Below are 57,671 nucleotides of genomic sequence, written 5' to 3'. Positions count from 1 at the left end.
AGTGCCTCAATGATATATTCATCATCGTCGAAGGTGGTCAGCATCAATATTGCAATTTGCGGAAAAGCCTGCTTAATCTTCTCCGTTCCTTCAACGCCACCGCAGCCGGGCATGCGGATATCCATCAGAGCCACATCGGCCATTAATCCTTCTTGAAGTAATTCCAAGGCTTCGTTACCTTCACAAGCTGCTCCAACAACTTCAATATCTGGGTCCATCCCTAGCAATACTTGCAGACTTTGGCGAATAAAGGGGTCGTCATCAACAATTAACACTTTAATCATTAGCATGGCTCCTTTCGTTATACAATCTCATCTTGCTTATAAATGGGCAGCCGCGTAATGACTGTAAAATATGGCTTCTGCCTTAGTTCGAGTGTTCCACCGATTAAATGCGTTCGCTCGTACATTCCTTTCATTCCGTCCCCACCACGGCCCAATAATTTGCTGAGTTTCTCTCCTTCGGGTAGAGAGCCATTGTTGCTAACCTCCATAGTGATTCCTGCTTGCACATAGTCAATTTTGATCCGGATGGACGTTGCTTTTCCATGCCGCAAGGCGTTAGTTATAGCCTCACGGGCGTTTTTGTACAGGATTACTTGAATACTAGGATAGAGTGGATAAGGTATGCCTTGTACTTGGTATGAGGTCTCGATCCCCGTCTCACGCCCAATCTCTTCGAGCAGCCGGTCTAACGCATAAGCTCCCTCAAGCTTCGGGGTGTAGTTGATACGTTTAACTGCGGACCGCATATCGTCCATGCTAGCCGACAGCTGGTCACGAATCAATTCCATCATTTGCATTCCGCTCTCGGGAGAGGTGGGCAAGGTCTGGAGGGCGGCCTCCATCATCATTTTAATCCGGATTAACCGGTGGCCGATATCGTCATGGAGCTGGCGTGAGATTCGGACGCGCTCTTTGGACTGGGCAGACTCTTCTACTTGCGCGCTGAACTCCAGCAGGCGGTTGCGAGCTTCATCGAGTTCGAAATGCTTTTTGCGCAACTCATCATATAGAAGAAGAGTGTCTTCGCGCCGCTGGCCAGCTTTCAATAATAGCTTATTTAGGTAGGCAGTGAGCAGAAATGAAAGGTTAATGTAAGTCACTACGAGCGATGGAGAATTCTGGAGTGCGACGTTCAAAGCTATCAGATGTACACCTGTGAACACGTAAGGCACCGCTTTAGGCTGGAGTCTGGAATAATAAAGCAGTGCTGATATAGCGGGGAAAATCATCATGCTGCCATATTGATAACATAACCAGGCCGTGAACAAGATTTCAATGATACTAATCAAAGCATGAAAGGATCGAGGGAGCTTTGGCACCATGACCACAAGGAATAGAAGCATCAGGATATGCAGCGTGAAGATTCCATAATCGTTATATTGATAGACATAAATGGTAATAAACGCAGGGATTAAGATGAGTCCGTAACGCAATAAGTTTAGCTCTCTGGGCACGCCTTAGTCATCCTTTATGTTTTTTAATAATCTTAGCATATTATCCCACTACTTCAGGAGATGACTTTAGTCACCTTCAAAAAATGACCTTTCGTACATCCGCAAAAATTCAACCTAGAATAAAATTGAAAATATAGAAGCACACACGACAGGGGAGATAAGAGATGGCAATCGCGGTGTTGACCGATGTGGTGAAACGGTATGAGAACAAATTAACGGTAGATCATGTGAATGTTACGATTCAAGCAGGAGAGATCTTTGGCCTGCTAGGCCCGAACGGGGCAGGTAAAAGTACAACTATAAGTATGATTTGCGGCCTGCTAAAGATTGATAGTGGAGACATTGTTATTGATGGGTTATCAGTCTCTTCGTACGCACTGGAGGTTAAGAAAAAGATCGGTTTGGTTCCGCAGGATTTGGCTTTGTACAATACAATGACAGCAGCTGAAAATGTAACTTTTTTCGGAAGATTGTATGGCTTGCGGGGGAAATTGCTGAAAGAGCGGGTGGCGGAAGCTCTTGCTTTCACAGGACTTAGTGACCGGGCCAAAGAAAAACCAGCCACCTTCTCCGGAGGGATGAAAAGACGTTTGAATATCGCTTGTGCCATCATGCATCATCCAAAGCTGATTATTATGGATGAGCCGACCGTAGGGATTGATCCGCAGTCTCGTAATCATATCCTTGAGTCGGTCAAAGAGCTGAATCGGCTTGGCTCAACCGTCATCTACACTAGTCATTATATGGAAGAGGTTGCAGCCATTTGTGATCGGGTAGCGATTATGGATAAGGGACATATCATTGCTTGTGGCACGGAAAAGGAGCTGCGGGAACGGGTTTCTCAAGAAGAAAAAATAGTGGTCAAAGCAACGAACATCACCCCGGAGCTAATCAATGAGCTTAGTCTACACCCGCGGATCACGAGAGTGGAAAGTAAAGAGGGAACGGTAGAAATGTATCTCCCCTCCTCACAGGATGAGCTGCAGGATATCTTATTTATTTTTGCTAAACATGAAGGCGTTATTGGTTCTTTAAATATTGAGGAGCCGGATCTGGAGACTTTATTCCTTAGTTTGACAGGACGGACATTGCGCGATTAAAGGAGGGAGAGAACGCTTTGAGAAATATTTGGACAATTATGATTTATGAGCTTCGCAGGCTGTTTATTTCACGCTCAATCATCATTAATATGTTTCTGTTACCGCTGCTTTTGATCTTTCTGCTGGGTGCTTCCCTCTCCAGTGTAATCGGTGATAAGGCAGCGTCTAAGATTGACCCTGTACGTGTTGGTGTAGTTAATCTTTCTGGAGAAGGGTATGAAAGCTCGGCGATGATAGACAGCTTTTTAAAGACGCCGGAGCTTAAGGATATCATTATTCCGGTCAAAGTAGGGAGCCGAGAGACAGCGGAAAGTGGCCTGCGCGCCGGGAAATATGCTTATGCGGTTATTGTTCCCCTAGGCTTCGATAAGAAAGTACAAAGCGGCGAAACTGCAAAGCTAGAGTTTGTTCTGGGCAAAGATCGGACAGATAACATGGTTGCGGGGACGGTATTCGATAACTTTTTGAACAATATTAACTATAAGCAATCCGTAGCTATGACGTTGGGTCCAGAAGCTTTGACCGCTACTGCACCAAGTTTGGGAGAGCAGCCATCTGTTAAGGTTGGGGCGCTCAGTGAAGGTGGCCGATCCTATACAGCCTCCCAATTCTATGCGGTATCCATGATGCTGATGTTTCTGCTATATAGCGGTTTGACCGTCAGCAGCTCTCTTTTTAATGAAAAAGAAAATCACACCCTCTTCCGAATAACCTCAATGCCGGTAAAAGGTTCTGAGCTCTTTATTGGTAAAATGCTAGGCGTAGGGGTTGTAAGTGTAGTGCAGTGCGCAGCGATTATTATCCTGACTCATTTGTTGTTTGGCGTAAATTGGGGCAATCGTCCGGGCTTGCTGCTGCTCTTCTGTCTCTTAATGATCATAGCTTCCATGACGTTATCGATTGTTATTTCAATGTTTAGCAAAACTAAAGCAAGTGCAGGAAGTATTGTTAATGTTATCACTGTGGTCATGACCTTCATTAGTGGAGGGATGGCTCCACTTCCGGAATCATGGGTGAACTCGGTCGGGGCATTTACCCTGAATCACTGGGTGCTACAAGCTGTTCTAAAAATGATGCTGCATGCAGAGGTCTCAGAGATTTTGCCGAATCTGCTGGTCTTGTCGATCATCTGTCTGGTTCTATTCAGTGCAGCGGTTATCTCGTACCGGAAGGTAGGTTACCATGGATAAGATCTTAACGATTGCTTGGAATATGGTGAAAAGAACGATTGGTTCTCGGAATGGGCTGCTTTCGTATATTCTTCTGCCATGTCTTGTCGTGGCCGGGGTAGTAGCAATTAGTGGAAGTATGGGTGAGAGACCGGCTACTATTTTATATTCGAATATGGACGATGGTGCAGCGGGCAAACATTTGCTTACCGAGCTGGAGAATACCGGTGATTATAAGCTTGTAGAGAAGACAGATGAGGCTAATTTGAGGGAGAGTATTATCGATCAGAACGGAGAAGCCGGTGTTTTGATACCGCAAAACTTCACCTCCGCACTGCTTGCTGGAGAAGAGCCGCAAATTAGTGTGTATGAGCTTAAGGCTACCGAAACATCCATTATGGTAAAAATGAAAATCAGTGTAATTGCTGATGAAATGCGAAACACTGCTGGACTAATTGGAGCAGCTCGGGCTGAGGCTACTGACTCGGACTCACAGTTTGCTGCCGTAATGCAGAGAGCAGAGCAACATAGTGTAGGCAGTATAAGAACAGATTATGATTTATATCCAAAAGAGGGCTTAAGCATCGTCACAGGATTTACTTTGATGTTCTTAATGGGGCTGGTTACAAGTTCAGTGTCGCTTATTATGGATGATCGAAGAGAAAGAACGATGAAACGTATGTTCAGTGCCCCGGTTCGTTCGTATGAGATTGCCCTCGGTAATTTTCTGGGAAGCTTCATTGTTGGGTTGATTCAAATTGTTGTAGTACTTGCTTTGGGCCGTTATGTACTGCAGTTTGACTTTGGATTACCGCTCTACTTGTATTTTTTGGTTCTTGCAGCATTTATGCTCGTTTCCATGGGCTTAGCCAGTACGGTAGCAGGTCTGATTCGCAATCCCAATAATACTGGCATGCTTAATTCGCTGATCCTGACCCCGACCTGTATGCTTGGAGGCTGTTTCTGGCCGTTATCCATTATGCCGGATTATATGCAGAAGGCAGCTAATTTTGTACCGCAAAAATGGGCGATCCAAGCGATCGATATCGCTGCTACAGGTGGAGGCTGGAATGAATTATGGCTGCCTTTTGCCATCTTGGGTCTTATGGCCGCGGTGCTGCTGGCGATTGGTTCTGCTATTCTACGTCCGAGTGAAGCCGGAATTAACGCTTAAAAAATTTACAGATCATATAGATATGCATAGCTTGGACTACTCTATTCAGGTACAATAATAGGTATCAAATGTCCCTAGTTCTTAATATGTGTAAAAGAGGGGATTTCTAGGAGGATGAGCAGATGAGCAGCAATAAATTGGCTTGGACATGGCGGGTGAAGGAAGAATGTTTAGAGGAGTATGTAGCTATGCATTTAAATCCTTGGCCAGAAATTTTGGAGGAGCACAGTAAGGCTGGTATTTCTAACTATTCCATCTTTCAGAATGGCAATCAATTTTTTTACTGTTATGAGTGTGAGGATAGTAAGGCGGCTTTTGATTACATTGCCAAAAGTGATGCTTGCAACCGCTGGAATGCGATTACCTCTAAGATGGTTGAAGGGTCATTTGATTTCAATGATGAGGTGCCTATGCAGCCCTTACGGGAAGTGTTCTATCTGAAATAAGCAATACAATTCTAGAACAAATCAAATGTGCATAATTTATATTATCGGCGCATCTGGTTTACAGTTATTTTAAATATAGGTATAATATAATTTATAAAGTTAAATTGAATAATTATTTGTTTTTTGGAGGAGCCTGTCAACAAGGGCTCCTCTTTGTCTTTTTTTGGCTTGGAGAAGCTCCTGGTTGGCAGTTCTTATATACAACAAGGGAGTGGATTGAAAGATGGAGTTTGTTTTATATCTTATGCTGATCATATTGTTCACCAAAGTAGCTGGTGATCTATCTGTGCGGCTTGGGCAACCAGCTGTGCTAGGTAAGCTTATTGTGGGAATCATACTGGGGCCTGCGGTACTGGGCTGGGTTCAGGATGGAGAGTTTATTCATTATATCTCTGAGATCGGTGTTCTACTGTTAATGTTCATAGCGGGGCTTGAGACGGATCTGGATCAATTGCGCAAGAACTGGAAATCAGCTTTTGCAGTAGCCGTCGGTGGAATTATATTACCCTTTTTGGGTGGGTTCGCCTTAGGAGAAATGTTTGGTTTTGCTTATCATAATGCTTTGTTTATGGGCGTTATTCTTAGTGCAACATCGGTCAGCATATCGGTGCAGGTGTTAAAAGATATGAATAAGCTGAACACACGTGAAGGCTCTACAATTCTGGGGGCTGCCGTAGTAGATGATATTCTAGTTGTTATTTTGCTCGCTGTTCTGATGAGCTTTTTTGGTACAGGTACAGACGTTTCTATTGGTCTTTTAATTGGGAAAAAGGTGTTGTTCTTTGCCGTAGCGATTATTGCCGGCTGGTTCATTGTTCCTCGGGTCATGAAATGGATGGCTCCGTTGAAGGTGACAGAGGCGATTATTTCAGCAGCGTTAATGATTTGTTTCGCATTCGCCTATTTTGCTGAAATCATGGGGATGGCAGGAATCATTGGTGCCTTTGCGGCTGGGATTGCTATCTCGCAAACTTCCTTTAAGCACACGGTAGAATCCAAGCTCGAGCCGATTGCTTATTCGATTTTTGTGCCGGTCTTTTTTGTAAGTATCGGACTTAGTGTTTCCTTTGAAGGAGTAGGCAGTCAAATAGGCTTCGTGATCTTGCTTACGGTTGTTGCCATTCTGACCAAGCTGTTTGGTGGCGGTCTGGGTGCGCGTCTTACAGGCTTTGATAACCACTCGTCTGCCATTATTGGGTCTGGGATGATTTCACGGGGGGAAGTTGCGTTGATCATTGCCGCCACAGGGCTGCAAAGCGGCTTGTTACAGCAACAGTATTTTACTTCGGTCATTATTGTTGTCATTGTAACTACACTTGTAACGCCGCCACTATTGAAATTTATGTTCCGTGATCCAGTACGTGCGGAAGGGAAATAAACCATAACAAAAGGGAGTCCTGTTGGCCATTTATATGGCTAACGGGGCTCTTTTTTTATGCTCACGTTCCAGTTGCCATCATCAAGAAAAAGGACGGGGATCTGTCTACAGAAGGGGAAAGTTCCCCGTCTTAAGACTGAGTACGAAACCAGCCGTAGGGCTGTTTTGAGTTCAGCCAAAAATGACTAAACTAAATCTCGGGATGGAAATTAATACATAATCAAACAGACATAAGGGGAGTGCCAGAAATCATGTGGAGCGGAAGGGGAAAAAGAAAATGAAATGGTTAACAAAATGGTCGTTCGGTAACAAGGCTGCGGTGGGGCTTTTAGTAGTCATGGCTCTTGTGGTGGGAGGGATGAGCTACACTTCGCTACCGATGGAATTTATGCCAGAGGCGGATAATCCTCAAGTGACTGTAACTGTACTGGGTCCTGGCCAGGATACACATGCTATGGAGACTAATGTAACGAAGCCGATAGAAGCTGGAGCAGCTTTTGTGAAAGGGAAGAAGGAAATACTGTCCACTTCCGGAGACGGATATGCGCAGGTAAATATTTTTTATGATTCGAAAACGAATATGAAGGATGCTGCGCAGGAGGTCCAGAAGGTCGTCGATTCATTGAAGTTCCCGGAAGGGGTAATGGCTCCTTTTGTACTTCAGTTGAATACCTCCATGATTCCTGTATCACAGGTTACTCTTGCTTTTGACGAAGGCCTGACTAAAGAGAATCTTAAGCTTGCGGAAGAAACTATCATTCCAGAGATGCAAAAAGCTGAAGGGGTAGCGAACGTTGCTTTATATGGTAAGGTAACTCCGCAGGTCAGCGTTAAGCTGGACCCGAAATTAATGGCTGAGAAGGGAGTCACGACTCCACAAGTATTAGGTTTACTTCAAGGACGTAATGTATCGGCATCCCTTGGGGAGCAAACGATTGGTGGTCAGACCGGCAATGTTAACGTAGTTTCTACGATAGATAGTATGGATACTTTGAAAAAGCTTCCTGTATCTGCGGGCGTTAAGCTACAGGATATCGCTGCTGTCGAATTGAAGCAGGATCAGGAAAGTGTCAGCCGTTCGAACGGGAAAGACGTTCTATTCGCCATAGTGACCAAAGAGGCTAATGCGAATGCAGTCAGTGTCGGAGATAACATTCAGGCTGCCGTAAATCATATTAATACAACCATTCCTAATGCAGAAGCAGCAGTGGTATTCAGTACATCGGATATGGTAGTTAGCTCGGTGAACAGTATGATGCGTGAGGTATTGCTAGGTGCATTATTTGCGACGATTGTGATTCTGTTGTTCCTGCGTAACCTGCGGGCTACTCTGATTACGGCAGTATCCATCCCACTTTCGTTAGCAGTCACCTTATATCTGCTGAATATTTCCGGCATAAGCTTGAATATCATTACACTCGGGGGAGTCGCGGTTGCGGTAGGCCGTTTGGTCGATGATAGTATCGTGGTGATTGAGAACATTTACCGTAGGCTGCAAAAAGAACCCTTTTCCCGTGAAATGATTATTAGTGCAACTGGGGAAGTGGCTAGAGCGATTACCTCATCAACCATTGCTACCGTAGCAGTATTTCTGCCGATGGGTCTCTTGCGTGGTAGTTTGCAAGCTTTCTTACTGCCGTTTGCTTTAACAGTGACCTATTCATTGCTTACTTCACTCGTAGTAGCTTTGACGGTTGTTCCTCTTTTAAGCTCATGGCTGCTGAGAAGAACATCAATGAAAGAACACGAACCTTCTAAATGGTTTATCCGCTTTCTGGACTGGAATCTTCGCCGTAAATGGGTTAGCTTATCGTTGGGTCTCCTGCTTCTGATTGGCTCCATTGCTGCTTATGTGACTATGCCCAAAGGGGCGCTCGATGCTTCGGATGCCAGCTATGTTTCTGTTCAGATGAATTATCCGAAGGATGTTCCTGTCAAAGATATTTTGGAAAAGGGAAAGCAGTTAGAACAAGATTTGATGAAGCAGCCACAAGCAGAAACGGTAATCATGCAATCAGGGAATAGTGCGGACGCCGCTAAGTGGGGGAGTGTTACCTCTGAAACCTTAGTGGACTATATCGTTGTTATGAAAAAAGGTGCAGATGCTCAGGCTTTTATTGATCATGTTCGTGAGGTAAAAGATTCATACACTGGAGCAACAGTTGTTGCTAACCAAATGAGTATGATGGGATCCAGCTCTACCAGTGAATATATTGATATTGTCGGAGATAATCTTGCGGATATTACTACTGTAGCAACAGAAGTCACCGCTAAGCTGAAGACCGTAGAGGGAATTCAAAAAGTCAGCAGCAATATGGAGGACACGAAACCTGTATTTTCCTTTAAGGTAGATCCGGCGCAAAGTAATGCGCAAGAGATTTCAATGCAGCTGTCAGCGATGCTTAATCCGATTCCAATGGGGCAAATTGAGCTCGATGGTGATGCAGCAGGTGTAGTGTTAGATCCTATGGTTCAGCCGCAAACGGAGCAGGATTTAAAAGCGCTGACGCTCATGACGGCTGAGGGGCCGAAGCCACTGTCTCAGCTCGCAACTTACGAGGTTCGGAATGAACCGGCAATGTTGTTCCATAAAGATGGGAAGCCGTATGTACGAATTACAGCAGAGGTTGATCCGAAAAAGGTGTCTGAGATCGGTGCGAATATTAAAAAAGAAACCGATAGTCTTACACTTCCGAAAGGCGTGACCTTATTTGCAGGCGGAGCGTCAGTTGATCAGTCAGAGGATTTCAACGACTTGGGCATGACGGCATTGATCTCCATCGGGTTGGTCTATCTGATTATGGTACTCACCTTTAAAACCCTTCGGGCTCCACTGGCGATTATGTTCTCCTTACCGCTCGCAGCGATTGGTGCGATTGTTGGACTTATCGTGTCCGGTGTAACGCCTGACTTCACAGCTCTGTTCGGGGCGTTGATGTTAATAGGTATTGTTGTTACGAATGCCATTGTGCTCATTGACCGGATTAAGCAAAATGAAGCCAATATGAGTATCCACGAGGCTATTCTAGAAGCTGCCGGAACACGGATGCGTCCGATTCTCATGACGGCGATTGCCACCATCTGCGCCATGACACCGCTGCTGTTCGGCCATGCCGAGATGGGCAGCATCGTCTCGCAAAGCTTGGCGATTGTAGTCATTGGCGGTTTAACCGCAGCAACACTGCTTACGCTGATTGTAGTGCCGGCGATTTACGAGTTGTTCTACTTCCGTAAATCGGCAAAAGAGCGTAAAGGAGCAGAAAAGACTAATGCTCCGGCGCTTTAAATAAGTAAACGGCAAGCCTCCGGGTTAATGGGGCTTGCCGTTTTTTTTGTTTTGTTACAAATTCTTATAATTATGGAGTTAACTTGTCTACACTAATAGCCAAAACTTTGTTTAGGAAAGGCTGAAAGGCGCTTTGCCAGATTGCAATATCACCCCCCTGAAATAAATATTTATTTTTTAATTTTAAATATTGCTATTTTCACAACAATGTACAGAGCATTTAACATAATTATTAAGAAAGATATTATTGGAAATATTCTATTTACCGCAGAAAATGCCAATATAAATAATGAAAACAAAAGTAAAAATGGAATAGACTTTGTATACTTTCTACTGAAAATCCCTACTAAACTCTTGATGGAATTCATTCCTTTCAGGGTAGCAGATATAAGTATCTCCATTGTTTTATTTTCCCTCTGATCGACGTACATCCTAATTTTTATAGAAAAATTGGATTTTGTCTATGTCCTAGGTAGGATATAGACAAGTGTTAATTATTATGCTCTGTTCTTTTTTGCGAAACTTCAAGGATACAGGACAGTGAAATGTTCTTGTTAATAATCATTTTAAATCTTGCTAATCTCTCACAATCCTAACGACTTATGTCATTGTTTTCCTTTGTATGGAGTGCTATGCTCTGTTTTAAAAATACCATTAGTTAGGAGATTTTACTGTTTGGATATTCTTGAATGCGAACGTGCCTGGTTTACGGTAGATGATGTAGATAAAAAATCCAATAATTCTGTGTGTGAATTTTGCCAACCCTGGAGTAACATCAAAACAGAAAAATCCTTTTCTATTGAAGAGCTGGTTCCCTACGAGATATTGGTTGAAGTATTGCATTCAGAATTGGCGGAAGTAACAGAATTTCTCTTATTGCCCTTTGTCTTTTTCTTAACAGATCGAGCCGGTAATATTATTAATATTGTTAGTCCATTCGAAATGTTTCAGGAGAAAATAGATCATTTTGGAATTAGGAATGGAACTAACCTCTCGAAGCAATTCTCTGGAGTGAATGCAGTTTCTTTAGCGATGGAGGTCAAGTCAATTGCAGTAGTGCGTGGAAAAGAGCATAGTAATCCAATGTTTAAAGAGTGGAATTGTGTATGCGCTCCTATAATGATAAATGGTTTTATATGTGGATACATCGACATCTCATTTGAAGCCGAGAGACAACTGGGTTTTTCGATCCTCTTTATTAAGCAATTATCCGAAAAGATTGTTTTGAAGTTGAAGGAAAAAAGCCCAAAGCTAATTGAACACAGATTTCAGGAAAAGTGTGATTCGTATCGATTATCGCCTAGAGAAAGGGAGGTAGCCTATCATTGGTCGCTAAGAAAGGGTGCGTTGCAAATTTCCAATGACCTTAATGTGAAAGAGGGGACTGTGCGGAATATCGTTAAGAGTATTTATAGTAAGCTGAATATCAGCGAGAGATGGGAATTGATTGAGATACTTATGTTATAAATTTGGATAAATGAAGTTCTAAACATTTATTTGTACATAGGATTTTTAAAGTTATATGTCACGTAAAGATTGGCGATTGTGGGGGGGAGCGGGTAAGACTGAAGATCCGGCGCTTTAAATAAGCAAACGGCAAGCCTCCGGGGTTATGGGGCTTGCCGTTTTTTGTTTTGTTACAGATCCTTATAATTATGGAGTCAGCTTGTCTACACTAATCGGATAGGTCTGATCCAGCATCCATTTGCCTGATTTGGATTTCTTCAGCGTTGTGACAGAGGTGGAGCGGTTATCCTGAAAGTCAGGACCCTTAAGCTTGATGCTCGTCTGAACCATATATACGGCTGCGGTATCCTGGGTATAATGAATGATTTTGGCAGATTCCAGAGTGAACTTTAGATCATAGGCTGTGAAAATTTGGCTGAAGAGCTGTTTGGTTTGTTCGAGAGCAGGGGACTCAGGATCAATAGTAGATAGCACACCTTGAATATTCTCTGCATTGGTATAGTCCAAGTTGCTCTTAAGCACAGCTAATATATCCGTTTCATCCGCCTTCGTCACAGCTGGCTTAGCGTTCAGCAGTTTATCTGGGAGGATATATTGTACGCCTTTAATCTGCAGGTTGTTGATTTTCCAGTCTTCAGTGCTGGCGGTACGCGTTAAGCTATAAATATATTCAGAGGTATTGTCTAAGGTGAATGGACCGCTGAGGTGTGTAGTCGTTTCAACGGTGTGAATCGTAGCCTCTGTGGGTTGAAGGCTGATAACCTCTAATTGATCAAGTGAAGTGGTCAGATCGTATTGTTCCATTTGGCTCTTAATTTGTGGCCCGATGACCACAAGAGGAGACTTGCTATCGATTAGGCTCATGAACCCTTCATAATTCTCATTGTTGGTATAGGTTACGTATTTTTCAAAAAAAGCATTGATTTCCTGCGGATTTACCTGATTAGTCTTGCCTGTAATGGTTACTGTCTTCGAGTGTGCATTCCAGGAGACTTCATTACCTGTAGCCTCCCCAACGAAGCGCAGCGGAATGTAAGTGGAATTATTGATGAGCTTAGGGGCAACAGAAAGTTGGGTTATAACACCATTGATGCTGGCCTGCTTACTACCTAGTTGCAGTGTAATCGTAAGCCCTTCCTTAGTACCCGTTATGGTACCTGTGGTTTGATTCCAATCGATTGAAAGTCCTAGTTTTTCAAAAACCGGACGAAAAGGAACGACAATTGTACCATTATCATTGAAGGGAGACTGTCCCTTCAGTGCGAGCTGTTGCTGATTGATCTGAATGGAGATTGGCTTCTCTGCGGCATGGACAGGCCAGGCGATAGCGGTAGAAAGAAGAGTTGCTGCGATTAGGCTAGATATGGTTTTCATCTTGTGATATCTCCTTTGGGTTATGAATGATAAATTAATGGTTATTAGAGGATAACTCCACTAAGAGCCAAAGTAACTTTTGCTTGGAATAAACCGTACTTTACTTTTTGCTTATCGAATTGCTGATTTAAGTTTAGTAAATCCAGCTTGTTCTGATCTGCCTGAGCCGCTGAGATTAACCTGTTTTTTAGGAGAGTATCATTATCCTGGGAGACGCGTACGAGTTCCAATCGCTGCTCTTTTAGTTCTGAGTATTCAAAATCAATTTCATTGGCTTCCGGCTTATAACTAGCCAGTTTTTCTTCGAGTTGTTGTACTATATTTTTGTGTGCAATCTGGCTAGACCATAGGACTGAATAATAAGTGATGAGTTCAGCATCGGTTGGAGATGGTCGCAAGACAGGATGCTCCGCAATCTTTGATGTCGTATTGTTTGACGCAATGATATTTTGTGAATGCCATAAAATCGCCTGTAAAGCATTTATTAAATGATTAAAAATTTTATTTTTTCAATGAATATAATAATTCCCCGACGTTCTTACCTGTATTAAAGATAAGTAAAGAACAACTACCAACAAATATAATAAGTATAAGTAATCCAACGATAGGATTCTTATCAACGTAACTGCTCAAGTTACTGAATAAGAATTTGATATTGTTCATTCATTCCCACTCCTCATTATAAGTTGTCAAGACGGCAGATTACCGACGCACTAATTGATGCTTATTTGATCCAACATTTTCAGAATTCATTTTCGCCTGGTAGACAGCCATGTTTTCGAAGTGAAGTTTTTTATTCTTTTCAATTATCAGGTTATCAAGCATGTTCATATTCATGATCTCCTAACTGTTCAACTTATCAAGCACTTACAAATACAACAATAGTGCTGTGATAAAAAAAGTTATATATCCCCTGTTAGATATTTACTTTTATCGATTATTGTGCTTTGTGTAAAAATGAAAGCTTGTAACATACTTAGTGGTCTTGAAATATAGTGATGGAGAGTTAGAACCGCACTATCATAATGCAATGGTACAACTGGTACATAGTGAGGTGAGCAGAATCGCAGAATTCATCACGATTTGCGATCCCTTTTATACAACAAATAACGGACAATATTAGCAGAAGATGGTTGGAGAGTTCTGATTTGAGGAAGCAGGACCTAGAAGCCAGATTTCAAGAATACAGACTTACTGCAAGAGAGAGAGAGGTTGCTCACTTGTGGTTGTCAGAAAAAGGAGCTCTGCATATTTCGGGTGAACTGGGCATCAGTGAAGGAACGGTAAGAAATATTGTAAAGAATATTTATACGAAGCTACGTGTGAATGAAAGGAAGCAGTTTGTAAAAAAACTGGCGGACTAGACATCAAGCTTAACTTTTTCTGGTCTTACTTACATACTAGATATAGGCAGCGGCTGTCTCGAAGTCTTCATGACTTTGAAAGACAGCCGCATTTTTGGTTTGCTTGGAACTCTAACTTATCTGATTTGGCTTCTATTATTGCAAGAATAGTAGCCACCTAATGAAGGATTCGGTTACATCTTCGAGAGACTCCGAGAGAATTTTTCTTAGAGGAGGACATTATCCTTACCCGCAAGAACAATTCAAAACCGGCTTACGCGCAGCCTGTGTCTCATCCAAACGGCTAATCTCTGTAGTATGCGGTGCGTTGATTACGATTTCCGGTGTCTCCTGCGCTTCTTTCACAATCTGAATCATCGTATCGATGAAGCCGTCCAGTGTTTCTTTACTTTCGGTTTCCGTCGGCTCGATCATCATGCATTCCTCAACAGTCAAAGGGAAGTACACGGTTGGCGGGTGGTAGCCAAAGTCGAGCAATCGTTTAGCGACGTCTAAGGTGCGCACGCCATATTGCTTGAGGTTTTTGCCGGACATCACGAATTCATGCTTACATACACCCGGATATGGGATTTCGAAATACGGCGCCAGACGGTGCATCATATAGTTTGCATTCAGCACGGCATTTTCGGATACCTCACGCAGTCCGTCTGGACCATAGGTGCGGATATAGGCATAGGCACGAACCAGAATACCAAAGTTTCCGTAAAAAGCTTTCACACGTCCAATGGATTCAGGACCACCGAAGTGAAGTGAGAAGCTACTATCTTCATTCTTCACCACAGTAGGTTGTGGCAATAATGGAATGAGGATAGATTTTACGCCGACTGGTCCGGCTCCAGGGCCGCCACCACCATGTGGGGTGCTCATTGTCTTGTGCAAGTTCAGATGCACAACGTCAAAGCCCATGTCGCCAGGGCGGGTAATGCCCATAATGGCATTGGAGTTGGCTCCATCGTAATAGAGTAGGCCGCCTGCTTCATGCACGATCTCAGCAATCTCGACGATTTGGGTTTCGAACAAGCCGAGTGTGCTTGGGTTAGTTAGCATCAGCGCGGCTGTGTCGCTACCGACGGCTGCTTTCAATGCTTCAAGATCGACCATTCCTTTATCTGTGGAAGGGATCGTGATCGTTTCAAGTCCTGCTGCTGAGGCACTAGCAGGATTGGTTCCGTGCGAGGAATCCGGCACGATAACCTTAGTACGCGTCTCGCCGCGACTTTCATGGTAGGCGCGGATCATCATGAGGCCGGTCCATTCACCATGCGCACCTGCGGCAGGCTGTAAAGATACTGCATCCATGCCCGTCAGCGCGGACAGATCATTTTGCAGGGTATACATTAATTCCAGTGCGCCTTGAATACTTTCTTCCGGTTGGTAGGGATGAATTTTGGCGAAGCCGGAGAAGCGGGCAACATCTTCGTTAATCTTCGGATTGTATTTCATCGTGCATGAACCGAGTGGATAGAAGCCATTGTCTACACCAAAGTTGCGACGTGAAAGAGAAGTGTAGTGGCGAATGACATCCACTTCCGATACTTCTGGAAGTACGACGGGTTCGCTACGGAGTAAATCTGATGGAATCAGGGACTCCAAGGTTTCTTCCTGCGGCACATCGCATAGTGGCAAAGAATAGGCCGAACGGCCGGGACGGCTTAATTCAAAAATTAGACTTTGCTCCGGTTTCATAAACAGCCCTCCAGTGCGCTAGCGAATTGGTCGATTTCGGTTTTGCTTCTTTTTTCCGTTACGGCAACCAGCATATGTCCAGCAAGTTCAGGATAATCACGACCCAGATCATAACCGCCGAGATAACCGTCCTTCAGTAGCTTCGAATTAATAGCGCTCACGCTGCAGCCTTCAGGAAGCTTCACGACAAATTCGTTAAAGAATGGGGAGGAGAAGGCAAGTTCAGCACCTGTTAGTCCGCTAAGTTTATTAGCGGCGTAATGACTTTTGCGAATGTTCAGTTCGCCTACTTCCCGCATGCCTTCTTTGCCCATAACGGACAAATAGACGGATGCGCAGAGAGCCAGCAGCGCCTGATTGGAGCAGATATTCGATGTCGCTTTTTCACGACGAATATGCTGTTCACGCGCTTGAAGTGTAAGAACGAAGCCACGTTTACCATTACGGTCTACCGTTTGGCCAACGATCCGGCCTGGCATGCGGCGCATCAGGTGATCAGCTACGGCAAAGAATCCGCAAGTTGGACCCCCGAGAGAAGCTGGAATACCGAGTGGCTGAGCATCACCGACTACGATGTCGGCTCCAAGTTTGCCCGGAGTTTCAAGTACACCAAGAGCTATTGGGTTGGCGCTGACTACAAGAAGACCTTTAACCGCGTGAATCAGCGGCTCAACCGAGCGAAGATCCTCAATGCTGCCGAAGAAGTTAGGCGATTGCACCAGTACTGCGGCAGTATCACCATCGATAGCTTCAGCAAGTTTAGCTTGATCGGTAACACCGTCTTTATAGTCAATCTCCACCACCTCCAGACCCCAAGCATTAGCCGAAGTACGTAGCACTTGGCGAGCCTCAGGATGAACGGTACGGGAGACGATTAATTTTTTGCGTTTGGTAGCACCAGCCGCGAGAACCGCTGCTTCGGATAAAGCTGTAGCGCCATCATACATACTGGCATTGGCAACTTTCATACCGGTTAGTTCGCAAATGTAGGATTGGAATTCGAAGATCGCTTGCAGCTCACCTTGGCTGATCTCCGGTTGATAAGGAGTGTAGGCAGTGTAGAATTCAGAACGGGAAATGACATGGTTGATGACCACAGGGATGTGATGATCGTATAATCCGGCGCCGAGGAAGCTGGCGTGAGAATCAAAGTCGGCATTTTGGTCAGCCAAACCTTTCATGTGGCGCAGCAGGGCGTATTCATCGAGTGGTTCAGACATCGGCATAGTGCCTTGGTAACGTACCGCTTCAGGAATATCGGAGAACAGCTCATCTATAGACTGAATCCCGACGGTCTCCATCATCTCTACGCGGTCCTGTTCTGTCATGGGCAGATAACGGTGCTTCATTAAGGTTTCACTCCTTGGCTTTTTTAAAATATAAGAAAGTACAATTTTCACGCTATACTTTATCCTTCTATTTCTCGCTTAAAAGCTCACCGTCCTTATATGGACGCTAAAGGCGTTTATACTTGTAAAAAGGGGCCTTAATCACTACAGCCTTAAGCTGCTTACCTCGTATCTCCACGTAAACCTCTGTGCCTATTTCACTGTAAGCAGCATCAAGCAATGCCAACCCCAGGTTACGTTTCAGCGTAGGGGACTGCGTTCCGGTTGTGACCTCACCAATCTTAACCCCATCTGCCCAAACAGGATAATGGGAGCGTGGAATGCCTCGATCAATCATTTCTAGGCCGACAAGGCGACGGGGAATGCCAGCTTCTTTTTGCTGTATTAGTGCATCGCGTCCGATAAAGTCTATTTTGTCCAGCTTCACGAAGAACTGTACTCCTGCTTCAAGCGGGGTGATGTCAGCAGATAGCTCCTGACCGTACAGTGGTAATTTCGCCTCAAAACGCAGGGTATCCCGTGCACCCAGTCCAGCAGGTGTTAATCCGTGGGGCGCGCCTGCTGCAAGCAGTCCGTTCCATAACGTTTCTGCACCTTCCAGCGGAGCGTAAATCTCGAAGCCATCTTCACCGGTATAACCCGTACGGGAGATAAGTACCTCTACACCGCAAACGGTGGCGCGTTCGATGAAATGGAAAGGCTTGAGTGCTGAAATAGGAGCATCCGTAACTTCCGCGAGAATGGTCTCTGCCAGAGGACCCTGCAAGGCGAGCAAAAGCGTCTCGTCAGAGACATTAGTGAGCGTGACTTCGCCGAATTCAGAGGTCAAATGCTCTTGCAGCCACTGGAAGTCTTTGTCGATGTTGGAGGCATTAACGACGAGCATATAATGCCCTTCGCTTAGGCGATACACGAGTAGGTCGTCGACAACTCCGCCATTTGGATAACAGAGCAGCGTATATTGCGCCGCACCATCTGTAAGGCGGCTGACATCATTGGTTGTCATTTTTTGCAAAAAGTCTTCTGCACCGCTCCCAATCACCATGAATTCACCCATATGCGAGACATCGAACAGCCCAGCCTGCTGGCGAACGGCTTCGTGCTCTTTCACGATACCTGTAAACTGTACTGGCAGCTCCCAGCCACCGAAGTCAATGCACCTGGACTCCGTATAAGCGGAATAGAGATCATAAAAAGGTGTTCTTCTCAAAGCATCCATGTCGTCACTCCCCTTGATCTGATTACATACGAAAAAAGGACAGGCAGAAGCAATCATGCATAAATGCACAAATCGCTTTCTGCTCTGTCCTTTGTACCTGAGAGTTACCCTGCCGTAACTAGCTTGCAGGTTTCCCCGTTGGTGATCTGACGCATCTAGCCTTGCGTCTGATGCTCTCCAGAGATACGTCCGACAAAGGTCCTTTTGCCTGAGAGATTCACCCCTGTTAGGGCTTACTCCTTCGGCGCCGTCTTCAAGTGAGACAGTCTCTCCCTATGCCATCATCCGCAATTATATTTCTTCGAGAAACGGTTATTGTCTATAAAAAGACGACAACGTCATTTCTTCTTGTATGTCTCCATTAAACGGGTATAGTCGGGCGCTGTCAACAAGAAAACGTCGAAAAAATGACAAATTTAAATTTCCTGTTAGTAATATTGACATTGTGAGCCGGGATAACTTAGGCTATAACTAAATTTAGAACTCCAAATTGGAAATGAGGCGGCTTGAAATGAGTGAAGTATTAGACAACCTTCTTTACAGCGAAGAGCATGAATGGGCACAGCAAGTAGAAGGGCGAGTAGTACGTGTTGGGATTACGGACCATGCTCAGCATTTATTAGGCGACATCGTATTTGTTGAGTTTCCTGAGGTAGGATCGACCATTTCGGCCGGTGACAGCGTAGGCAGTATCGAATCCGTTAAGACGGTATCGGAGTTGTATTCGCCCGTCTCTGGGACGGTTACCAAGGTGAATGATGGATTAGAAGCTAGTCCGGAGCTTATCAATGATCAGCCGTATGGCGGGGGTTGGATTTTTGAGATTGAAGTTGATGGAGAGTATGCTGATGCTGTAAAAGGTCTGTTAGATGCAGCTGGTTATAGCGCGTTAGTTGCTGAATAATTGGAAATCGGGGACGGAAAATAGTCTGATCAAGTGTGATATTTTTAGCAGCAAGTTTCTGTGATTCGGGGACTTGCTGTTTGTGTTTCTTATGTAGATTGTGCGAGTATTCCTAAACCCAATCGAGTGGTTTGAGGGTCTAGTGGAGTATGGAATTAGGGAAAACCTCCCTCATTTTAGACGATTATAGCGTGAGAGTTAGGGTTTTAGGAAATTCCTCCCTAATCATCTCGGTAAAACCACTATTTCAGACTAAAAAGAGTAATAATCAGGGAGAAATTCCCTCATTCCGCGATTGGATACGATAATAGGTGAATAATCAGGGAGGTTTTCCCTAATTAAATTGGATGAAGCCCCTTGTTAGCTCAATGTGGTAATTGCCATTGCCCCTGCTGCCGAACTTAGCTCTGAGCGCAAACTTTTATTCCACCTCTTGAAGCTGTCGAAGTACAATGATCTCTACGCGTCGATTTTTCTGTTTGCCTGCTACCGTAGTATTATCTGCTGTTGGTCGGGTATCGGCATAACCTGCATATTGAAAAGTGTCCGGGTTCAGTCCTTCATTATCTAAGAAAAAGCGCAGCACAGAAAGCGCACGAGCACCCGATAGCTCCCAATTGTCGTTATAACGTGAAGCTGATGACACTGGTGTATTATCCGTATGTCCTTCAATGCTGATCGTTGCCCCGATATCTTTGAATAAGCCAGACAACTGCTGAAGAGCTGGAAGGGCTGGTGACTTCACATCTGCTTTACCCACATCAAAAAGAAAACGGTCGCTGAGCGTGATTTCTATGCCCTGCGGTTTGTCGGCTACAAATATTTGTTCACCGAGATTATTCTCCTCCACATAGTGGGTGATCACACCCATTAACTCAGCAAGCTTCGCCTCTTGTTCTCGAAATGCCAACTCCCGTGCTGAAGGTGTTTCATTCTCCGTTTGTTCATCAGAACCGTCATTTGGTTTTGCAGTTGCGTTCGCATTTCCATTCCCATCTGTACTCTCTGGTTTGTTGTCAGGAGTCTTTCCAGCATCTAAAATACCGTCCCCGCCTTCAAGAACAGTGCTGCTCGACTTGAAAGTCTCGGATAAAGAGCTGGTTACGATATTATATTTGTCAGTGTCCAGGCTGCTCATCGCATACAATATAACGAAAAATATAAGTAAAAGTGTAATTAGATCAGCGTAAGTAATCATCCAACGATCACGGCTTTCTCGATTCTCTACCCGCCGTTTGCGCCGGTCTCTTTGTCTCATATAAAACCTCTTGCTTCTGCACGGTCATCTGTGGTGGTGTCTGAAATGAAGGAGTTCAGTTTTTTACGCACCAGCAGCGGATGATCCCCGTTCTGTAGAGAAAGAATGCCTACTAGCAGCATCTCCATGCTATGCAGCTCACTTTGGCTGCGGGATTTGATTTTGGAAGCAATGGGTAAAAATATTAGATTAGCGATGGCTACTCCGTACAGTGTTGCAGTGAACGCTACTGCGATAGAGGTACCTAGATTTGATGGGTCCGTAAGGTTGCCCAGTACCCTAATGAGTCCCATAACTGTACCGATGATCCCCATCGTTGGAGCATATCCGCCAGCGGCTTCAAAAATCTTGGCGTAGCTTTCATGCTTCAATTCTTTCGCATCCATTTCCAATTCCAAAATCTGTCTTACCTGCTCAGGGTCAGTGCCATCGACGATAAGCAACAGTCCTTCGCGTGTAAAAGGATCAGGATGTAGTTCCGCTTGTTTTTCGAGCATTAAAACGCCGCCGCGGCGGGCCACTGTGGCCATTGCGATAAGCTCTTCTGCTTTCTCTTCATCACGTTCAGGATTGCGGCCAAAAGCCATGCGCAGAGCGGCGGGAATGGAGCGTAGCTTAGCTGCCGGGAAGCTGATCATTACGGCAGCAATCGTACCTCCAAATACAATCAAAGCTGCATTAAGCTGCAGCAGTCCGGAAAGGCTTCCGCCTTCCCAGAGGTAGCCGCCGATTAGCGCAGCCAGTCCGGCCACTAGGCCGATTATTGCGGTAATATCCATGCTTCAAGCTCCTAACATTTCTGTGTATTATGGTTTGCATCGATCTAAGCAACACTGTATAATGAACGGGAACACATATTCTTATCTTCCATATTTTTTACTGTCGTATGGAGAGAGAAGATTCAGACAACAATTATAATATATTAATCTAGTTTAGACGATAGAGGGGAGACGGGCAAATGAGTGATATTGTCGTCAGTACGAAGACTTTTGAATTGGAGTCCGAGTATACACCCCAGGGCGATCAGCCTCATGCCATAGATGAATTACTACAAGGCATCCGGCAGGGTAAGAAGCACCAGACGCTGCTGGGAGCGACAGGTACAGGGAAGACCTTTACTGTCGCGCAAGTTATTTCCAAATTAAATCGCCCCACGCTGGTTATTGCGCATAACAAGACACTCGCTGCCCAGCTGGCAAGTGAGTTTAAGGAGTTTTTCCCGAATAATTCGGTAGACTATTTCGTCAGCTACTACGACTATTACCAACCAGAGGCGTATATTCCCTCCTCCGATACTTATATTGAGAAAGATTCCAGTATTAACGAAGAGATTGATAAACTTCGCCACTCCGCGACAAGCTCCTTGTTCGAACGGCGTGACGTTATTATTGTAGCGAGTGTGTCTTGTATTTACGGTCTCGGTTCACCAATGGAATACGGAAGCTTGCTGTTGTCCTTGCGGGTTGGGATGGAGAAACCGCGCAATGAGATTCTGAGCAGACTGGTGGATATTCAATACCAGCGCAATGATATCAATTTTGTACGCGGAACATTCCGTGTACGTGGTGATGTGGTTGAGATCTTCCCGGCCTCTCAGGGTGAACATGCGATTCGTGTTGAATTGTTTGGGGATGAGATTGAGCGGATCACTGAAATAGATGTTTTAACGGGCGAATTGATCGGTGAACGCGATCATGTCGCCATTTTTCCGGCTTCTCACTTTGTTACCAAGGAAGAAACGATGCGTGTAGCAATAGTCAATATTGAACGGGAGCTAGAAGAGCGGTTGACCGTGCTTCGTGACGCAGGCAAGCTTCTGGAAGCGCAACGTTTGGAACAACGGACACGTTACGACATTGAAATGATGAAGGAAGTGGGTTTCTGTTCGGGGATCGAGAACTATTCCGGGCCACTAACCTTCAGGGAACCGGGAGCAACTCCATATACGTTAATGGATTATTTTCCTGATGATATGTTAATCGTCGTAGATGAATCCCATGTTACCCTTCCGCAAATTCGGGCGATGTATAACGGTGACCGGGCGCGTAAAACAGTGTTGGTAGAGCATGGTTTCCGTCTGCCTTCTGCACTGGATAACCGTCCGCTTCAGTTCGAAGAGTTCGAAGATAAAGTAAACCAGATCATTTACGTTTCCGCGACACCTGGACCTTATGAAATGGAACACTGCGAAACTATGGTGCAGCAGATTATCCGTCCGACTGGTTTATTGGATCCAATCATCGAGGTCCGTCCTACAGAAGGTCAGATTGATGATCTGATTAGCGAAATCCGTGACCGGGTCGAACGCGATGAACGTGTACTCGTTACCACTTTGACGAAGAAGATGTCGGAGGATCTGACAGACTACTTTAAGGAAATCGGGATTAAGGTTCGTTATATGCACTCTGACATCAAAACACTGGAACGGATGGCGATCTTGCGGGATCTTCGTCTCGGTACGTTCCATGTACTGGTAGGGATTAACCTCCTGAGAGAAGGTCTCGACTTACCGGAGGTATCTTTAGTTGCAATTCTCGATGCCGATAAAGAAGGGTTCCTTCGTTCCGAACGTTCACTAATTCAGACGATTGGCCGTGCGGCTCGTAACTCTGAGGGTCGTGTAATCATGTATGGTGATCGGATCACTGATTCGATGGAGAAGGCGATGAGTGAAACATCACGCCGTCGCGCCATTCAAATTGCTCATAATGAGAAACATGGCATCACCCCCACCACTATTAATAAAAAAGTGCGTGACATCATCGAGGCAACGAAGGTTGCTGAGTCTAAAGCTGATTATCTCACAGGTGTTGGTGGCAAGATGAATAAGAAAGAAAAACAAAGTCTGATCCAGCGTCTGGAAGCTGAAATGAAGGACGCTGCCAAGAACCTGCAATTTGAACGCGCGGCAGAGCTACGCGACGCATTGCTGGAGCTTCGGGCTGAGTAACAAACCATTAATGCATCACCGATATTTAAATTAGGTATTGAACGGTGCTGTCCTAGACCGTTCTTTTTGAATCAATAGAGGGTCGCGTATCCCGCGATGTTTATGACACTTATGCGTATCCGCAGGGACAGCGCCCGAAATGCACTTGGCACTTATGCGTATCCCGCAGGGACAGCACCATGCAACGTTTATGACAGTTGCATGTACCTGTCTTTAGTTAGTGCGCTAACGTCCAAGCGGTCCCGCAGGGATAAGCGCTCCGAGCGTCGTAGTCACTAAGTTACCTCCCACCATACTCCTTCTCCAGAAAATGCGGGTGTCCAGAGGGTGCAACCCTTGGGGCCCTCCCTTGGAAGGGAGGGTTTGGGAGGGATCGAAAGGCTTTGAAAGGGCTTTGAAAAGGCTTTGAGAATATCTTGAAATAAAGTTGAAATAGTTTTTTTAAAAGGAGAGGTTCCGTTGGCGAACGAAAATATTGTAATTAAAGGCGCGAGGGCGCACAATCTCAAAAACATCGATGTGACGATTCCACGTGACCGTTTCGTCGTGCTGACGGGACTTAGCGGCTCAGGTAAATCATCGCTTGCATTTGATACGATTTATGCTGAAGGACAACGGCGTTATGTTGAATCTTTGTCGGCTTATGCACGTCAGTTTTTGGGACAAATGGAGAAACCAGATGTGGATTCGATTGATGGTTTGTCCCCGGCGATATCTATAGATCAGAAGACAACAAGCCGGAACCCACGCTCCACGGTAGGTACAGTTACGGAGATTTATGACTATTTGCGGCTGCTCTTTGCACGTATTGGTCATCCCCATTGCCCAGAGCATGGCATTGAGATTACCTCCCAGACCGTTGAACAGATGGTAGACCGGATTATGCAGTATCCAGAGAAAACTCGGTTACAGATCCTGGCGCCAATCATTTCAGGACGTAAAGGTGAGCATAAAGGACTTTTCACAGATATCTCTAAGCAAGGCTTCGTACGTGTGCGTGTGGACGGCGAGCTAAGAGATCTGTCTGAGGATATTGAACTAGAAAAGAATAAAAAACATACAATAGAAGTTGTGGTAGACCGGATCGTTGTTAAAGACGATGTGGAGACCCGGCTGACGGATTCACTGGAGACGGCGCTTAAGCTTTCGGGCGGTAAAATCCTTGTTGATATCATCGGCCAGGAAGAGCTGCTTTTCAGCTCAAACTTTGCTTGTCCAATTTGTGGTTTTAGTATTGAAGAGTTGGCACCACGGATGTTCTCTTTCAACAGTCCGTTTGGAGCTTGTACAGAGTGCGATGGACTTGGCATGAAAATGGTTGTCGATCCAGACCTGCTTATTCCTGATGCTGAGAAATCCATTGAAGAAGGTGCCTTTTTAGCTTGGACTGGAAGTACTTCTAATTACTATCCGCAATTTCTGAAGTCGGTTTGTGAACACTTTAAAATTCCACAAAACGTTCCGGTAAGCAGTCTGACGCCTGATCATATGAATAAGTTACTGAATGGTACAGGCAGTGAGAAAGTCCGCTTCCGTTATGAAAATGATTTCGGTCAAAAGAAAGATGCGATGGTTGCTTTTGAAGGGATTATACCTAACCTAGAGCGGCGTTACCGTGAAACTGCTTCGGATGGTATTCGTGAATTTATCGAAGGGTTTATGAGTGCTAAGCCTTGTCATGTATGTAAAGGTAAACGTCTGAAAAAAGAAATATTAGCTGTGACCATCAACGATCATAATATTTCTGATGTTACGGACCTTTCAATAGGAGACTGCCAGCATTGGTTTGAAGAGATAAAATTGAGCGAAAAAGAAACAGCCATCGCCAATCTCATTTTAAAAGAGATCTGTAATCGGCTTGGATTCCTTGTGAATGTAGGTTTGGATTATTTGACGCTTAGCCGTGCAGCGGGTTCGCTTTCCGGTGGTGAGGCGCAGCGTATTCGGTTGGCTACTCAGATCGGTTCAAGTCTCATGGGTGTATTGTACATTCTGGATGAGCCAAGTATTGGTTTGCATCAACGGGATAATGATCGCCTGATCTCTACGCTTGCGCATATGCGTGATTTAGGCAACACGCTGATTGTTGTAGAGCATGATGAAGATACGATGATGGCAGCGGATTATATTATTGATATTGGTCCGGGCGCAGGTATTCATGGTGGACAAGTTATGGCTCAAGGGACGCCAGAAGAGATTATGAAAGATCCGAATTCATTAACGGGTGAATATTTAAGCGGACGTAAATTTATTCCGGTTACTGCTAAACGCCGTCCTACCGATGATCGCTGGGTAGAAATACGTGGTGCTAAAGAGAATAACCTGAAAAATGTGAATGTGAAGATTCCATTAGGTGTATTTACAGCGGTGACAGGTGTATCGGGTTCCGGTAAATCCTCGCTTATCAACGAGATTCTTTACAAGAGTCTGGCACGGCAGTTGAATAAGGCTGTGAAGGTGCGTCCTGGTCAGCATAAAGAAATTCGTGGACTAGAAAATCTCGATAAGGTTATTGAAATCGATCAGTCGCCAATCGGGCGGACACCGCGTTCCAATCCAGCAACCTATACAGGTGTATTCGATGACATCCGTGACCTGTTCTCCAAGACAAATGAGGCTAAGGTACGTGGTTTCCAAAAGGGACGCTTCAGCTTTAACGTAAAAGGCGGACGTTGTGAAGCTTGCCGTGGAGACGGGATCATTAAGATTGAGATGCACTTCTTGCCGGATGTGTATGTCCCTTGCGAAGTATGTAAGGGCAAACGGTATAACCGGGAAACACTAGAAGTGAAATATAAAGGCAAAAACATTTCAGATGTGTTAGAGATGACGGTAGAGGACGCAACGGAGTTCTTTGTAAATATTCCGCGTATCCATCGTAAAATGCAAACACTAATGGATGTAGGCCTTGGTTACATTAAGATTGGCCAACCAGGAACCACTTTATCCGGTGGTGAAGCACAGCGGGTAAAATTGGCTTCTGAGCTCTACCGTCGCAGCACGGGTAAAACACTTTATATTTTGGATGAGCCTACGACAGGCCTGCATGTAGATGACATTGGTCGTCTCCTTGAGGTGTTGCATCGTTTGGTGGATTCCGGAGAATCTGTTCTTGTTATTGAACATAATCTGGATGTAATCAAGACAGCGGATTATATCATCGATATGGGACCGGAAGGTGGTAGCGGCGGGGGTACTGTCCTGGCAACAGGAACACCGGAGAAGATCATTACAGTCACAGAGTCTTACACAGGTAAGTATCTGAAGCCGGTTCTGATTCGTGATACAGAGCGGACCGAAGCGCTTATACTTGAGACGGCGGAAACCCTTTAATAAATAGTAAGTAATATAACCTATGTATAATAAGGCCTCGGTATCTTACCGGGGCTTTTATTGTAGGTTGTAAGCAATAGTTTTTACTGGGGAAATATCTAACAAATAACAACGAACGGCTAACCTCGTCCTCTAGAATGGAGTCAAGGCCATTTAAGACGTTGTAGGATTATCCGGTAATTATACGAAAGACGGCTCATAGATATATGATGTGATCTTTCTAGCAAAAGTTATACGGATTCTATAGAAAAAATGGATTTAATAATAGGCAAGGTAGGCATATGTAGGACATGTTCGTAGTAAGATTCAATGAGGAGTATTCTGTTGATAGGGTTAACGGGTAATTGACTAACGTTAGGGTCAAAAGTTCCTTGAAAACCGAATAATTAATCATTCATATCACTCTATCAAATAACTGTTTATTAGATTAGGGAAAACCTCCCTGAAAATCCGAGTTTTTAGATCATAAAAGGTGAAATCCGGGAAAACCTCCCTAATTATCGGGTAGATTCATTCATATAGCCGGTTTTCTAATGATTTTTAGGGAGGAATTCCCTGATAATCACAAAATGAGCTGATAATCGATTAATTTTAGGGAATATTTCCCTAATTCATTAACACCCTAAATTTCGAGCCCAGAGTTCTAAGTTCTGAATTCCAATTCCAATTCCAATTCACTGCTCAATTTATCTCATCTCTAAAGCAGTTAACGGACTTTCTATTGTAACCTTCATGACGATAGAGTTGATTGGACTCACAGTACTTTCACTAAGCCACCCCAATTGTCAGTGATCAATCTCATCGTTATTACGGATTTTGCAGGGATAAAATATATTTTTTACGACAAATACATAATTTTTCTACAAAACCTATTGCATCGCCCAAATGGTAGCGATAACATAGAAGGTGATATGGGGATTACTGGATCTTGCTTGACAACATTTTTGAGGAGGTAAGGTTATGCTGCTTGCAGAAGTTGCCGCGCAAGGACCGTCTAAATTTCATACCTTTGATGTGTTTATGATTTTATTTACCATCTTGATTTTGGTCGGGGTTGTTCGACTATTGAAAGCTCCCCAGAAGAACAAATTTGCCATTGGTTTTGGAGCCGTTAGCTTGCTGGTTTTTGTGATCTCTGACTATGCCATGGTGATGCATTGGTTAAGTTAATGAAAGAACTAAATTGAACAGCTTTGCACCAAAAGACTCCTTTAACGCCATGGGCGCATTGAAGGCGTCTTTTTTCAAATAATATAATGTAAAATTTATCCATGAGCAAAGAGAGGGTCTGGTGAGGAATGAGGAGTATTGGGGAGAAGCTGGTGAAGAAAGGATTAGGTCTATTACTGTGCGGCGTAGTGCTGTCGGGAGTATGGAGTCAGTCGGTGTTTGCTTTTGATAGTACTAGTAAGGTGGTTAGTAAAGCAGCGGCAGAAGATCCGATACCTGGAATTATTAAAAGTATCACTCCTTCTGTTGTGGGCATTATCGGCAAAGACGAGAGTGGCGGGAATAGTGGCCCGGATGATCGGTACAATCTGACGCATGGCTCCGGCATCATTGTGAAATCGAACGGATGGATTGTAACCAATGCTCATGTAATCAAGGATCTGCAAAATGCCATAGTGGTCACTTCGGACTCCAAAACCTACAGCGTTAAAGAAACCTATCTGGATGAAGTTAGTGATCTGGCGCTGATCAAAATCAATGCCACCCATTTAAAGCCCGCCAAGTTTATTCCAGCGAATAGCAAAACAGTGGTTGGGGAGAAGGTTATTGCTATCGGAACACCGATTAGCTTTTCTCTACGAAACTCAGCGACTGTAGGCGTTATAAGTGGTCTTAACCGTGAGGTAGATGCGGCTTATCGTCTTATCCAGAGTGACACTGCGATTAATCCCGGAAACAGCGGAGGGCCGCTTGTAAATATGAAAGGTGAGGTGCTGGGAATCAACAGCCTGAAATACTCAGCGGTGGGTGTGGAAAATATGGGGTTTTCGATTCCAGCGAATACTGTGCAGTATATTATGAACCAACTTTTAAAATATGGTGAGGTACAGCATCCGAGTCTGGGGCTAGAGCTGGAGGCGAGCTGGTCTACGATTGTGGGATTGCCAACGCTGGACCCGCTGTCCGTCACTAAGGTGGTATCTTCAGAAGCGCTCAAGTCAGGGGTTGCTGAAGGGGACGTCTTGTATAGCATCGACGGGCATCGTGTGGTCTCACTAGTTGATATTAATGAATTGTTCAAAAGCTACCTGCCGGGAGCAACTGTGCGGCTGGTTATGCAAAGCGATGGGGATATCGTCGTCCGTAAACTCGTGCTCACTCAAGGTGATCCATTGTTAAGCGGAGATGATTATGAAACGGATGGGGACGAGCACGCGGAAGAGTGATTAGCAAACTGGAGAGGGGGACGGTAAATGGGCTTTAAAATTTTAAAACAAGGATTTTGTGCGATGCTGGCCTTATTACTGCTATTTTCTATATTACCCATACAAACAGCATTAGCTTCACAAGGAGATAAGCTACAGCTGAGTCTAAAAGTTGGCAGTACTTCAGCTACGGTGAATGGTAAGAAGGTGGCTATCGAGCAGCCTTATACGGAGAATGGAACGGTTATGGTCCCGCTTGGGGTTTTTAAAAAGACGTTTGGCAGCACTGTTTCCTTAGAGCAGAACGATGTTGTAAAAGTAACCTACGGTACACATTCAGGGGTGATGACGATTGGGAGTGATATCGCTTGGAAGGATGGGATCAAAGTTAAACTGGGCTCAGCGCCCCGGATGGTTTCAGACGTGCTGATGGTACCGCTACGTTTTGTAGCTGATGTGTTAGGTGCGACTCTCTCTCAAGGGAGTGGGGGTGAGCTAATGGTTACCCTAGTTCCTATAGACAACGAAGAAGATACGCCAGAGGAGGCTGGGATTGACAGCGATGTTGGTAAGACTCAAATTGGGAACAGCTATTTTCAATGGACACTGAATTATCCCTCTGGGCTGATTGCTGGAAATAGCGGTGGAGATGAAAGTGTGGCTACCTTTTCAAGTGCGGACAATCTATATTATGTGGAGATTCATGTAAGTGACCAGGCGGTTGCGGTGGATGCGGATGGGCTGCTGGAACAGCTGGTTCGGGAGGTCGAGGCAGGTGGGGAGTTGATATTGGATCGGGAGTCGTTCCCCAAAGCCGCGGTACCTTATGCTAGATTGATCAGTAAAGATTCCAGTGGAGCGCTCTGGGAAAGCAGACTGTTATATGCTGAAGGTCGACTCTACGAGATTTATTTGACGGATAACAAAGCAGTTAATTATAAGGATTTTGCTAAATATACAGGATTACTTAACTCTTTCCAGCCTTCTTTTGATACTAAAAGCAAAAAAATCCGTGATCTTTCTACGGTGAAAAGTGGATTGCGTGACGCGTACAATGAGGACTATGGGATTTCACTACAGGTTCCCGCAGATTGGAGTAAGGATGACCAGCATCTCTATTACGAGAGTAAGCAGGGAAGTCATCTGAGTGTGGCAGTTACCTCGGCACCTGCTGGTTCTACACTAGAGAGCTGGGCTGAAGATCTGAAAATCAAAACTAAAGAAAACTTTGTAGCGGATGCTTATATTCTGAAAGACAGCAACAAGTCGGAGATCTCGGGCGTATCCGCACAAATTAATGAGCTACAGCTAAATTACGGCAACGGTGTTACTACAGAATATCAAGCTCTCATACTCAAAAATGGGTATCGTTACTATTTTGAATATGTAACAGCTGCTGGGCAAGATGACGATAAGGCAAAATTCAAAGCCATCATATCCTCTATTGATATTGATTTTGCTCTGCTGAAGGAGAACTTCGGGCGGCTCGCTAGTGATGATTATAAGACGCTCAAAAATAAGACACTAACCAAAGTATCCAAAACCTACGGTTATGCCATTGATATTCCAAGTTTATGGACACCTTATCAGGATATTTTCGAGACGCAGTCGATTGAGTATCGCTTCAGCGGAGGACGTCTACAGATCAATTCAAAACCCGAGGGTTCAGTGGATTATACAGTTAATGTGCTCAAAGATGCTTATCAAAATAAAAATAATGATCCTAAAGGCTCTCGTATAGAAAGTGTAGTGGAATCTACCATTGCGGATGTCCCTGCTACGATCATAACTGTACATCAAATCAAAAATGGCATCCCTCTTCGCAGTAAGCAGGTTGTGTTTGGTAAAAATGATGTGGTCTACACGATTACCGTTACGCTGAATGATGCCAATGCCACTGCAGAACAGCAGGCTCTGTTAGACAAGACACTACAATCGTTTCGGTTTACAAACAGTAAGTAGTTAAAAAAAGTACGAAAATCGTAGCTGACACACGAATAGAGGCGTATAATTTAATCAGACGAAGAACGTCCCAGTTGCCGATTTGGCTTGGGGCGTTCTTTATTTGGATAAAGGGGAAAAGGGATTCGACCTAAGGATGTTATGAACGATTATGGCGTTAACTTTCGTACTGCTCGTAAATGGTTGCAGAGTTTAGTGGATAAGGGATACCTGCGGCCTATTATTAAAAATACATATATTTGTTACTATAAACCGATAGAAGGGTTGTCGGAAGGGTTGTTTTAGAGGTTCGGAGCCAATGTTATCCAAGTTGGGCATAATGTGAATAGCTAAAGGGTGGATTGATGTATTTGATACAACATTCTATCGTATGTCCCGTATGTCACGGATTTTCTAGTGAATTGTTGTAAATGTTGCAACTTTTTGTACCGGTTGTCGATACTAGAGTGTGAGAATGATGCTTTATGTACAACATTTAGTTGTCGAAGCGCTGAATTGGGCAATAAAGTTGCATGTTCTACAACATTCATGGAGTAAAGAGCAATAAGCAAGAAGTCAGCTTCCTGACAGCATTATGACTTTTATTCTATATAAATGTTGGTAAACGCATAGCGCTCAAGTGTGATATTTGATACAATTATCAAGTTAATCAACTAGAAATGACCCGTCAAATGGCGGTTTGGGAGGATATAAATGAAAGAGCAACAAATACGCAGAGAAGACGTGGAGCTATTGGCACCCGCAGGTGATTGGGACTGCATGCGTGCAGCGGTAGCAAACGGAGCGGATGCTATCTTTTTTGGCGTAGAGAAGTTTAATGCACGGGCCAGAGCGAACAACTTTCGCATGGACGAGCTGTCGGAAATTATGGCGTTTTTGCATAGCTATGGTGTGAAGGGCTTTTTGACCTTTAATATACTGGTTTTTGAAAATGAATTGTCTGATGCAAAAGAACTGATTGATGCGTGCGTGGATGCTGGCGTGGACGCAGTAATTGTACAAGATTTAGGTTTGGTCAAAATGATCCGCGAAATCTCACCGGATTTCCCGATTCACGGATCGACACAGATGACCATTACTTCGCCGGAAGCGGTCGAGTTTACTAAACCTTTCAGTTTGGAACGTGTGGTATTAGGTCGTGAGAACAATTTGAAACAAATTCGTACGATCGGGGAGCAAGCCCGCTTACCGATGGAAGTATTCGTACACGGTGCTTTGTGTGTTTCCTACTCAGGTCAATGTCTGACCTCTGAAATGTGGGGCGGACGTTCTGCCAACCGCGGTGAATGTGCTCAGGCTTGCCGCCTGCCGTATGATCTGATGGTGGATGGTGAGGTAAAACCTATGGGAGACGTAACTTATTTGCTTTCTCCTAAGGACCTGGCAGCAATTGATCTAATGCCTGAACTGATCGAGGCGGGTGTGACTTCTTTTAAAATCGAAGGTCGCCTCAAAAGCCCGGAATATGTAGCGAATGTAGTTAGTAAGTATCGTAAAGCGATTGATCGGTATTTTGAAGGCGATCTGTCCAAACCTTCTAAGGAGGAGGTGCGCGAGCTGCAACAAAGCTTCTCCCGCGGGTTTACACATGGTTTCCTGGATGGAACGAACAATAAGAAACTGGTAGACGGGACTTTCCCAAAAAGCCGTGGTGTATATTTGGGGACGGTTGAGCAAATTCTGCGTGACGGAGTGGTCTGCCGTATTCATGCACCGCTTAAGCGTGGGGACGGAATTGTTTTTGACGCTGGCGATCCGACGAAAAAAGAAGAAGGCGGTCGTGTCTACGACCTTCGTCGTAAAGGTGTGAAGCTGGAAGGCGAAGCCGGAGAAGGCTGGATCATCGACATCGTAGCCGGTCGTAATGATGTGGATCTTCGTCGTCTAAATGTCGGTGACCGCATTTGGAAGACAAATGACCCTGCATTAGATAAGGCGCTGCGCCAGACTTATGAAACTGAAAAGCCGTACCGGGTATTTCCGGTACATGTTAGAGTGCAAGGCTGCGTCGGCGAGAAGCTGACGACTTGGTGGACGGACGTTCAGAAGAACGTTACCGTCCGTGTGGACTCGGAGCTCGCGCTGGAAGCCGCGCAAAAGCGTCCGATGGATACCGCGCTGCTGGAAGAACAATTCGGCCGCCTGGGCGGGACCGTGTTCCAGCTTGACGCGTTGGAGTCGCATCTGCAAGGCGACGTCATCGTCCCTATGCGCGAGCTGAACAGCATCCGCCGCCAAGCGGTGGAGCTGCTTGCGGGCGAGCGCCCGAAACCGCCCGTCTATGTGAAACGGGCGATCGAGGTTTACGGCGACGCCACCCACAAGGGCGTCGCTCCGCAGCGCGCTGGTGAAGCGGAGCTCACCGCGCTGTGCCGCAGCCTGCCGCAGGTGCAGGCTGCGCTCGAGGCCGGCGTGAGAAACATCTACGCCGACTTCGAGTTTATCAAGCAGTTCCCGGCAGCGGTAGATGCGGTACGGGCTGCAGGGGCCAGCATAGCGCTGGCCACGCCGCGCATTCATATGCCGGGCGAGAACGGCTACCACGCGAATATTCTTCGCTTGCAACCGGATGCTGTGCTCGTGCGTAATACAGGCGCGTTATATTATTATCTGCGCCGCCGCCAGGAGCAGCCGGATGCTGTGCATCCACGGCTGATCGGTGATTTCTCACTGAATATCGCCAATCATAAAGCAGTGGATTTGTTCCTTGAGGCTGGCTGTGACATAGTAACGCCATCCTATGACTTGAACATTCAACAGATGGTTGATCTGCTTGAACACAGTGATACGTCCCGGATGGAGGTCGTTATCCATCAGCATTTGCCGATGTTCCATACTGAACACTGTGTGTATTGTACCTTTATGAGTGAAGGCACAGACTATACGAACTGTGGTCGTCCTTGTGAAGAGCACCGTGCTTCTTTGCAAGACCGTATTGGAATGTCACATCCAGTTCGTGTGGATGAAGGCTGCCGTAATACCGTCTATAACGCTGTTGAGCAGTCTGGTGCGGAGTATTTGAACAATTTCCGTGACCTAGGAGTATCTTCATACCGAGTGGAGTTCTTGGAAGAGACGCCAGAGCAAGTGGCTGAGGTAATCAGCCTCTACAGTCGCGCTCTGCGTGGTGAAATCTCTGGTACACAGGTATGGAAGAGCCTAAAGGCTACTAATCAACTTGGCGTAACGCGTGGGCAATTGGTAAATGCGAAGTAATAAGAGTTAAAGAAAGGGCTAAGTAACTACCAGGTAGATGCTGGTATTGCTTAGCCCTTTTATTAGATTTGATCTCGCCCTCACCTTAATTTGCATATACTAAAAAGTATATCGTGAGGGTATTCCTTCCCTCTCACTTCAATGGAATAGATATACAAATATAACAAACACTCTGACATAAATGTGCTGTAACTGCTATAATTGAAAGAAATATGCCATTTTAGGGTACATACAGATATGTAAATTGAAAAGAGTATACGATAGAAGGAGTTAATGTGATGAAGATCCGTAAAGCGATTATTCCCGCCGCAGGTCTCGGCACTCGTTTTTTACCTGCGACCAAAGCAATGCCTAAAGAAATGCTTCCGATTGTAGATAAACCGACGATCCAATATATTGTTGAAGAAGCGGTCGCTTCCGGGATCGAGGATATTATTATTGTAACGGGGAAAGGCAAACGTGCGATTGAAGACCACTTTGATAACTCTTTTGAACTGGAATTTAACCTAGCGGAGAAGCAAAAGTGGGAGCTTCTTGAATCTGTTCGTAAATCTTCCGAAATGGCAGATATCCATTACATTCGTCAAAAAGAACCAAGAGGTCTCGGACATGCGATTTGGTGTGCACGTAAATTCATAGGAAACGAACCGTTTGCTGTCCTACTAGGCGATGACATTGTTGAAGCGAACATACCATGCCTCAAACAGATGATTGACATATATGATGAGTATAAATCTTCTATCGTGGGTGTTCAGCCTGTTCCGTGGGAGGAAGTATCCCGGTATGGTGTTGTAGATGGTTCGCCTTTGGCGGAACGTGTCTACAAGGCAAATCGTCTAGTAGAGAAGCCGAAGAGAGAAGAGGCTCCATCGAACTTAGCTATTCTGGGACGATATATTTTAACCCCACGAATCTTCGATATGCTTGGTGAGCAGCAAGTAGGTGTGGGTGGTGAGATCCAACTTACCGATGCGATAGCACGTCTAAGTGAGGTTGAACGAATTATTGCCTATGACTTTGAAGGTAAACGTCATGATGTTGGTGAGAAAATGGGCTTTATCCAGACCACCATTCATTATGCACTTCAACACGAGGAACTCAAAGATGATTTGCTTCGATATATGAAAGAGCTTGTCGAAAGCGAAGCGGCCAAAACAGGGAAATGATTTTAAATAATTACAAAGGAAAATAGCCTCCTACTGTAATCCAGTGAGAGGCTATTTTTTATTCATTAGTTTCTATCTTGGAGTTGCATATTCGCAATTTCTTCGATCTGTGCTGCTTCCGCAGGATCGGCTGCGATCAGCTTATCATACACTGCTTGATCTTGGTTGTTCGTTTTTTGTAATGCGGCGAGGTACCAGCGAGCGATTTCACGATTATTAGCATCTGAGAAATCTTGGCTTAGTACCGATTTTAAAGTAGCCACCGAGGGTTTGAATTGTCTTGACATGTATTGCATTGTTCCAACCTTCAGTGTCACATCCGGAGCAGGAGTCTTGGAAGGATCGTTATCAGCCAATATATGATTGTAGGCCAAAAGCCCAATGACAAAGCCAGCTTTCATGTGTTCTACTCTATCTTCATCATCTTGTTGTGCATAAGCTGCCTGCCCCAAATCAAATGAACGGCTGATTAGTGAACTGTACCAATTTATATCCCACGGAGTTTCGTTGTTCATTATATCCGTGTAATTAGGATCCGAATTAAGCTTCAGAGTGGTCTTCGCTGCATCCTCTTGTCCGGATATAAGTTGCATTTTGCCAACGTTTAAAGCGATAGTTGGCGTTACTGAGAAAGGACGCCCTTGCAGTTGTTCTGGTGGAAGAGTCTTCAGATGTTCAATCCCAGCGAGAACGTGGTTATATGCTTCAAGCTCTTCTGCGAAGTACTTTTCTTTCTTAACTTCATCCTTTTGATTAAGGGCTTGCTGGCCTAATACAAAGGATCGTCTGATTAATTCATCATACCAACTAATATCCCAATTGAACTTATCAGCATTGTCGAGGTATACATTGTATGCAAGGTCACTTTGACCCTTTAAATCATAGTAGCTCGCCATTTGAGCTAAAAGATTTTTGTTGTAGGGCTCATCTTTGAGCGCACGAGTTAATACATTATTTGCTTCAACAAGAAATTGCTCATCTTGCGTTTGGTTGAATACCGTCATATCTAAAGCAGATAAGGAGAGGGCGGATTCAGGATGATTAGGGCGGCTTTTTAAGGCTTTAACCAACGGTGCTTTAATTTCTTCATATGAAGTGCTCACTCTAATTAGATTCTTACCCTTTAGAGCAGCATTATTGGAGCCTATATAGCTGATCGAAAGGAATAACAAGAACACAGTACCTATTGTGAGAGCTGCGAAATATCCAAGCCGAATACCGGCTTTATTCCAATTTTTTCGTAACTTTTTGCTGTCCATCACAACTGCCATCCCAGCCAGTCCAAGGAAGACGAGTATCCCCATGAAGGCATAACTCATATTGAAATCAAGTAAACTGTGCACAAGAATCGATAAAGCAATGATTAGATAGAAGAAACCATTTTCAAAATCATTTTTATCCCGTTTTACATACCCGCGAATATACTTATAGAAAATATACAGAATGAAACCCATAAATACGATAAAACCAAGAATCCCAACTTCGATCAAAAATTGAAGAAAGAAATTGTGCACCTGGCGGCTAGTATAAGGGTTATTCTGATAATGTTCATATAATGAGGACCAGCCTCCACCACCAGCACCAAGGATTGGATAATCCTTAACTACCTTCATGGCATCTTTATAAAAGGTAATCCGTTCAAGTACGCTATGTTGTTGGAAATTGATGTTCTCAAGACGAGTCTCCATATTGTCAGGTAAGATGCTTTTTGCACTCGTACCGATAAGTAAGAAAGCTACAATAGCTACTAGAGCGACAGATCCGAGCGGAATCCAAAGACCTGTTCGTTTACGTGACGACCAATTCTCTAGTTTTGCATACAACCATGGAGCGACAAAACGCTGAATGACCCAGGATAGGCCAGCTACAACTAGTGAAGCTGCTAACAGGTAACCCCAACCTTTTAAAGCGGCAGAAGAAGTGAAACTCGCATTTAACTCTATTCCTAGATTAGTTACGGGTGTTGTAATGAGCAAAGCTACAATACCAGCAACTCCTAAATGTAGAATCCAAAGGATTTGCTGTGCGGGTTTTAGAAATAGAAGCAGAAGTATAAATACCACAGGTAGCAAGACAAGGCCACCACGAGATAAGGTTAACAAGATCGACAAAATGATTGGCACTAACATAAAGCCATGAGTCAAGGTTCCATACCAATTTTTAGAGCGAATAAGCGCGAATATTGCTACAAATAGAAAAGCCATCAAGAATGCAGCGTATGTGTTCGCATACTGAAAGATCGAAGTCAATCGAAGTCCATTAGAATCGGTCATAACTGCTTCTAAATAAATACTGTTCCGTACAGTGTTTGAGAACCAGCCCACAAGAGAGCCAGCTAATTTACTGCTGCCTAGCCAATTTAAGAGTCCAAAACCCACTATGAAATAAGCAATCGCCAATATAGCATTTTGAATGACAACATTTACTTGCTTTTGCTTCAAGAGATAAAAGGCTATAATGAAGACTGCAACATACATGCTCTGAATAAACAGCATATTCATCGCCATATAATGCGAAACTGCGACAAACAATGATAAAGCGTAGGTCACAGGCAGCAATATAGAAGCTGAAGCTACTAAATCCCTCTGCTCATCAATTTTGAATTTTTTGTAGTATAAGCCAAGGCAGACTAGCAGCAAAAGGCCGCTTAGTAATGCAGATACATAGATTGGCTTTTCGAAGTCTAATTGCTGACCGTTAAATAATCCCACTTGAAATGGGGCCCAACACAAAAATAAAATGAAAGCAACAACCAATGCCCAGATCGGGATTGCTATCTTTTCTGCATTTCTCGACTGAGCGGCGTTTTTACCGTATACTGGTTTCGACACGTTATAATCTCCTTTTCCTGTAGGTACGACAATATTTTAGCATATGACTGATTTGAATTAAACTTATATATGATTTGTAAAGTTACTCAATGAAATAGTTAGGGGAAATATGAATGAAGTTATTAAAGCATCTTATTCTTTTAGGTTTTACACTTGTGATTTTCATAGGCTCTTATTACTGTATTGATTTTTATATTAAGGATAATGTTAATCTCTACTTACATATGGATGTTAAATCAGAGATATCAGATGATTATCAGATTTTTTTCGCTACTTCTAATAATGGATGGAATGAGACCGACTCAATAGGCAAACCATACCCACAGCCCGGTATTTGGCAGAGTTTGGAGTTTAAGGTTCCTAAAGGGTTTGCCTTCATTAGAATAGATCCAGGGAATAAAGAAAGCTTGGTTTCCATTAAAAATGTTCACTTTTCTGGAATATCCGACGCCCAAGTAAACTTCAATACGCTAGATTATAAACTAAATCAATTGGAATTGAAAAATATAGATGAGAATAGTGGGCAGATTGATCTTCAGTCTACGGGAAATGATCCATCTATATTGTTCAATATGAGCTCACATATTGAACAATCTCAGCAAGGGAATGATTCGGGACCAAGCATAATTTCATTGATTATCAGTTTCATAGTCGCTGGATTTTGTTACTTCATAGGAAGATTTTCGAAAGAAACTTTTAATTTCGCCCACGATTTTTTGGGAAATAAGAATCTAATAATAAATTTAGCTAAGAATGACTTCAAAACTAAATATGCTTCCTCTTATTTAGGCGTTTTATGGGGATTTATTAATCCTCTTTTGACAATAGTTACTTATTGGTTTGTTTTCCAGGTTGGTCTAAGAAGTGGAGATGTAGGAAACATACCATTTATAATTTGGTTTATTGCTGGAATTATACCTTGGTTTTTCTTTTCAGATGCATTTTCAAGTGCAACTAATGCCTTTACTGAATATAATTATCTAGTAAAAAAAGTTGTGTTTAAAATTGAATTATTACCTTTAGTAAAGGTATTTTCTGCATTTTTTGTACATCTATTTTTCATTGCCTTTATACTTATCGTTTACGCAATATATGGATATTACCCAACCCTTTATAATGCTCAATTAATATATTATGTTTTTTGCCTGTTAATATTAGTGATATCACTTTCGTTTTTCACTTCGGCGGTTGTTCTTTTCTTCAAGGATTTGAATCAAATTATAGCCGTAATATTACAAATGGGATTTTGGTTTACTCCTATTGGATGGTCGGTAACAATGTTATCTGATTTTTGGGGACGAGTGTTTAAGTTAAACCCTATGTTTTATATTGTTCAGGGATTCAGGGATTCTTTAATAGACAATGTATTATTTTTTGATAGACCGTACCAAACAGCTTATTTCTGGTTTTTATGTTTTTTGATGTTAACCTTTGGTCTTAAGGTATTTAAGAAACTTAAACCGCATTTTTCTGATGTACTTTAGGAGTGATGAGATGGACGGGATAATTGATATAAAGAATATAGTGAAATCGTACAAACTATATGATAAACCGATGGATCGTTTTAAAGAAGCTATTCATCCTTTTAAAAAGAATTACCATAAAGAGTTTGTAGCCCTAAATGGGATTACTTTATCAGTAGAAAAAGGCGATGCAATTGGTATACTAGGCAAAAATGGTTCTGGCAAATCTACGCTCTTAAAATTAATTACTGGAGTGTTGACTCCTACCAGCGGTGAGATTGAAATAAATGGGAAGATCTCTGCTATATTAGAGTTGGGAGCAGGATTTAATCCGGAATATACAGGTAGGGAAAATATTTATTTAAATGGATTAATGATGGGATACACCAGAGAAAAAATGGATGAAAAAATCGGCGCTATAATTGATTTTGCAGATATTGGGGTTTTTATAGATCAAGCGGTTAAAGTCTATTCCAGCGGAATGTTTGCAAGACTAGCCTTTGCTGTTTCGATAAATGTAGAACCAGATATTTTAATAGTAGATGAAGCCTTGGCTGTAGGAGATGCAAGGTTTCAGACAAAGTGTATTGATAAAATGAAAGAATTAAAAAGCAAAGGGACGACTATATTATTTGTCTCACATGCTTCCGAACAAGTGAAACGGTTTTGTAATAAAGCGGTGTGGATTAAGAACGGAAGAATTGAGGCAGAAGGCGATTCTAGCGAAGTTGTTGATTTATATGAAGATTACATGAGATATAGTAATTTGGAAAATAGTGATGACGTTATTGAGCTGAAGGAGTCAGCGGAAGTATCACACGATGATTTTGTTATTCCAAGTAACCCAGACATTCTATCATTGATTACTAAGGTGAATATTAATAAAAATAAGTTCAAAACGTTTGATGAAGTTGAAGTTGAGGTTGAATATGAAGTTTATGAAAAGACAATTCCAGGCTTATTAGTAGGGGTTGCGCTCTATACTCCTGATAGAGAATATATATTTGGCCCGAATACCCATCTAGAAAAAGTTAAGATTCCTGATATTAGGGGTAGGCATAAAGTGAAATATGTAATACCAAGTTTGCCATTACTTGGTGGGACGTATCAACTAGATGTAGGTCTTTTCAATAATGAAGGAATAGTTTGTTTAGATTATAAGCAAGATGTAGTTAGTTTTAATATTACGAATAAATATTTCTCTGAAGGACTTGTTTATATCAATCATAAATGGGAAATATTAAATTGATTTTTCATATCTAGATTGGAGTGTTTAAGCATGGTTGTTCCATTTGATCAATATCAAAGATATAAAAATGCAGCTGATCTTATTAATTTAATACGTGAAGACAATAAGGCTTTCTCGATCTTAGAAGTTGGGGCTAATGAGCATAAAAACTTAGAAAAGTTCCTTGTAACTGACAAAATAACTTATTTAGATATCATAGTACCAGAAGAACTTAAAAGTGATCCTTCTTATATTGAAGGGGACGCAACAAATATGCCAATTGAGACTGATACGTTTGATTTAGTAATTGCCCTTGATGTATTTGAACACATAAGTCCCTTACTCAGGCAGAATTTTATTTCTGAGTTAATGAGAGTTTCTAAACATGGGTTTATTTTGGCAGCACCTTTCAATACTACTGGTGTGGAAAATGCAGAAATTCGAGCAAATAAATATTTTGAGACTATGTATGGATTTAATTATCAATGGCTTGAAGAGCATCGCCAAAATGGTCTACCCGAAGCAGGGCAACTTATAGATTTTCTTAATGAAAAACAATGGCCATATCTTCATTTTACCCATGGAAGAGTTGATATATGGGAGAAAATGATTAAAATTCATTTTTTGGCAACTGGTAGATCGTCATTATACTCTTATAGAGAATCTATTGATGATTATTATAATACTAATATATATCAAAACGACTTTAACGGGCCCTGCTACAGAAATTTTTTCTTTGTATCTGAAAATCTCAATATGATTAAAAAAACAATGAAAATGATTGATACTAAAAATGAGAATCCAGTTAGTGTAAATGTACTTGAAAATCTGGATAATCTTGAAAAAGATTTGATTAATTTAAGTGTTTATGACCTAACACATAAAGAATTAATATCTAAAAATTTTGAATTAAAACAAAAGGACGAATTGATTGAAAAAGTCTTATATGATGTGAAACAAAAAGATGAATTGATTGAAAAATTTACAAATGAAATGCAAAATAAAGAGGAACTATTACGAAGAAAAAATGCAATAAATGAAGAATTAAATGATCTTATAACAATGAAAGAACAAGATTACAAACGTTTGGAATCAGAAAAACAGTTAGTATCTACAGAAAATCTCTCTCTCTTAGAACAAGTAGAGATTTTGCATACTGAAGTGAATCTGTTGAAGGAAGAAAATTCTCATAAAGATAATTACGTTCAACAGTTAGAACTTATATCTCAGCAGCTTAGAATAAAAAATAGAATCAAAAAGATAGTGCCGAAGAAGTTGAGAAGTAAAATTAAGTTTGGACAAACTGTATTTAAGAAATTAAAAGACAACCCGTCTTTAGCAAAGAAAGGAATTAATGAACTACGGAGGAATGGATTTAATTCCCTGAATAGTAAAATGCATTCTGCTGTCACGGTTAGTGAGTTAACATCAGATTATGCATACCAAGATATTAATCTTGAGGAAATTGAAGAGCTTAAGATAGAAATAGAAAAGTTTACTTACCGTCCTTTAATATCAATAATTATTCCAGTTTATAATGTTGAACCAAAGTGGTTGGAAATTGCAATTAACTCAGTAAAAGAGCAATTGTATTCATTCTGGGAGATCTGCATCGTAGATGATAGCTCTGATAATATTAATACAATCAAATATTTAGAAGGTATTGATGATCCGAGAATTAAAATTAAGACTTTGAAAATAAACTCGGGGATATCAAGTGCTTCTAATGAAGCTGTCTCATTAGCAGAAGGCGAGTATATTGCGTTATTGGATAATGATGACGAAATCACAAGGGACGCGTTATATCAAGTCGTCAAATCCCTTAATCAAGAAAAATCAGATATCTTATATTCTGATGAAGATAAAGTCGATGAGTATGGTAAGAAAAAGTGTCCTCTTCATAAACCAGACTGGTCTCCTGATTTATTACGGTCACAAATGTATATTGGTCATTTTTTGGTCTTCAAAAGGGAACTGTTCCACGAAGTGGGTGGGTTTAGAACTGAGTTCAACGGTAGCCAGGACTATGATCTCGTTCTAAGGATGAGTGAGAGATCATCGAAAATTCATCATATTCCCAAAGTTCTTTATTCATGGAGGGAATTAGAGACTTCTACAGCTTTGAACCCATATTCTAAACCTTATGCGCATACTGCGGGACTTGCTGCTTTAAACGAACACTTAGTGAGGGTTTTTGGTGAAGGTAACGCTTATGCTACTGAAGATGAGCATTTATTTGTTTATGATAGTAGATATAAAATCAAAACAATAAAGGCTAGTATCATTATTCCTACAAAAGATAAAATTGAACTATTGGAACCTTGTGTTTCAAGCATTATTCAAAAAACAAAGTATCCAGATTACGAAATTATTATTGTTAATAACAATTCAGTCGAACAAGAAACATTAGATTGGTTTAAACAACAAAATGATAAAAATGTAAAGATTATTGATGCTAATTATGATTTTAATTGGTCGAAACTAAATAATCATGGAATAAAGGAAGCGAGTGGCGAAGTATTTATATTTTTAAATAATGATACGGTAGTTATTAAAGAAGACTGGTTACAGCGATTAGTTGAGAAGGCTCAACGTGATGATGTTGGAACTGTTGGAGGCTTACTCCTATATGAAGATAAAACAATTCAACATGCTGGAGTTGTAATTGGTTTAGGAGGATGGGCCGATCATATCTTTAAAAGTATGGCGCCAAATCATTTTGGTTCTCCGTTTATATCGCCCATGGTCACTAGAAATGTAATTGCTTCTACTGGGGCATGTCTCGCGATATCAAAGAAGACTTTAGATAAAATCGGATTATTTAATGAAGACTTCATCATATGCGGTAGCGATGTTGAAATCTCATTACGTGCACTCCAACATAATTTAGTCAATATTTATGATCCACACGTAAGGCTATATCACTTAGAATCGAAATCAAGATCTTCTTATATACCACCAATTGATTTTGAATTATCAGCATTATTCTATGGACCGTATTTGAAGAGTGGGGATCCTTACTTTAATAAGAACTTAAGCTTGAATAGTCTTGTACCAAAATTATCTCAAGGAGAATGATGACAATGTCTAGGTTAATTGAACATATTCTTAGAAAGGCGAAAAATAATAAGGTGATCAAAAAAGCATATCAATCCACTGTGAACTCTTATTTGAATTCCCACATTGGTGAAATTACGCCCTTTAACCCGCGAAGTACTTCATTTGAAAAAAGACGGATAAATTTACTCGTACCTTCGATTAATCAAGAACATTTATTTGGTGGCATATCAACTGCCATCAATTTTTTTGACCAGTTGTATAAATATGAACAAGACTCTTTTAGACGGATTATTACTACTGATGCAGCGCCAAATAGTGAGGACTTACTGAAATTTTCAGGGTATACTCACGTTTCTAGTGAAAATGATGTGGATGGCAACTCTCAGATAGTTTCTTTCAATGATAGATATAATAAAACAATACCCGTTGGGAAAGAAGATATATTTATCGCCACTTCTTGGTGGACAGCATATTTTGCTCAAAGAATAGTGAAATGGCAAGCGGAGTTTTACAATCAAAAACCGAAGCGAATAATTTACTTCATTCAGGATTTTGAGCCTGGATTCTATTCTTGGTCAAGTCAATACTCTCTTGCTCTAAGTACTTATTTATATAAGGGAGAGCAAATTGCGGTATTTAACTCTAGTTTGCTGAAAAATTTTTTCAACAATCATGGTTACAAATTTACAGAGGAATACTATTTTGAACCTAAACTTAATTCATCGTTAAAAAAACATTTGATATCATTTGATAAGATGGAAAAGAAAAAGAAAATACTGATATATGGCAGGCCTTCAGTGGCCAGAAATGCTTTCGCTTTAATTGTGGAATCGTTAAGAATCTGGGTTTGGACCCAGCCTAATGCGGATCAGTGGGAAGTGATTTCAGCAGGTGAGCATCATAGTGATGTGGAAATCGGAAATGGAGTTGTAATAAAATCTAAAGGTAAAATGTCTCTTGAAGACTACGCCAATGAATTAAAGGAGAGTGCATTAGGTGTGTCTTTAATGATTTCCCCTCATCCTAGTTATCCTCCATTAGAAATGGCACACTTTGGAATACTAGTCTTAACAAACAACTATGAGAATAAGAATCTTTCAGAATTACATCATAATATATATTCCCTTGATAATATAAGTCCAGATTCAATCGCTGCACAACTTACTAAGCTGTGTACTGAGTTTGAGGGGAATAAAAAGGCTGGGGATAAAGAAAGTATGGCGGATTATCTGAGTGAAGGAGAGCAATTCTTATTTATACAGGAATTATCAGAAAAGTTGAAATGAATTTGAGTGAATGCCAAATCCTTTAAAAATATTCGAAAATAAGATGAAGTGGGGATTTTTTTCGATGAAATTATTTTTTCATAATAAAGTACTTAATACTCAGAAGGTACTTTTTGCGTTTTTTATTCTGATTTCTGCAATATATTTTTCAAACGTTATATTTGAAAATAAGGATTTTTTCACGAAGATTAATCAAGATAAGGCCATGATTATTAGTCAAGAAAAAACGGATGATATCATTGGGGAAATACAAGATGAAATGACGATCACGCAGAAATTCGAGGTGAATGGTCAGGCCAATTTAGAAATCAAGATACCATTTGGGACTTTTAAAAGAGCCAATACCGGAGAACTATACTTTGATTTAAAGGAAAATGGCCAGGTAATAGAGCATAAGATTTTTGACGTTTCCCAACTTCCGGATAGTCAGGATATTTCCATAGAAATACCGAATAGTGATAATGATTCCAAAAAGAGATTGTTAGAATTTGAGATTAAAAGTAAAGGCTTATCTGGGGGGAATTCTGTAACATTATGGAGAAGCAATAATCAATTAGGGGAATTCTTTATTAATGATCAGATTCAAGATGGAAGTATTTATTTTAAGTTATTTGCTAGTAATACAACGGCTGCGTTAACTAACGGAACATTTTACTTATTATTAATTTCTTTTTTATTGCTATTTGTTGTTGTTACTTTACTTATATTTAAATTTAGAGGGAATGTTCAAAAGATATTTGTAATTCTTTCATTATCAATAGGATTATTTTTTGTTGTTATTTTTCCACCCTTTGAACATTTGGACGAGTTGGATCATTTCTATAGAGCGTATGAAGTTTCAGAAGGGAAATTCATTAATCAAACGGTTAACGGAGAACTTGGAAATTATATACCTACGAGCTTAATCTCAACTGTTAATAAAGTGAGGTATGTCCATTATACTGGGTATCAATATAATGTTGTGAAAGATACATTTTCTATGGAATTGAATCCTCAAGAGCGAGTTTTTCATAGGAATTATGCATCTATATATTCACCAGTTCTTTATATACCTCAGGCATTGGGCGTTCTCTTAGGGAGAATCTTTAATTCACCTCCAATAATGATGCTTTATTTAGGTAGATTATTTAACTTTCTTGCTTATGTTATAACTGTTTTTTTCTCGTTAAAAATATTACCATTTAAGAAAAATCTGCTTCTTGTAATAGCTCTATTGCCCATGACTCTTATTCAAGCAACATCACTTTCGGCAGATGCTCTTATGATTGGATCCTCATTTTTGTTTATCTCAGTTGTTCTTAACTTAGGGTACAATAAAAAAATACTTGAAATAAACACTAAGGATTTTTGGATATTAACTACAGTGGGTATGTATATGTCGATTTCAAAACCAGTTTACCTTCCCTTGTTGCTTTTGATATTTGCTATACCTTATCAAAAATTTGGGGATAAAATTAAATATACAAAAAAAATTCTTATTATATTGGTAAGCTCTCTGCTGCCAATGTTGATTTGGAATTTGCTTAATTTAAAAAATTTAGCGGTCCCTGACGTTCGTGGAGATACAGGAATTTCCCCAAGTAACCAAGTGCATTATGTATTAACTCACCCTTTCCGCTATATTAAGACTATGTTTGATACCTTAATAAGTCTAGGTGATTCGCAGTTTATGGGCATGCTTGGAAAGGCAGTTACAAATTATGGATATTCACTTTCTTCTTCTTTAGTTTTTGGTTTTATTTTTTTATTACTTTTCACCGCTATACTTAAGAGTAGTGATTATGAAAGAGACTCTTTAACTATAAATGTTAAGGGAAAACTCATTTTTGTTGTAATCATAGTAGGTGTTATTATCTTAACTTATACAGCTCTATATACGGGCTACACTACTGTAGGCAACAATCTTATTCTTGGTATTCAAGGCAGGTATTTCATTCCTGTTTCTCCTCTACTATTTCTTATAATCTCATCGAATAATATTGTAATTAAAGATAAAAAGATTGATATATATGTGATTTTATCTTTGTGTTTATTATTGTTTATAGTATTGCTGAATTATATCCTTAAAATCAATGGAGCAATCCCTTTTTAAAAAGTTAAGAATCAGACTAATGTTTTTGCAATTGCTTTGTTGTTAAGCTATGACATATTTGTATTGATTATTTGAGCTTTTCTAAATCTCATTGAAAGGATAGTGAATTAATGAAAGTACTTGGGATCATCCCATGTTTCAATGAAGAGGAAAATATTGAAGCGTTAATTAATGAGTTATCTGGTTATTCAGATATTTTAGATTTTGTTATTATCAATGATTATTCAACTGATTTGACTTCTGTTATATGTGAAAAAAATAATGCTAATGTAATAAATTTACCGTGCAATCTAGGTATTGGAGGTGCTGTTCAGACAGGGTATATCTATGCCAAAAAGAATAATTATGATATTGCTATACAGATTGATGGTGATGGGCAACATAATCCGGCATATATCAAAAACTTAATAGAACCCATAGTAAAAGATGGATTTGATTTTGTAATCGGTTCAAGATTTATTGAAAAAGAAGGGTTTCAATCATCGATTACTAGGAGAATTGGTATAGTTTATTTCTCGGGTTTATTGAAGTTGTTGGCCAAACGCAATGTAAGTGACCCAACTTCAGGATTTAGAGCATGTAACAAAAAAGTAATTGATTTTTTCGCAAACAATTATCCAACAGATTATCCTGAACCAGAATCTATTATGGCTCTTAGCAGAAATGGATACAGAATAGCAGAAATACCTGTTCAAATGAGGGAACGTAGTGGTGGAACTTCATCAATTAAGTCGTTAAAATCAATTTATTATATGATTAAAGTTACTCTTGCTATTATTATTGACTTTACAAGAAAACATCAAGTTACTTAAGGATGGGGTTATATTGTTCCCTTTAAAATTACAAATTTCTCTTATTTTCTTATGTTTGATTTTACTGTTTTTTTTAATTAATATGATTAAAAAGTATGAATTACAATTAAGATACGCACTTTTATGGATTTTGGTCGTTATTGTTATGTTAGTGATTTCTCTAGTGCCTCAAATCGCATTTTATTTTACGAATATATTTGGTTTCCAAGCACCTTCAAATTTTGTGTTTTTAGTGGGTATACTTTCTGGATTGGTGATTATATTCGGGCTAACCGTGTCTATTTCAAATTCATCTATAAAAGTACGTCAAATGTCCCAAGAAATTGGTTTATTAAAACAACAAATAAACAACTTGGAAGTCAAAATTAATAACTTAAATGAAGAAATTACAACGGAGAGAAGAATGGTGAGAGGTGAATAGGAAAAGACTTTTATATGTTGTTTTGGGAACAGTAGTCTCTCTGATACTCTTAGTATATGTTGAAAATAATTTTAGTAATGTGAATTACTATTATTTTATTATCGGAATTCTTGTGTACTCTTTAGTGCTCTTACTGAGGTCTTTTAAATTAAATAAAATTATGAGAGTATATACGAATATTAGTTTTAAGGAAACTGTATCATTAACCGCGTCTAGTCAACTAATGGGGGCTTTTATCCCAGGGCGAGCCGGAGAAATCCTTGTATCAGCTTATCTGAAACTTAAGTACACAGTGGATATATCGAAGGTTCTACCCATTTTATTTCTCGATAAAATTATAGAATTACTCTGTGTCTTGTTATACTCATTATTTGCAGTTTTTGTAATTAGTGAAGGCCTACTTTCCTTTTTGAATGATAGTATAAAAGGAATTCAAGATAATTATCTACTGATATCTATTGTAATAGTATTTGTATTCTTGTTGTTATTAATAATGTATAAGATTCTTGGACCCAAATTAAAGAATGTACTATCAAATATAAAACAGAGTTTGTTAATCCCGATAAAGAACCCTAAGTTAGGTATTATTATTATTGCAACATCTTTATTAACTATTATATCTGAGTATTTTTATTTATATTTTATTTTCCATGCATTCAATATTGAAATTACAATAGCAAAAGTTATTCTTGTACACTCTTTAGGGATGATTGTCGGTGTATTAAGTATGATACCGGGGGGCCAAGGTAGTACGGAAGTTACGATGCTGGCGGTATTACATTTTTGGGGTTACACAACACTCACTGTGATCTCTCCAATCTTAGCAAGTAAGTTTTTAACTTATTTTATATTGGCATTGTACGGGCTACCCTTATTACCGTATAGTGTGTCAGTACTAAAAGAAAGGAAAAAACGTTCTAGAAAGAAGATGAGTAATGAATAAGTTGGTATCTATTATTATAGTCAATTTCAACGGAGCGGAATATATTGTAGATTGTCTAGAGTCTTTGATTAATCAGACGTATGAGAATTTCGAAGTTATTGTATTAGATAATAACTCTGCTGACAATTCAGTAGAATTGATAAAAAAATATCCCTTTGTAAAACTGATAGAATCAACTGAAAATCTGGGATTTGCAAAGGGGAATAATGAAGCAATTAATCATTCTAAGGGCGAATATATTGCTCTACTGAATAATGATGCTAGAGCTGACTCAGAATGGTTAGAAAAGTTAGTAAATGAACTTGAACGAAATACTGAACTTGGAAGCTGTGGTTGTAAAATTATTTCTCACTATGATCCAGATGTCATGGATTCTGCTGGCCTACTTGTAAATGCAAGCGGTATGTCACGAGGTAGGGGGAGAAATGAGAATGTACTAAAATATAATGTTTCTGAACCCATTCTTATACCTAGTGGATGTGCTGCTATGTATAGAAGAAAGGCTCTTGATGAAGTAGGGTTATTTGATGAGGATTTTTTCTGTTACTGTGAAGATACAGATTTAGGATTTCGTCTCCAAATTGCTGGCTGGAAATGTTTATATGTAGGGGATGCAATTGTATATCATAGATACTCTGCGTCATCTGGAAAGTACTCTCTTTTTAAAACCTATTTGGTTGAACGTAATCATTATTGGTTTGTTATGAAGAATTACCCTCTATATTTGGTATTACTAAATCCCATTTATACAATAAGACTGTATCTATTTCAGTTGTATAATATGTATAAGGAGAAGGGGGCGACTAATGAGTTAATGAATAACTCCTCAAAAAAGGAGTTGTTTCTAACTTTATTAAAAGCACACAGGGATGTATGGGGAAAACTCTTTATAATGATGAAAAAGAGATCGGATATAAATAAAATAAAAAAAGTCGATAATAAACAAATTAAAGAGTGGATTAAACAGTATGGAATTTCATTTTCGGATTTGTTTAAGTCCTAAAAGTTGGAGGTCACCTAATGAAAGGCATCATTTTAGCAGGAGGTACAGGCTCACGCCTTTACCCTTTAACCAAAGTAACAAACAAGCATCTTCTTCCCGTGGGCAAATACCCAATGATTTTTCATTCGGTTTATAAATTAAAGCAAGCTGATGTAACAGACATACTAATCGTTACTGGTAAAGAACATATGGGTGATGTAGTGAATTTATTAGGCAGTGGCCATGAAATGGGTGTTTGCTTTACTTACAAAGTACAAGATGAAGCAGGTGGAATTGCGCAGGCATTGGACTTGGCAGAGCAATTTGTCGGAGATGATCAAATGATCGTTATCCTTGGCGATAATGTATTTGCTGACGATATTGCTCCGTATGTGCGTAATTTCCGTGAACAAAGGACAGGTGCGAAGATTTTAATACAAGAAGTTTCTGATCCTAAGCGTTTTGGTGTACCTGAACTAGATGGAAATCAAATCATTTCTATTGTAGAGAAACCAGTTATGCCTAAATCAAACTATGCAGTAACAGGCATTTATATGTTCGATAGTGAAGTGTTTAATATTATCAAAACGATTACTCCTTCTGCACGTGGAGAATTAGAGATTACAGACGTTAACAATGCATATATCAAACGTGGAGAATTGACATTTGATATTCTACAGGGCTGGTGGACGGATGCAGGTACACATGCCTCATTAGCTAAAGCACATAACTTGGCTCAAGACCTTCTCTTTGGTGAAGAATTCGGAAAACTGAAACTTTAGATGTGAAGGAGCTTTGCAATATGAAAGTTACACCTCTACAACTACAAGGCGCTAGTATACTAGAACCTGTAGTTCATGGCGACAACCGGGGTTTTTTTATGGAAAGCTACAACGAAGAGATAATGCATAAACTCGGTATAACTTACAATTTCGTTCAAGACAATCAATCCCTCTCCGCAGAGGTTGGGGTGTTACGTGGGCTGCACTACCAGTTGACCCCTAAAGCGCAAACAAAGTTAATCCGCGTCTTATCCGGTGTGATTTACGATGTTATCGTAGATATCCGTCGTAATTCCCCTACATTTGGTCAATGGGTCGGAGTAATTCTTAGCGAATATAATAAACGTCAACTACTGGTGCCTATAGGCTTCGCACATGGTTTCTGTACGTTGGTACCTAACACCCAAGTATTATATAAGGTGGACGAATATTATTCCCCTGAAAATGATCGCGGCATATTATGGAATGATCCAGCCTTAGGTATTGATTGGCCGATTTCTAGTCCGGTATTGTCGGATAAGGATCAACGTCATCCATTACTGAAAGATGCGGAAATAAACTTTGATTAAAAGTGGAAAGCAAAAACTTAAATATAATCTCAAGAACAAAAGGTGGGCTATAAATGAAACTGCTAGTTACCGGCGGAGCTGGGTTTATCGGCAGCAACTTTGTGCTGTATATGCTGCAACAACACCCTGATTACGAAATCGTTAATGTAGATGCGTTGACGTATGCAGGCAATCTAGAGAATCTGAAAGCAATTGAGAACCATCCTAATTACACTTTTGTAAAGGCTGATATTACTGATGTTACTGCGATGGATGAACTGATTAGCCAGGGTGTCGATGTCGTTGTTAATTTCGCGGCTGAATCGCATGTGGATCGGAGTATTTTAGAGCCGGAAGTGTTTGTGAAGACGAACGTACTTGGAACACAAGTGCTTTTGGATGCGGCGAAAAAATACAGTATCACTAAATTTGTTCAAGTATCTACGGATGAGGTATATGGATCACTGGGAGCGACTGGATTATTCACCGAAGAAACTCCTTTAGCTCCTAATAGTCCATACTCAGCAAGTAAAGCAGGCGGAGACTTACTAGTACGTGCATATCACGAAACGTTTGGACTGCCAGTGAATATTACCCGCTGCTCAAACAATTATGGCCCGTACCAATTCCCGGAAAAGCTTATTCCGCTGATGATTTCCCGTGCACTTGCTGATCAAGCGTTGCCTGTTTATGGCGATGGAATGAATATCCGCGATTGGTTGTATGTTGAGGATCATTGCAGCGCGATTGATCTGGTTATTCACAAGGGTGTGAACGGCGAAGTCTACAACATTGGTGGTAATAATGAACGTACGAATGTGCATATTGTAAACACGGTGTTGCAGGAACTAGGCAAGCCCGATTCTTTGATTACTTATGTCCAAGACCGTCCAGGTCATGATCGCCGTTATGGTATCGATCCAACTAAGATTATGAATGAACTGGGATGGAAGCCGAAACATACGTTTGAAACAGGTATTAAAGAAACTATACAATGGTATCTCAATAACCGCGAGTGGTGGACCCGTATTCAATCTGGGGAATACCAAAAATATGCTGAACAGCAATATGGTGATCGTTTAGGCGACTCATTGTAATTTTGATACGGAGGTAAACTAGCTATGAAGGTACTTGTTACAGGTGCGGCCGGACAACTAGGTCAGGACGTAGTTTTACTGCTCCAGCATCAAGGTCACGAAGTGTTGGCTTGCGATCGTCAGGAGATGGATATTACTGATCTGGATCAGTGTATCCAAGTTATTGGCGGGTTTGGACCGGATGCGGTTATTCACTGTGCTGCTCATACGGCAGTAGATGCGGCAGAAAGTGATATTGATGCAGCTTATTTAATTAATGCTACGGGCAGCCGAAATGTAGCGCTAGCTTCTGAAAAAACTGGGGCTAAGCTGGTGTATATTAGCACGGATTATGTGTTTGATGGTATGGGAGCACAGCCTTACCATGAATATGATAATACAGACCCTAAGAGTATATACGGCAAATCGAAACGTGCGGGTGAGGTACTCGTTCAATCCCTCACCTCTAAGTATTTCATCGTACGAACATCATGGGTGTACGGCAAATACGGGAATAACTTTGTCAAAACAATGCTAAAGCTTGGTCAAGAAAAGCCAATGCTTCAAGTTGTTGATGACCAAAAAGGTTCGCCTACTTATACAGTCGATTTAGCTCGATTCTTGCTTGAGCTTGTTCAAACTGAGAAGTATGGTGTATACCATGCGTCAAATAGCGACTCTTGTACCTGGTTTGAATTTACACAGGCGATCTTTGCTGAGGCTGAGGATATTTTGGGTTTTAAATTCACTGCTGCGCTTGAACCGTGTGCCACGGAACAGTTTCCAAGACCTGCACCACGTCCTCGGAATTCGGTGATGGAGCATCTGTCCATACGTACGAATGGTTTTGAGGACATTCGACCTTGGCGTGAAGGCTTGAGAGATTTCCTCTTAGAGTTAAAAGAATAGAACAATACCAATTGAAACTCCCATATCGTTTATACCGATGCGGGAGTTTTTTGTGTTCTTTCGTTATAATAAGAAGGAAGTAGGTAGTTAATAAGAAATTACAAAGTCGAGGATACTCATGAATAACAAAACAGTTAGTGTACATATCGTCACCTACAACAGTGCGGATGATATTATAGATTGCTTAGAGGCAGTAATGGCACAGGATTATCCTATTGAGAAAATTGTTGTTGTGGACAATGCGTCTTCGGACGATTGTGCAGAGAAAGTGAACACTTTCTTTAACATGGTCGATACTATCAATTCACAAGCTAACAAGGAAGCGCCCACGAGCCTTCTACTTATCCAAAATCAAAAAAACACAGGCTTCGCCCCAGCTCATAACCAAGCTGTAGCTGCTACAGAAACAGATTACATACTAGTCCTTAATCCGGATTTGACGCTCGCTCCAGACTATATCTCCAGACTAATCACACAGATGGAGAATAATCCACAGATCGGCAGCGCCACAGGTATGCTTTTGCTAAAGGCTGATCACGGATCAGTGGATAGCACTGGTCTTCAGATGAACAAGGCACGTCGTGCGTTTGACCGTGGTGCGGGGGAGCCAGCAGAACTATGGAAACAGTCGGGTACAGTATTTGGTGTATCTGGGGCGGCGGCGATGTATTCTCGACGGATGATTGAAGACGTTAGTGTTGATGGGGAGTTTTTTGATGCAGATTTTTTTGCATATAAGGAAGATGTGGATGTGGCTTGGAGAGCACAGCTATTTGGCTGGCAGGGGTATTATGATGCTGAGGCAATTGGGTATCATGAACGTGGGTGGAAAACGTCTGGCCGTAGTACCAAACCAATGTTCATCCGGCGAATATCTTACATTAATCGCTACAAAATGATCTACAAGAATGAATCGGCTCGAACTATGCTGAAGACAATTTTGATTTCCCTTCCCTATGAAATTGCCGCGCATGGTTATATGCTTCTGAGAGAGCCAAAGTTAATCGTAGTGTGGAAATCCTTTTTCACTCAGCTCCCAGCGTTAAAAAAGAAACGAAAATATATACAGACCATCGTAAAAGAGCGAAAGAACACGTAAATCAAACAGTATCTGGAAAAACCTCCCTGAAAGGTCATCTCATCTCAGGGAGGTTTTATGTTATAATAATTGTCGGTAGATTACTATATTTGTCAGGAGCGTTACGCAGTGAATGTAGATGTAAGCATACTTATTGTCAATTACAACACGTGTCGCCTGACGATGGACTGTATCAGGTCGGTATATGACTCAGAAACGAACTATTCCTATGAGATTATTTTGATAGACAACAATTCCCATGATGATTCGGTAGAGATGATTGGTAGAGAGTTTCCAAGTGTCATGTTGATCGCAAATAACGACAATGTCGGTTTTGCCCGTGCAAATAATCAGGGGATGGAAGCTTCATCCGGACGGTATGTACTATTGCTCAATTCAGATACGGTGGTACGCAGGGATACGCTGGAGACGATGATCTCCTTTATGGATGGTCGTCCCGATGTTGGGGCGTCAGGATGTAAGATTATATTGCCAGATGGGTCGCTGGATAAAGCGTGTAAGCGAGGATTTCCTACACCGTCAGCTTCCTTCTATTATGCTTTTGGTTTCAGTAAGTTGTTTCCGGATCGACCGAAGTTTAACGGTTACCAGTTAGGTTATCTGGACCCTGATCTTGATTACCCGATAGATTGTCTGGTGGGTGCGTTTATGCTGCTGCGGCGGGAGATGATTGATCAGGTAGGCGGCTTAGATGAAGAGTTTTTTATGTACGGTGAGGATTTAGACTGGTGCTATCGTATTAAAGAAGCTGGTTGGGAGATTTATTATTATCCGAAGACCTCCATCGTACATCTCAAAGGCGGCAGTGCCAGACGTAGACCGTTTAAGATCGTCTATGAATTTCACCGGGCAATGATATTATTTCACCGTAAGCATTATAGCAGGAAGTACAACAGTATTATAAATGGAACAGTATATGCTGGTGTTGGTGTGAAGTTTGCCCTGTCCCTCTTGCGGAATGCCCTAATCTTTCCTAAAGCAGTTCCATCACCTGCACAGAGTCTTAGCTCTGCTACGGAAACAGGCGCTCGTAACGATAAGAATACTGAGGTGAGATTATGATTCGGCGGAATCAGAAATTTTTGACACAGCTCTATATGGTTGCTGACTTTCTTGTCATCCAACTGTCCTTTTTAGCGGCTTGGTGGATCAAGTTCAAGAGCGGATGGATGGAATCTTATAACACGCTGCCTGTAGAGTCTTACGCTTATTGGAGTATGATTTATGGCGTAGTAGCTGTCTTAATCGGTATCCTTTTATCGCTTTATTTGCCTAAGCGTAAGAAACGTTTTGTCGATGAGTTTATTAAGATTTTTCAAGTGCATATCATGAGCATCTTCATCCTGCTCGGTCTAATGTTTTTCGTGAAAGAAATTGATATCTCCCGTACATATCTGGCTATTTATATGGGATTTAATGTTCTTTCCATTATGCTTTACCGTTATGTGTTGAAGAAGATGCTTAAATCTTTTCGAGAAAAGGGCTTCAACCGCCAATTCGTGCTTATCATCGGCGCTGGTACACTCGGCAAAAGATTCTACAACAATTTGGAACAATATCCTGAGCTTGGATATGAAGCCATTGGCTTTTTAGACGATTACCATACTTGGGATGGGATTGAGGAGCAACGGTATAAACCGATCCTGGGAACGGTCGATCAGTTATCCGGAATGCTGGAGATGCTGCCTGTGGACGAGGTTATTCTTGCTTTGCCGCTCGATGCGCATTCTAAATATCCTTCGATTATTGCGGCCTGTGAAAAAGCAGGGGTACGCACATTGATTATTCCGGATTTCTTTGATTATTTACCGGCGCGTCCTTACTTTGATAACTTTGCAGGTATGCCAATGATTAATGTTCGTGATATTCCACTGGATATGACGGGGAATAAGATGGCAAAACGTTTGTTTGATATCGTGTTCTCTCTATTCGCTATTATTATGATATCTCCCGTGATGCTGATCGTAGCTCTCGGCGTACGTCTTACCTCACCGGGACCGATCATATTCCGGCAGGAACGGGTGGGACTTAATCGGCGTAATTTTATGATGTATAAGTTTCGTTCAATGAAGCTGCAGCAGGACGGGGAAGAGGATACAGGTTGGAGTACGCGGGAAGATCCTCGTAGAACTCGATTTGGAACCTTTATCCGTAAGACAAGTCTGGATGAGCTTCCGCAATTTTTTAATGTATTACTCGGTCATATGAGTGTAGTTGGCCCACGGCCAGAACGACCATTTTATGTAGAACAATTCCGTGATGAAATTCCGAAGTATATGGTGAAGCACCATGTGCGTCCAGGAATTACGGGCTGGGCACAGAGCAATGGGCTGCGCGGGGACACTTCAATTGAGGAACGGATTAAGCACGATATTTTCTATATCGAGAACTGGTCCTTACTGTTCGATATTCGAATTATTTTCAAAACGATTCGCAACGGCTTCGTTAACAAAAACGCATATTGAGACCTGCACTTATTTAGATTTGTGAAATTTTAATAATAC

The 57,671-nt window shown here is 41.6% G+C and carries 43 protein-coding genes and 1 riboswitch (1 of these 44 running past the window's edge); of the genes, 32 read left to right on the top strand and 11 right to left on the bottom strand.

Going from position 1 to position 57,671, the window contains the following annotated elements; all coding sequences use genetic code 11:
• Together MHI51_RS28265 and MHI51_RS28260 are read right to left on the bottom strand one after the other, a co-directional pair.
• On the bottom strand, nucleotides 1–284 hold the beginning of the coding sequence (locus tag MHI51_RS28265) for a response regulator (RefSeq protein ID WP_405173413.1). The gene continues 370 nt to the left of window position 1, outside the view; 284 of the gene's 654 nt are visible here — the first part of the coding sequence; it begins with the start codon at nucleotides 282–284; its stop codon lies off the left edge, out of view.
• Nucleotides 285–301: 17 nt separating this feature from the next.
• Complete coding sequence (locus MHI51_RS28260; RefSeq protein ID WP_076219747.1) at nucleotides 302–1,459, bottom strand: sensor histidine kinase; 1,158 nt, start codon at nucleotides 1,457–1,459, stop codon at nucleotides 302–304.
• Nucleotides 1,460–1,623: 164 nt separating this feature from the next.
• Here MHI51_RS28260 and MHI51_RS28255 point away from each other — a divergent pair, with 164 nt between their 5' ends.
• From MHI51_RS28255 to MHI51_RS28225, 7 genes are all read left to right on the top strand, one after another.
• Nucleotides 1,624–2,559 (top strand): ABC transporter ATP-binding protein, encoded by a 936-nt coding sequence (locus MHI51_RS28255; RefSeq protein WP_036678569.1) that lies wholly within the window; start codon nucleotides 1,624–1,626, stop codon nucleotides 2,557–2,559.
• Nucleotides 2,560–2,576: 17 nt separating this feature from the next.
• Nucleotides 2,577–3,749 (top strand): ABC transporter permease, encoded by a 1,173-nt coding sequence (locus MHI51_RS28250; RefSeq protein WP_081387166.1) that lies wholly within the window; start codon nucleotides 2,577–2,579, stop codon nucleotides 3,747–3,749.
• Nucleotides 3,742–4,902, top strand: a complete 1,161-nt coding sequence (locus MHI51_RS28245) for an ABC transporter permease (protein ID WP_076276892.1) — start codon at nucleotides 3,742–3,744, stop codon at nucleotides 4,900–4,902. Before MHI51_RS28250 ends, MHI51_RS28245 begins: the two co-directional genes overlap by 8 nt.
• Before the next feature lie 122 nt (nucleotides 4,903–5,024).
• Nucleotides 5,025–5,348, top strand: coding sequence for an L-rhamnose mutarotase (locus MHI51_RS28240; RefSeq protein WP_038573529.1), 324 nt, complete (start codon nucleotides 5,025–5,027; stop codon nucleotides 5,346–5,348).
• A 223-nt stretch (nucleotides 5,349–5,571) separates the two neighbouring features.
• Nucleotides 5,572–6,726 carry a cation:proton antiporter gene (locus tag MHI51_RS28235; RefSeq protein WP_076123814.1) on the top strand — a complete coding sequence of 385 codons (1,155 nt, stop codon included), beginning with the start codon at nucleotides 5,572–5,574 and terminating at the stop codon, nucleotides 6,724–6,726.
• Between the two features lie 277 nt (nucleotides 6,727–7,003).
• Entirely contained in the window at nucleotides 7,004–10,012 is a 3,009-nt protein-coding gene (locus MHI51_RS28230; protein WP_076276891.1) for an efflux RND transporter permease subunit, read from the top strand.
• 675 nt (nucleotides 10,013–10,687) lie between these two features.
• Nucleotides 10,688–11,479, top strand: a complete 792-nt coding sequence (locus MHI51_RS28225) for a helix-turn-helix transcriptional regulator (protein WP_076220158.1) — start codon at nucleotides 10,688–10,690, stop codon at nucleotides 11,477–11,479.
• 186 nt (nucleotides 11,480–11,665) lie between these two features.
• Here the strand turns inward: MHI51_RS28225 and MHI51_RS28220 are convergent, their stop codons facing one another.
• From MHI51_RS28220 to MHI51_RS28210, 3 genes are all read right to left on the bottom strand, one after another.
• On the bottom strand, nucleotides 11,666–12,853 hold the full coding sequence (locus MHI51_RS28220) for a copper amine oxidase N-terminal domain-containing protein (RefSeq protein ID WP_076276889.1): 1,188 nt from the start codon (nucleotides 12,851–12,853) through the stop codon (nucleotides 11,666–11,668).
• Between the two features lie 44 nt (nucleotides 12,854–12,897).
• Nucleotides 12,898–13,251, bottom strand: coding sequence for a hypothetical protein (locus MHI51_RS28215; RefSeq protein ID WP_076276888.1), 354 nt, complete (start codon nucleotides 13,249–13,251; stop codon nucleotides 12,898–12,900).
• 304 nt (nucleotides 13,252–13,555) lie between these two features.
• Nucleotides 13,556–13,684: a hypothetical protein gene (locus tag MHI51_RS28210; protein WP_341004037.1), complete on the bottom strand. Its 129-nt coding sequence runs from the start codon at nucleotides 13,682–13,684 to the stop codon at nucleotides 13,556–13,558.
• 317 nt (nucleotides 13,685–14,001) lie between these two features.
• Here MHI51_RS28210 and MHI51_RS28205 point away from each other — a divergent pair, with 317 nt between their 5' ends.
• The gene (locus MHI51_RS28205) at nucleotides 14,002–14,217 is read left to right on the top strand and encodes a response regulator transcription factor (protein ID WP_076220896.1); all 216 of its coding nucleotides are present in this window, start codon (nucleotides 14,002–14,004) and stop codon (nucleotides 14,215–14,217) included.
• Between the two features lie 225 nt (nucleotides 14,218–14,442).
• Here the strand turns inward: MHI51_RS28205 and gcvPB are convergent, their stop codons facing one another.
• The 3 genes from gcvPB to gcvT form a co-directional block, all read right to left on the bottom strand.
• Nucleotides 14,443–15,903: an aminomethyl-transferring glycine dehydrogenase subunit GcvPB gene (gene gcvPB / locus MHI51_RS28200; RefSeq protein WP_076276886.1), complete on the bottom strand. Its 1,461-nt coding sequence runs from the start codon at nucleotides 15,901–15,903 to the stop codon at nucleotides 14,443–14,445.
• Entirely contained in the window at nucleotides 15,900–17,252 is a 1,353-nt protein-coding gene (gene gcvPA, locus MHI51_RS28195) for an aminomethyl-transferring glycine dehydrogenase subunit GcvPA (protein WP_076276885.1), read from the bottom strand. The genes gcvPB and gcvPA overlap by 4 nt, the downstream gene beginning before the upstream one ends.
• Nucleotides 17,253–17,358: 106 nt before the next feature.
• On the bottom strand, nucleotides 17,359–18,471 hold the full coding sequence (gene gcvT / locus MHI51_RS28190; RefSeq protein ID WP_076276884.1) for a glycine cleavage system aminomethyltransferase GcvT: 1,113 nt from the start codon (nucleotides 18,469–18,471) through the stop codon (nucleotides 17,359–17,361).
• Nucleotides 18,472–18,657: 186 nt separating this feature from the next.
• Nucleotides 18,658–18,756: riboswitch (glycine riboswitch) on the bottom strand.
• 226 nt (nucleotides 18,757–18,982) lie between these two features.
• Here gcvT and gcvH point away from each other — a divergent pair.
• Complete coding sequence (gene gcvH, locus MHI51_RS28185) at nucleotides 18,983–19,375, top strand: glycine cleavage system protein GcvH (RefSeq protein WP_036678614.1); 393 nt, start codon at nucleotides 18,983–18,985, stop codon at nucleotides 19,373–19,375.
• A gap of 421 nt (nucleotides 19,376–19,796) precedes the next feature.
• Here gcvH and MHI51_RS28180 read toward each other — a convergent pair whose 3' ends face one another.
• Both MHI51_RS28180 and MHI51_RS28175 read right to left on the bottom strand, forming a co-directional pair.
• Nucleotides 19,797–20,633, bottom strand: a complete 837-nt coding sequence (locus MHI51_RS28180; protein ID WP_405173412.1) for a flagellar motor protein MotB — start codon at nucleotides 20,631–20,633, stop codon at nucleotides 19,797–19,799.
• Nucleotides 20,630–21,412, bottom strand: coding sequence for a flagellar motor protein (locus MHI51_RS28175; protein ID WP_076123782.1), 783 nt, complete (start codon nucleotides 21,410–21,412; stop codon nucleotides 20,630–20,632). The genes MHI51_RS28180 and MHI51_RS28175 overlap by 4 nt, the downstream gene beginning before the upstream one ends.
• Before the next feature lie 179 nt (nucleotides 21,413–21,591).
• Here MHI51_RS28175 and uvrB point away from each other — a divergent pair, with 179 nt between their 5' ends.
• The 7 genes from uvrB to galU all read left to right on the top strand — a co-directional run bounded on the left by uvrB (nucleotide 21,592) and on the right by galU (nucleotide 35,635).
• A complete protein-coding gene (gene uvrB, locus MHI51_RS28170; protein WP_036678623.1) occupies nucleotides 21,592–23,583 on the top strand; it encodes an excinuclease ABC subunit UvrB in 1,992 nt (663 codons plus the stop codon).
• Nucleotides 23,584–24,042: 459 nt separating this feature from the next.
• Entirely contained in the window at nucleotides 24,043–26,916 is a 2,874-nt protein-coding gene (uvrA, locus tag MHI51_RS28165; RefSeq protein WP_076276882.1) for an excinuclease ABC subunit UvrA, read from the top strand.
• A 960-nt stretch (nucleotides 26,917–27,876) separates the two neighbouring features.
• Nucleotides 27,877–28,086, top strand: a complete 210-nt coding sequence (locus tag MHI51_RS28160) for a DUF2759 family protein (RefSeq protein ID WP_036678627.1) — start codon at nucleotides 27,877–27,879, stop codon at nucleotides 28,084–28,086.
• A 128-nt stretch (nucleotides 28,087–28,214) separates the two neighbouring features.
• Complete coding sequence (locus tag MHI51_RS28155; RefSeq protein WP_405173411.1) at nucleotides 28,215–29,312, top strand: S1C family serine protease; 1,098 nt, start codon at nucleotides 28,215–28,217, stop codon at nucleotides 29,310–29,312.
• 27 nt (nucleotides 29,313–29,339) lie between these two features.
• Nucleotides 29,340–31,253 carry a stalk domain-containing protein gene (locus MHI51_RS28150; RefSeq protein WP_341004034.1) on the top strand — a complete coding sequence of 638 codons (1,914 nt, stop codon included), beginning with the start codon at nucleotides 29,340–29,342 and terminating at the stop codon, nucleotides 31,251–31,253.
• A 693-nt stretch (nucleotides 31,254–31,946) separates the two neighbouring features.
• On the top strand, nucleotides 31,947–34,469 hold the full coding sequence (locus MHI51_RS28145) for a U32 family peptidase (protein ID WP_076276879.1): 2,523 nt from the start codon (nucleotides 31,947–31,949) through the stop codon (nucleotides 34,467–34,469).
• A gap of 278 nt (nucleotides 34,470–34,747) precedes the next feature.
• The gene (gene galU / locus MHI51_RS28140) at nucleotides 34,748–35,635 is read left to right on the top strand and encodes a UTP--glucose-1-phosphate uridylyltransferase GalU (RefSeq protein ID WP_076220717.1); all 888 of its coding nucleotides are present in this window, start codon (nucleotides 34,748–34,750) and stop codon (nucleotides 35,633–35,635) included.
• A gap of 65 nt (nucleotides 35,636–35,700) precedes the next feature.
• Here galU and MHI51_RS28135 read toward each other — a convergent pair whose 3' ends face one another.
• Nucleotides 35,701–38,466 carry an O-antigen ligase family protein gene (locus MHI51_RS28135; protein ID WP_342410236.1) on the bottom strand — a complete coding sequence of 922 codons (2,766 nt, stop codon included), beginning with the start codon at nucleotides 38,464–38,466 and terminating at the stop codon, nucleotides 35,701–35,703.
• 113 nt (nucleotides 38,467–38,579) lie between these two features.
• Here MHI51_RS28135 and MHI51_RS28130 point away from each other — a divergent pair, with 113 nt between their 5' ends.
• The 16 genes from MHI51_RS28130 (at nucleotide 38,580) to MHI51_RS28055 (ending at nucleotide 57,632) form a co-directional block, all read left to right on the top strand.
• Entirely contained in the window at nucleotides 38,580–39,950 is a 1,371-nt protein-coding gene (locus tag MHI51_RS28130) for an ABC transporter permease (protein ID WP_076220619.1), read from the top strand.
• A gap of 10 nt (nucleotides 39,951–39,960) precedes the next feature.
• The gene (locus MHI51_RS28125; RefSeq protein ID WP_076220620.1) at nucleotides 39,961–41,178 is read left to right on the top strand and encodes an ABC transporter ATP-binding protein; all 1,218 of its coding nucleotides are present in this window, start codon (nucleotides 39,961–39,963) and stop codon (nucleotides 41,176–41,178) included.
• Nucleotides 41,179–41,208: 30 nt separating this feature from the next.
• Nucleotides 41,209–44,235 carry a glycosyltransferase gene (locus MHI51_RS28120; RefSeq protein WP_339245203.1) on the top strand — a complete coding sequence of 1,009 codons (3,027 nt, stop codon included), beginning with the start codon at nucleotides 41,209–41,211 and terminating at the stop codon, nucleotides 44,233–44,235.
• Between the two features lie 5 nt (nucleotides 44,236–44,240).
• Complete coding sequence (locus MHI51_RS28115; RefSeq protein ID WP_076220727.1) at nucleotides 44,241–45,503, top strand: hypothetical protein; 1,263 nt, start codon at nucleotides 44,241–44,243, stop codon at nucleotides 45,501–45,503.
• A 64-nt stretch (nucleotides 45,504–45,567) separates the two neighbouring features.
• Nucleotides 45,568–47,595 carry a DUF2142 domain-containing protein gene (locus MHI51_RS28110; protein ID WP_076276875.1) on the top strand — a complete coding sequence of 676 codons (2,028 nt, stop codon included), beginning with the start codon at nucleotides 45,568–45,570 and terminating at the stop codon, nucleotides 47,593–47,595.
• Between the two features lie 110 nt (nucleotides 47,596–47,705).
• Nucleotides 47,706–48,407, top strand: a complete 702-nt coding sequence (locus MHI51_RS28105; RefSeq protein ID WP_076276874.1) for a glycosyltransferase family 2 protein — start codon at nucleotides 47,706–47,708, stop codon at nucleotides 48,405–48,407.
• Between the two features lie 13 nt (nucleotides 48,408–48,420).
• On the top strand, nucleotides 48,421–48,828 hold the full coding sequence (locus tag MHI51_RS28100) for a DUF2304 domain-containing protein (RefSeq protein ID WP_076276873.1): 408 nt from the start codon (nucleotides 48,421–48,423) through the stop codon (nucleotides 48,826–48,828).
• Nucleotides 48,821–49,771, top strand: coding sequence for a lysylphosphatidylglycerol synthase transmembrane domain-containing protein (locus MHI51_RS28095; RefSeq protein WP_076276872.1), 951 nt, complete (start codon nucleotides 48,821–48,823; stop codon nucleotides 49,769–49,771). Before MHI51_RS28100 ends, MHI51_RS28095 begins: the two co-directional genes overlap by 8 nt.
• On the top strand, nucleotides 49,764–50,774 hold the full coding sequence (locus MHI51_RS28090; protein WP_076220599.1) for a glycosyltransferase family 2 protein: 1,011 nt from the start codon (nucleotides 49,764–49,766) through the stop codon (nucleotides 50,772–50,774). The genes MHI51_RS28095 and MHI51_RS28090 overlap by 8 nt, the downstream gene beginning before the upstream one ends.
• 17 nt (nucleotides 50,775–50,791) lie before the next feature.
• Nucleotides 50,792–51,535: a sugar phosphate nucleotidyltransferase gene (locus tag MHI51_RS28085; protein WP_076220600.1), complete on the top strand. Its 744-nt coding sequence runs from the start codon at nucleotides 50,792–50,794 to the stop codon at nucleotides 51,533–51,535.
• Between the two features lie 20 nt (nucleotides 51,536–51,555).
• Nucleotides 51,556–52,104, top strand: coding sequence for a dTDP-4-dehydrorhamnose 3,5-epimerase (gene rfbC / locus MHI51_RS28080; RefSeq protein WP_076220601.1), 549 nt, complete (start codon nucleotides 51,556–51,558; stop codon nucleotides 52,102–52,104).
• A 53-nt stretch (nucleotides 52,105–52,157) separates the two neighbouring features.
• Nucleotides 52,158–53,180 (top strand): dTDP-glucose 4,6-dehydratase, encoded by a 1,023-nt coding sequence (rfbB, locus tag MHI51_RS28075; protein WP_076276871.1) that lies wholly within the window; start codon nucleotides 52,158–52,160, stop codon nucleotides 53,178–53,180.
• 24 nt (nucleotides 53,181–53,204) lie between these two features.
• Nucleotides 53,205–54,068 carry a dTDP-4-dehydrorhamnose reductase gene (gene rfbD, locus MHI51_RS28070; protein ID WP_076276870.1) on the top strand — a complete coding sequence of 288 codons (864 nt, stop codon included), beginning with the start codon at nucleotides 53,205–53,207 and terminating at the stop codon, nucleotides 54,066–54,068.
• A 118-nt stretch (nucleotides 54,069–54,186) separates the two neighbouring features.
• Nucleotides 54,187–55,167, top strand: a complete 981-nt coding sequence (locus MHI51_RS28065; RefSeq protein WP_076276869.1) for a glycosyltransferase family 2 protein — start codon at nucleotides 54,187–54,189, stop codon at nucleotides 55,165–55,167.
• Nucleotides 55,168–55,329: 162 nt separating this feature from the next.
• The gene (locus tag MHI51_RS28060) at nucleotides 55,330–56,229 is read left to right on the top strand and encodes a glycosyltransferase family 2 protein (RefSeq protein ID WP_370511643.1); all 900 of its coding nucleotides are present in this window, start codon (nucleotides 55,330–55,332) and stop codon (nucleotides 56,227–56,229) included.
• Nucleotides 56,226–57,632: an undecaprenyl-phosphate glucose phosphotransferase gene (locus tag MHI51_RS28055; RefSeq protein WP_076276867.1), complete on the top strand. Its 1,407-nt coding sequence runs from the start codon at nucleotides 56,226–56,228 to the stop codon at nucleotides 57,630–57,632. The genes MHI51_RS28060 and MHI51_RS28055 overlap by 4 nt, the downstream gene beginning before the upstream one ends.
• Nucleotides 57,633–57,671: the final 39 nt, after the last annotated feature.

Source organism: Paenibacillus sp. FSL H8-0260, assembly GCF_045040625.1.
GTDB classification, from domain to species: domain Bacteria; phylum Bacillota; class Bacilli; order Paenibacillales; family Paenibacillaceae; genus Paenibacillus_AQ; species Paenibacillus_AQ odorifer.
This window is presented reverse-complemented; position numbering and strand designations above follow the sequence as displayed.

Excerpts from the sequence above, each read along its gene's own strand:
- MHI51_RS28235 (WP_076123814.1), top strand. The coding sequence starts at position 5,572 with ATGGAGTTTGTTTTATATCTTATGCTGATCATATTGTTCACCAAAGTA.
- MHI51_RS28055 (WP_076276867.1), top strand. The coding sequence starts at position 56,226 with ATGATTCGGCGGAATCAGAAATTTTTGACACAGCTCTATATGGTTGCT.
- gcvPB (WP_076276886.1), bottom strand. The coding sequence starts at position 15,903 with ATGAAACCGGAGCAAAGTCTAATTTTTGAATTAAGCCGTCCCGGCCGT.
- MHI51_RS28150 (WP_341004034.1), top strand. The coding sequence starts at position 29,340 with ATGGGCTTTAAAATTTTAAAACAAGGATTTTGTGCGATGCTGGCCTTA.
- MHI51_RS28115 (WP_076220727.1), top strand. The coding sequence starts at position 44,241 with ATGTCTAGGTTAATTGAACATATTCTTAGAAAGGCGAAAAATAATAAG.
- MHI51_RS28155 (WP_405173411.1), top strand. The coding sequence starts at position 28,215 with ATGAGGAGTATTGGGGAGAAGCTGGTGAAGAAAGGATTAGGTCTATTA.
- MHI51_RS28255 (WP_036678569.1), top strand. The coding sequence starts at position 1,624 with ATGGCAATCGCGGTGTTGACCGATGTGGTGAAACGGTATGAGAACAAA.
- rfbC (WP_076220601.1), top strand. The coding sequence starts at position 51,556 with ATGAAAGTTACACCTCTACAACTACAAGGCGCTAGTATACTAGAACCT.
- MHI51_RS28245 (WP_076276892.1), top strand. The coding sequence starts at position 3,742 with ATGGATAAGATCTTAACGATTGCTTGGAATATGGTGAAAAGAACGATT.
- gcvT (WP_076276884.1), bottom strand. The coding sequence starts at position 18,471 with ATGGATGCTTTGAGAAGAACACCTTTTTATGATCTCTATTCCGCTTAT.
- MHI51_RS28180 (WP_405173412.1), bottom strand. The coding sequence starts at position 20,633 with ATGAGACAAAGAGACCGGCGCAAACGGCGGGTAGAGAATCGAGAAAGC.
- MHI51_RS28060 (WP_370511643.1), top strand. The coding sequence starts at position 55,330 with ATGGACTGTATCAGGTCGGTATATGACTCAGAAACGAACTATTCCTAT.
- MHI51_RS28065 (WP_076276869.1), top strand. The coding sequence starts at position 54,187 with ATGAATAACAAAACAGTTAGTGTACATATCGTCACCTACAACAGTGCG.
- gcvH (WP_036678614.1), top strand. The coding sequence starts at position 18,983 with ATGAGTGAAGTATTAGACAACCTTCTTTACAGCGAAGAGCATGAATGG.
- uvrB (WP_036678623.1), top strand. The coding sequence starts at position 21,592 with ATGAGTGATATTGTCGTCAGTACGAAGACTTTTGAATTGGAGTCCGAG.
- MHI51_RS28085 (WP_076220600.1), top strand. The coding sequence starts at position 50,792 with ATGAAAGGCATCATTTTAGCAGGAGGTACAGGCTCACGCCTTTACCCT.
- MHI51_RS28130 (WP_076220619.1), top strand. The coding sequence starts at position 38,580 with ATGAAGTTATTAAAGCATCTTATTCTTTTAGGTTTTACACTTGTGATT.
- MHI51_RS28230 (WP_076276891.1), top strand. The coding sequence starts at position 7,004 with ATGAAATGGTTAACAAAATGGTCGTTCGGTAACAAGGCTGCGGTGGGG.
- galU (WP_076220717.1), top strand. The coding sequence starts at position 34,748 with ATGAAGATCCGTAAAGCGATTATTCCCGCCGCAGGTCTCGGCACTCGT.
- MHI51_RS28160 (WP_036678627.1), top strand. The coding sequence starts at position 27,877 with ATGCTGCTTGCAGAAGTTGCCGCGCAAGGACCGTCTAAATTTCATACC.
- MHI51_RS28110 (WP_076276875.1), top strand. The coding sequence starts at position 45,568 with ATGAAATTATTTTTTCATAATAAAGTACTTAATACTCAGAAGGTACTT.
- MHI51_RS28240 (WP_038573529.1), top strand. The coding sequence starts at position 5,025 with ATGAGCAGCAATAAATTGGCTTGGACATGGCGGGTGAAGGAAGAATGT.
- MHI51_RS28125 (WP_076220620.1), top strand. The coding sequence starts at position 39,961 with ATGGACGGGATAATTGATATAAAGAATATAGTGAAATCGTACAAACTA.
- MHI51_RS28210 (WP_341004037.1), bottom strand. The coding sequence starts at position 13,684 with ATGAACATGCTTGATAACCTGATAATTGAAAAGAATAAAAAACTTCAC.
- MHI51_RS28090 (WP_076220599.1), top strand. The coding sequence starts at position 49,764 with ATGAATAAGTTGGTATCTATTATTATAGTCAATTTCAACGGAGCGGAA.
- MHI51_RS28120 (WP_339245203.1), top strand. The coding sequence starts at position 41,209 with ATGGTTGTTCCATTTGATCAATATCAAAGATATAAAAATGCAGCTGAT.
- rfbD (WP_076276870.1), top strand. The coding sequence starts at position 53,205 with ATGAAGGTACTTGTTACAGGTGCGGCCGGACAACTAGGTCAGGACGTA.
- MHI51_RS28105 (WP_076276874.1), top strand. The coding sequence starts at position 47,706 with ATGAAAGTACTTGGGATCATCCCATGTTTCAATGAAGAGGAAAATATT.
- MHI51_RS28175 (WP_076123782.1), bottom strand. The coding sequence starts at position 21,412 with ATGGATATTACCGCAATAATCGGCCTAGTGGCCGGACTGGCTGCGCTA.
- MHI51_RS28220 (WP_076276889.1), bottom strand. The coding sequence starts at position 12,853 with ATGAAAACCATATCTAGCCTAATCGCAGCAACTCTTCTTTCTACCGCT.
- gcvPA (WP_076276885.1), bottom strand. The coding sequence starts at position 17,252 with ATGAAGCACCGTTATCTGCCCATGACAGAACAGGACCGCGTAGAGATG.
- MHI51_RS28145 (WP_076276879.1), top strand. The coding sequence starts at position 31,947 with ATGAAAGAGCAACAAATACGCAGAGAAGACGTGGAGCTATTGGCACCC.
- rfbB (WP_076276871.1), top strand. The coding sequence starts at position 52,158 with ATGAAACTGCTAGTTACCGGCGGAGCTGGGTTTATCGGCAGCAACTTT.